Origin of the sequence: Flavobacterium sp. WC2409 (assembly GCF_041200085.1) — a bacterium.
Classification (GTDB): Bacteria; Bacteroidota; Bacteroidia; order Flavobacteriales; family Flavobacteriaceae; genus Flavobacterium.
The window spans coordinates 2,069,457-2,127,127 of record NZ_CP165625.1 but is presented as its reverse complement, the minus strand read 5'-3'; the positions used below and the strand labels follow the sequence as shown (position 1 = coordinate 2,127,127).

At 32.8% G+C, this 57,671-nt stretch carries 57 protein-coding genes (2 of these 57 cut by a window edge); 10 read left to right on the top strand and 47 right to left on the bottom strand.

The genetic code is table 11. The annotated features are described in order from the left end of the window. Nucleotides 1-1,169: the beginning of a phosphoenolpyruvate synthase gene (gene ppsA / locus AB3G34_RS09150; RefSeq protein ID WP_369752227.1), read on the bottom strand. The gene continues 1,246 nt to the left of window position 1, outside the view; only the first 1,169 of its 2,415 coding nucleotides appear in the window; it begins with the start codon at nt 1,167-1,169; its stop codon lies beyond the left edge, outside the window. 590 nt (nt 1,170-1,759) lie between these two features. Between ppsA and AB3G34_RS09145 the strand changes: the two genes are divergently transcribed. The 6 genes from AB3G34_RS09145 (at nt 1,760) to AB3G34_RS09120 (ending at nt 9,846) form a co-directional block, all read left to right on the top strand. Next, on the top strand, nt 1,760-4,507 hold the full coding sequence (locus tag AB3G34_RS09145; RefSeq protein ID WP_369752226.1) for a PAS domain S-box protein: 2,748 nt from the start codon (nt 1,760-1,762) through the stop codon (nt 4,505-4,507). Nucleotides 4,508-4,513: 6 nt separating this feature from the next. Then, nucleotides 4,514-5,224: an ATP-binding protein gene (locus AB3G34_RS09140; protein ID WP_367771034.1), complete on the top strand. Its 711-nt coding sequence runs from the start codon at nt 4,514-4,516 to the stop codon at nt 5,222-5,224. A gap of 31 nt (nt 5,225-5,255) precedes the next feature. Then, complete coding sequence (locus AB3G34_RS09135; RefSeq protein ID WP_367771031.1) at nt 5,256-5,666, top strand: response regulator; 411 nt, start codon at nt 5,256-5,258, stop codon at nt 5,664-5,666. 18 nt (nt 5,667-5,684) lie between these two features. Continuing rightward, the gene (locus AB3G34_RS09130) at nt 5,685-6,107 is read left to right on the top strand and encodes a response regulator (RefSeq protein WP_369752225.1); all 423 of its coding nucleotides are present in this window, start codon (nt 5,685-5,687) and stop codon (nt 6,105-6,107) included. Beyond that, nucleotides 6,104-8,068, top strand: a complete 1,965-nt coding sequence (locus tag AB3G34_RS09125; RefSeq protein WP_367771025.1) for a response regulator — start codon at nt 6,104-6,106, stop codon at nt 8,066-8,068. The genes AB3G34_RS09130 and AB3G34_RS09125 overlap by 4 nt, the downstream gene beginning before the upstream one ends. A 245-nt stretch (nt 8,069-8,313) precedes the next feature. Further along, on the top strand, nt 8,314-9,846 hold the full coding sequence (locus tag AB3G34_RS09120) for a SulP family inorganic anion transporter (protein WP_369752224.1): 1,533 nt from the start codon (nt 8,314-8,316) through the stop codon (nt 9,844-9,846). A gap of 49 nt (nt 9,847-9,895) precedes the next feature. Here AB3G34_RS09120 and AB3G34_RS09115 read toward each other — a convergent pair whose 3' ends face one another. The 25 genes from AB3G34_RS09115 to AB3G34_RS08995 all read right to left on the bottom strand — a co-directional run bounded on the left by AB3G34_RS09115 (nt 9,896) and on the right by AB3G34_RS08995 (nt 33,865). Next, nucleotides 9,896-10,369 carry a hypothetical protein gene (locus AB3G34_RS09115; RefSeq protein WP_369752223.1) on the bottom strand — a complete coding sequence of 158 codons (474 nt, stop codon included), beginning with the start codon at nt 10,367-10,369 and terminating at the stop codon, nt 9,896-9,898. A gap of 20 nt (nt 10,370-10,389) precedes the next feature. Beyond that, the gene (locus AB3G34_RS09110) at nt 10,390-11,523 is read right to left on the bottom strand and encodes an alpha-amylase family glycosyl hydrolase (RefSeq protein ID WP_369752222.1); all 1,134 of its coding nucleotides are present in this window, start codon (nt 11,521-11,523) and stop codon (nt 10,390-10,392) included. Between the two features lie 22 nt (nt 11,524-11,545). Continuing rightward, nucleotides 11,546-13,276, bottom strand: a complete 1,731-nt coding sequence (locus AB3G34_RS09105; protein WP_369752221.1) for a hypothetical protein — start codon at nt 13,274-13,276, stop codon at nt 11,546-11,548. Continuing rightward, nucleotides 13,269-14,510, bottom strand: coding sequence for an MFS transporter (locus tag AB3G34_RS09100; protein ID WP_367754171.1), 1,242 nt, complete (start codon nt 14,508-14,510; stop codon nt 13,269-13,271). Before AB3G34_RS09100 ends, AB3G34_RS09105 begins: the two co-directional genes overlap by 8 nt. Continuing rightward, nucleotides 14,510-15,559, bottom strand: a complete 1,050-nt coding sequence (locus tag AB3G34_RS09095) for a glycoside hydrolase family 130 protein (protein WP_367771011.1) — start codon at nt 15,557-15,559, stop codon at nt 14,510-14,512. Before AB3G34_RS09095 ends, AB3G34_RS09100 begins: the two co-directional genes overlap by 1 nt. 193 nt (nt 15,560-15,752) lie before the next feature. Beyond that, nucleotides 15,753-16,199, bottom strand: coding sequence for an endo-arabinase (locus AB3G34_RS09090; protein ID WP_367754162.1), 447 nt, complete (start codon nt 16,197-16,199; stop codon nt 15,753-15,755). Nucleotides 16,200-16,404: 205 nt separating this feature from the next. Further along, nucleotides 16,405-17,787, bottom strand: a complete 1,383-nt coding sequence (locus AB3G34_RS09085; RefSeq protein WP_369752220.1) for a M16 family metallopeptidase — start codon at nt 17,785-17,787, stop codon at nt 16,405-16,407. Between the two features lie 4 nt (nt 17,788-17,791). Then, nucleotides 17,792-19,105 (bottom strand): M16 family metallopeptidase, encoded by a 1,314-nt coding sequence (locus tag AB3G34_RS09080; RefSeq protein ID WP_369752218.1) that lies wholly within the window; start codon nt 19,103-19,105, stop codon nt 17,792-17,794. A gap of 138 nt (nt 19,106-19,243) precedes the next feature. After that, the gene (locus AB3G34_RS09075; protein ID WP_369752216.1) at nt 19,244-19,720 is read right to left on the bottom strand and encodes a DinB family protein; all 477 of its coding nucleotides are present in this window, start codon (nt 19,718-19,720) and stop codon (nt 19,244-19,246) included. Between the two features lie 24 nt (nt 19,721-19,744). Further along, nucleotides 19,745-20,170, bottom strand: coding sequence for a GNAT family N-acetyltransferase (locus AB3G34_RS09070; RefSeq protein ID WP_369752214.1), 426 nt, complete (start codon nt 20,168-20,170; stop codon nt 19,745-19,747). A 308-nt stretch (nt 20,171-20,478) separates the two neighbouring features. After that, a complete protein-coding gene (locus AB3G34_RS09065; RefSeq protein ID WP_369752212.1) occupies nt 20,479-21,330 on the bottom strand; it encodes a tetratricopeptide repeat protein in 852 nt (283 codons plus the stop codon). Between the two features lie 165 nt (nt 21,331-21,495). Beyond that, nucleotides 21,496-22,590: a hypothetical protein gene (locus tag AB3G34_RS09060; protein ID WP_369752211.1), complete on the bottom strand. Its 1,095-nt coding sequence runs from the start codon at nt 22,588-22,590 to the stop codon at nt 21,496-21,498. A 176-nt stretch (nt 22,591-22,766) separates the two neighbouring features. Next, nucleotides 22,767-23,567, bottom strand: a complete 801-nt coding sequence (locus AB3G34_RS09055; protein WP_369752210.1) for a hypothetical protein — start codon at nt 23,565-23,567, stop codon at nt 22,767-22,769. A gap of 168 nt (nt 23,568-23,735) precedes the next feature. Next, nucleotides 23,736-25,250, bottom strand: a complete 1,515-nt coding sequence (locus AB3G34_RS09050; protein WP_369752209.1) for a fibronectin type III domain-containing protein — start codon at nt 25,248-25,250, stop codon at nt 23,736-23,738. Nucleotides 25,251-25,446: 196 nt separating this feature from the next. Then, a complete protein-coding gene (locus tag AB3G34_RS09045) occupies nt 25,447-25,668 on the bottom strand; it encodes a hypothetical protein (RefSeq protein ID WP_369752206.1) in 222 nt (73 codons plus the stop codon). Nucleotides 25,669-25,681: 13 nt separating this feature from the next. Then, entirely contained in the window at nt 25,682-25,876 is a 195-nt protein-coding gene (locus AB3G34_RS09040) for a hypothetical protein (protein WP_369752205.1), read from the bottom strand. 28 nt (nt 25,877-25,904) lie between these two features. Further along, nucleotides 25,905-26,315 (bottom strand): hypothetical protein, encoded by a 411-nt coding sequence (locus AB3G34_RS09035; protein WP_369752204.1) that lies wholly within the window; start codon nt 26,313-26,315, stop codon nt 25,905-25,907. Between the two features lie 183 nt (nt 26,316-26,498). Beyond that, nucleotides 26,499-27,113 carry an alpha-ketoglutarate-dependent dioxygenase AlkB gene (locus AB3G34_RS09030; RefSeq protein ID WP_369752202.1) on the bottom strand — a complete coding sequence of 205 codons (615 nt, stop codon included), beginning with the start codon at nt 27,111-27,113 and terminating at the stop codon, nt 26,499-26,501. Beyond that, complete coding sequence (locus AB3G34_RS09025) at nt 27,077-27,337, bottom strand: Ada metal-binding domain-containing protein (protein ID WP_369752201.1); 261 nt, start codon at nt 27,335-27,337, stop codon at nt 27,077-27,079. Before AB3G34_RS09025 ends, AB3G34_RS09030 begins: the two co-directional genes overlap by 37 nt. Nucleotides 27,338-27,476: 139 nt before the next feature. After that, complete coding sequence (locus tag AB3G34_RS09020; protein ID WP_369752200.1) at nt 27,477-28,310, bottom strand: bifunctional helix-turn-helix domain-containing protein/methylated-DNA--[protein]-cysteine S-methyltransferase; 834 nt, start codon at nt 28,308-28,310, stop codon at nt 27,477-27,479. Nucleotides 28,311-28,392: 82 nt separating this feature from the next. Then, nucleotides 28,393-29,241 (bottom strand): transglutaminase domain-containing protein, encoded by an 849-nt coding sequence (locus AB3G34_RS09015; RefSeq protein ID WP_367754132.1) that lies wholly within the window; start codon nt 29,239-29,241, stop codon nt 28,393-28,395. A gap of 236 nt (nt 29,242-29,477) precedes the next feature. Next, nucleotides 29,478-30,818: a TIGR00341 family protein gene (locus AB3G34_RS09010; RefSeq protein ID WP_369752198.1), complete on the bottom strand. Its 1,341-nt coding sequence runs from the start codon at nt 30,816-30,818 to the stop codon at nt 29,478-29,480. Continuing rightward, nucleotides 30,799-31,989 (bottom strand): Na+/H+ antiporter NhaA, encoded by a 1,191-nt coding sequence (gene nhaA / locus AB3G34_RS09005; RefSeq protein ID WP_367754128.1) that lies wholly within the window; start codon nt 31,987-31,989, stop codon nt 30,799-30,801. Before nhaA ends, AB3G34_RS09010 begins: the two co-directional genes overlap by 20 nt. Before the next feature lie 274 nt (nt 31,990-32,263). Then, nucleotides 32,264-33,271 (bottom strand): LLM class flavin-dependent oxidoreductase, encoded by a 1,008-nt coding sequence (locus tag AB3G34_RS09000; protein ID WP_369752197.1) that lies wholly within the window; start codon nt 33,269-33,271, stop codon nt 32,264-32,266. Nucleotides 33,272-33,343: 72 nt separating this feature from the next. Beyond that, nucleotides 33,344-33,865 carry a GNAT family N-acetyltransferase gene (locus AB3G34_RS08995; protein ID WP_369752195.1) on the bottom strand — a complete coding sequence of 174 codons (522 nt, stop codon included), beginning with the start codon at nt 33,863-33,865 and terminating at the stop codon, nt 33,344-33,346. Nucleotides 33,866-34,042: 177 nt separating this feature from the next. Here AB3G34_RS08995 and yaaA point away from each other — a divergent pair, with 177 nt between their 5' ends. Then, a complete protein-coding gene (gene yaaA, locus AB3G34_RS08990) occupies nt 34,043-34,801 on the top strand; it encodes a peroxide stress protein YaaA (protein WP_369752194.1) in 759 nt (252 codons plus the stop codon). Nucleotides 34,802-34,864: 63 nt separating this feature from the next. On the opposite strand, the gene AB3G34_RS08985 is transcribed toward yaaA, so the two are convergent. Genes AB3G34_RS08985 through AB3G34_RS08970 form a run of 4 tightly spaced genes read right to left on the bottom strand, consistent with a single transcriptional unit; the run spans nt 34,865 to nt 39,489 of the window. Continuing rightward, the gene (locus tag AB3G34_RS08985) at nt 34,865-36,445 is read right to left on the bottom strand and encodes an MDR family MFS transporter (protein WP_369752193.1); all 1,581 of its coding nucleotides are present in this window, start codon (nt 36,443-36,445) and stop codon (nt 34,865-34,867) included. A 1-nt stretch (nt 36,446) separates the two neighbouring features. After that, complete coding sequence (locus tag AB3G34_RS08980) at nt 36,447-37,526, bottom strand: HlyD family secretion protein (RefSeq protein ID WP_367754118.1); 1,080 nt, start codon at nt 37,524-37,526, stop codon at nt 36,447-36,449. A 12-nt stretch (nt 37,527-37,538) separates the two neighbouring features. After that, the gene (locus AB3G34_RS08975) at nt 37,539-38,867 is read right to left on the bottom strand and encodes a TolC family protein (RefSeq protein WP_367770967.1); all 1,329 of its coding nucleotides are present in this window, start codon (nt 38,865-38,867) and stop codon (nt 37,539-37,541) included. After that, nucleotides 38,857-39,489, bottom strand: coding sequence for a TetR/AcrR family transcriptional regulator (locus AB3G34_RS08970; protein WP_367754114.1), 633 nt, complete (start codon nt 39,487-39,489; stop codon nt 38,857-38,859). The genes AB3G34_RS08975 and AB3G34_RS08970 overlap by 11 nt, the downstream gene beginning before the upstream one ends. Before the next feature lie 331 nt (nt 39,490-39,820). On the opposite strand from AB3G34_RS08970, the gene AB3G34_RS08965 reads away from it, so the two are divergent. Next, complete coding sequence (locus AB3G34_RS08965; protein ID WP_369752192.1) at nt 39,821-40,384, top strand: DUF4494 domain-containing protein; 564 nt, start codon at nt 39,821-39,823, stop codon at nt 40,382-40,384. 117 nt (nt 40,385-40,501) lie between these two features. On the opposite strand, the gene AB3G34_RS08960 is transcribed toward AB3G34_RS08965, so the two are convergent. The 14 genes from AB3G34_RS08960 to AB3G34_RS08895 form a co-directional block, all read right to left on the bottom strand. Then, on the bottom strand, nt 40,502-41,017 hold the full coding sequence (locus tag AB3G34_RS08960; RefSeq protein ID WP_367770960.1) for an N-acetyltransferase family protein: 516 nt from the start codon (nt 41,015-41,017) through the stop codon (nt 40,502-40,504). Between the two features lie 135 nt (nt 41,018-41,152). After that, on the bottom strand, nt 41,153-41,914 hold the full coding sequence (gene trpA / locus AB3G34_RS08955; RefSeq protein WP_367770957.1) for a tryptophan synthase subunit alpha: 762 nt from the start codon (nt 41,912-41,914) through the stop codon (nt 41,153-41,155). A gap of 50 nt (nt 41,915-41,964) precedes the next feature. After that, on the bottom strand, nt 41,965-42,285 hold the full coding sequence (locus tag AB3G34_RS08950) for a gamma-glutamylcyclotransferase family protein (protein ID WP_367754100.1): 321 nt from the start codon (nt 42,283-42,285) through the stop codon (nt 41,965-41,967). Nucleotides 42,286-42,479: 194 nt separating this feature from the next. Next, on the bottom strand, nt 42,480-43,661 hold the full coding sequence (trpB, locus tag AB3G34_RS08945) for a tryptophan synthase subunit beta (protein ID WP_369752191.1): 1,182 nt from the start codon (nt 43,659-43,661) through the stop codon (nt 42,480-42,482). 13 nt (nt 43,662-43,674) lie between these two features. After that, a complete protein-coding gene (locus AB3G34_RS08940; RefSeq protein WP_369752190.1) occupies nt 43,675-44,313 on the bottom strand; it encodes a phosphoribosylanthranilate isomerase in 639 nt (212 codons plus the stop codon). Nucleotides 44,314-44,423: 110 nt separating this feature from the next. Beyond that, on the bottom strand, nt 44,424-45,209 hold the full coding sequence (trpC, locus tag AB3G34_RS08935) for an indole-3-glycerol phosphate synthase TrpC (RefSeq protein ID WP_367770949.1): 786 nt from the start codon (nt 45,207-45,209) through the stop codon (nt 44,424-44,426). 84 nt (nt 45,210-45,293) lie between these two features. Next, nucleotides 45,294-46,286 (bottom strand): anthranilate phosphoribosyltransferase, encoded by a 993-nt coding sequence (gene trpD, locus AB3G34_RS08930; protein ID WP_369752189.1) that lies wholly within the window; start codon nt 46,284-46,286, stop codon nt 45,294-45,296. 46 nt (nt 46,287-46,332) lie between these two features. After that, entirely contained in the window at nt 46,333-46,896 is a 564-nt protein-coding gene (locus AB3G34_RS08925) for an aminodeoxychorismate/anthranilate synthase component II (RefSeq protein WP_367770943.1), read from the bottom strand. 94 nt (nt 46,897-46,990) lie between these two features. After that, a complete protein-coding gene (locus AB3G34_RS08920; RefSeq protein ID WP_367754089.1) occupies nt 46,991-48,391 on the bottom strand; it encodes an anthranilate synthase component I family protein in 1,401 nt (466 codons plus the stop codon). 334 nt (nt 48,392-48,725) lie between these two features. Next, nucleotides 48,726-49,292: a YceI family protein gene (locus AB3G34_RS08915; RefSeq protein WP_369752188.1), complete on the bottom strand. Its 567-nt coding sequence runs from the start codon at nt 49,290-49,292 to the stop codon at nt 48,726-48,728. A gap of 40 nt (nt 49,293-49,332) precedes the next feature. After that, entirely contained in the window at nt 49,333-49,965 is a 633-nt protein-coding gene (locus AB3G34_RS08910) for an NAD(P)H-dependent oxidoreductase (RefSeq protein ID WP_367770939.1), read from the bottom strand. Between the two features lie 11 nt (nt 49,966-49,976). After that, nucleotides 49,977-50,432 (bottom strand): MarR family winged helix-turn-helix transcriptional regulator, encoded by a 456-nt coding sequence (locus AB3G34_RS08905; protein WP_367770936.1) that lies wholly within the window; start codon nt 50,430-50,432, stop codon nt 49,977-49,979. Nucleotides 50,433-50,764: 332 nt separating this feature from the next. After that, nucleotides 50,765-51,295, bottom strand: a complete 531-nt coding sequence (locus AB3G34_RS08900; protein WP_367770933.1) for a GNAT family N-acetyltransferase — start codon at nt 51,293-51,295, stop codon at nt 50,765-50,767. 58 nt (nt 51,296-51,353) lie between these two features. Then, the gene (locus tag AB3G34_RS08895; protein ID WP_369752187.1) at nt 51,354-52,436 is read right to left on the bottom strand and encodes a DNA alkylation repair protein; all 1,083 of its coding nucleotides are present in this window, start codon (nt 52,434-52,436) and stop codon (nt 51,354-51,356) included. Nucleotides 52,437-52,923: 487 nt separating this feature from the next. Between AB3G34_RS08895 and AB3G34_RS08890 the strand changes: the two genes are divergently transcribed. Together AB3G34_RS08890 and AB3G34_RS08885 are read left to right on the top strand one after the other, a co-directional pair. Further along, nucleotides 52,924-53,274, top strand: a complete 351-nt coding sequence (locus AB3G34_RS08890; protein ID WP_369752186.1) for a hypothetical protein — start codon at nt 52,924-52,926, stop codon at nt 53,272-53,274. Between the two features lie 20 nt (nt 53,275-53,294). Further along, on the top strand, nt 53,295-54,302 hold the full coding sequence (locus AB3G34_RS08885; RefSeq protein ID WP_369752185.1) for a type II toxin-antitoxin system antitoxin SocA domain-containing protein: 1,008 nt from the start codon (nt 53,295-53,297) through the stop codon (nt 54,300-54,302). Nucleotides 54,303-54,443: 141 nt separating this feature from the next. Here AB3G34_RS08885 and AB3G34_RS08880 read toward each other — a convergent pair whose 3' ends face one another. The 3 genes from AB3G34_RS08880 to AB3G34_RS08870 form a co-directional block, all read right to left on the bottom strand. Next, nucleotides 54,444-54,629: a DUF2892 domain-containing protein gene (locus tag AB3G34_RS08880; protein WP_367770923.1), complete on the bottom strand. Its 186-nt coding sequence runs from the start codon at nt 54,627-54,629 to the stop codon at nt 54,444-54,446. Nucleotides 54,630-54,678: 49 nt separating this feature from the next. Continuing rightward, nucleotides 54,679-54,984, bottom strand: coding sequence for a hypothetical protein (locus AB3G34_RS08875; RefSeq protein WP_369752184.1), 306 nt, complete (start codon nt 54,982-54,984; stop codon nt 54,679-54,681). A 73-nt stretch (nt 54,985-55,057) separates the two neighbouring features. Beyond that, nucleotides 55,058-57,671: the 3' portion of an efflux RND transporter permease subunit gene (locus AB3G34_RS08870; protein ID WP_369752183.1), read on the bottom strand. 578 nt of this gene lie beyond the right edge of the window; the window shows 2,614 of its 3,192 coding nt (coding positions 579-3,192); its start codon lies off the right edge, out of view; its stop codon occupies nt 55,058-55,060.

Below are 57,671 nucleotides of genomic sequence, written 5' to 3'. Positions count from 1 at the left end.
AAATTACCTTCTTGAGGATTATTAAGAATTCGAGCTTTACCGCTAGCAATTTTGTCCCCAAGAGCTATTCCTTGCGTTATTAAAGTCCCTTTTTCCTTGAGTTTATAAATTTCTCTTATTTTCCTTTTAATTGTCCCATAAATGGTTTCTGGTCTTGCTTGCACTATGTATAACTGATTATTTATACCGTCTTTTGCCCATTCAATATCCATTGGTTTCTTGTAATGTAGTTCTATTGTTTTACACCATTGCGCTAGTTGTATTACTTCACTATCATTCAATGCATATTGGTTTTGTTTTTCTATTGGAGTAGAGATATTTACAATGGTATTTTCGGCAGAGCTTATTTTTGATTTTTCGGTATAAATCATGGTGAACTCTTTCCTTCCACAACGTTTTTTTAGTATAGGGTTGAAGTTTTTATTTTGTAAAGTGGGTTTAAAAACCATCCATTCATCTGGAGTAATTGTTCCCTTAACAATGTTTTCCCCTAATCCCCAACAACCATTAATGATAATTGTATTTTGAAAACCTGTATCCGGATCGATGGTAAAAGCCACACCGGATGATGCTTTATCACTTCGAACCATTTGTTGAACACCTACCGAAATAGCAATATCTATTTTAGTAAAATTCATGTCATGGCGGTATTTAATGGCGCGATCTGTAAAAAGGGAGGCATAGCAATGAAGTAAAGCGTCCCATAATTGTTCCTTTCCTGAAATATTTAAAAAAGACTCCATTTGACCTGCAAAACTAGCTGTAGGTAAATCCTCAGCAGTGGCACTACTTCGGACCGCTACACCTACATTGTCAATACCTGTTTGCTTACAAAGCAATTGGTATGCAGTATCAATTTCAGTTTTAATGGTATCTGGAATCTTAGCTGATAAAATAATTTGCCTTGCTTTTTTCCCAATTTCGGAAAGATTCGAATAATTTTTTGTATCAAGTGAAAATAGTAATTCGTTTAAGGTGTCTTCAAGATGGTTTTCTTTTCTAAAAAAACGATATGCATTGGCAGTAACAGCAAAACCATTAGGAATAGCTATTCCCAAAGGATTCAATTGATTATACATTTCACCTAAAGAGGCATTTTTACCTCCCACAATTTCAATATCCGTTATGCTAATTTGGTCGAAAAAAAGAATAAGTTTTGAATTTTCCATATCGTTTTAAATATTTAAAATGTAAGGTGGTTGGTATTCTAACTTAAAAAAACAAATGAATAACAGATTGACTAAGCCATATATAGAAAAATTCTAAAAGGGATTCAAAGCAAATTAGGGTTCATTAGAAACGGATAAATACAAGAGGATATTCCTGTTTCTTGTATAAAAGGGACATATCGTAAATTTAAGCAAATATTTTTTTTTCAATGTTAAATTATGATTTTTTTTGAATATAATTTAGTCATAATAGCTTGTTTTGTAAGTATTTATGTTGTTTTTGTAGTGAATTATAAACTTTGGGTGTTTTTTAAATATTATAAATAATAAATAGTAAAACTAGAATTTATTCATTTGATATCGAAACAGTTAAAATCCATTATCGAAATAATACATGCCTTAGAATGTGTAACTATGAATTTAAGAAGCTTTAAAAATTTAATTATTAGGATATTATAACTCTAAATACATGTATAATTGGAAATTAATTTTATTTTTGTAAAGACCAATGTATTTTAATACATACAAATATTAATTAGAATAAATACCCCATATTCTGATTTAATTTCAATTAATCTAATTCATTTTATATGAAAGAATTACCTACTCCATCTAATGAAAAAGATAGGTTACAGGCACTAGAAAGTTATTTAGTAATGGATTCTTTGACTGAAAAAGAGTTTGATTCTATTACAAAATTGGCTTCTTATATTTGTGATACACCAATCTCATTAGTTAGCCTCTTAGATAAAGACAGACAATGGTTTAAATCAAGTGTTGGATTGAAAGCAAAAGAAACTCCAAAAGCTATTTCTTTTTGTCAATACGCTATAATGGGAGATGAGGTTTATGAAGTTCAAAATGCATTAGAGGATACATTATTTTCAGATAATCCATTAGTCACTGGAAATCCTGATATTCGGTTTTATGCGGGAGCACCGCTTAAGGATCATGAAGGATTTAATCTAGGAACACTTTGTGTAATTGATACTATACCAAGGACGCTCACGGATATGCAGAAAAATGCACTTCAATTATTAGCAAATCAAGTTATAAATTTACTACAGCTTCGTAGAAAAAACATGCAACTTATTCTAGCCCAAAAAGAGTTTAAAAACTTTTTAGAGTTATCGAAGGATATGGTTGGTATCGCCAATAGTGATGGGCTGTTCGTTAGTGTAAATCCTGCTTTTACTACTGTTTTGGGATATTCAAAAGAAGAATTGGGGAAAACCCCCTTTATAAATTTTGTTCATCCAGAAGATTTAGATAAAACTTACAAAGAAGTTGAAAAGCTCGCTAGAGGAGAAAAAACAATTAGTTTTGAAAATCGATATCGCACCAAAAAAGGAGAATATGTAGGACTTAGTTGGAATGCTTCTCCTGATCCAGTTACTGGCAATTTATATTGTATTGCTAGGGACATGACTATAGAAAATAGGCACAAAGAGGAGCTGCTTTCTACTACAACTGATTTAAAAGCAATCCTAAATGCAACTGAATTTTCAATAATTTCTTCAGATCTCGATGGTGTTATTAAACAATTTAATAGAGGGGCCGAAAAACTCTTGGGTTATAAAGCGGAGGATGTCGAAGGTAAAATTACACCAGAAATCTTTCATATTAAGGAAGAAGTGGTAAAAAGAGCGGAAGAGTTATCTATTGAATTAGGAAGGGAAATCGAGCCTGGATATGACACATTTGTAGTGAAAGCTAGAGAATTTGGTATAGCTGATTCCCAAGAATGGTCGTATGTTAGAAAGGACGGCACCACTTTTCCTATGAGGTTATCAGTAACTGCCATTAAAAGTAATGAGGGTGAGGTAACTGGATATTTAGGAATAGCAAAAGATATTTCTAAAGAGAAAGAAGCTGAATTAAATCTATTAAATAGCAATATGTTATTAGATGAATCAGAAAACATCGCTAAAATTGGAAGTTGGAAATTTAATTTAGTAACAAAAGACCTGATGTTGTCTAAGGGACAATCTATAATATTTGAATTGGATAATGTACCTGATGGAAAACTTTATGAATCATATAGAGGTAGAATACATAAGGATGATTTAGTGTTATTAGATGAATTAGATAAAAAAATCATAAAAACGGGAGAAGATTACAATACAAATTATAGAATTTTATTACCAGAAAATAGAATAAAATATATATCAGAAATAGGAAGACCTTTTAAGAATAGAAAGGGTGAAATAGTGGGGCTTCAAGGTTCAGTTCAAGATGTTACTGAAAAAACGATAGCAGAACAAAAGATTCAAGAAAAATCTAAAGAAGTAAATGATATTAGAGCGGCTTTAGATGAGTCTGCAATTGTGTCAGTGACAGATCTTAATGGAGTATTTACGTATGTAAATGATAATTTTTGCGCTATTTCAAAATTCAATAAAGAAGAACTGATAGGTAAAAATCAACGGATGATATCAGATTATCTTTCCTTCGAATTTGCAAAAAGTATTTTAAGAGTTGTTGTAAATGGAGGAATTTGGAAAGGGGAAATAAGAAATAGGGCAAAAGATGGATCACTTTATTGGGAAAAAACTACAATTGTTCCCTTTTTAGACACTAAAGGAAAGATCTATCAATATATAGCAATAAGTACAGATATAACCGAACAAAAATTAGCTCAAGAAAATTTAAATCATGCTTTAAGTGATTTAGAAAAAAACAATAAAGAGTTAGATCAATTTGCTTATGTTGTTTCGCATGATTTGAAAGCTCCTTTAAGAGCAATCAATAACCTTGCTGAATGGATTGTTGAAGATATGCCAGAAATGCCAGAGGATGTAAAAAATAATTTAGGATTATTACGTGGTCGTATATTGCGTATGGAAAACTTAATTAATGGGGTTTTGGATTATTCTAGAATTGGTAGAACCCAGATCGAAATGGAAACAATTGATATTAAGTTAATGTTGGACCAAATTGTAGAAACGATAGTTCCAAACAAGGATTTTGAAGTTTCGATTGCAGATAAAATACCACAAATTTTTGATGCCAAAATTTTATTGTATCAAGTTTTTAGTAATATTATTGGTAATGCGGTAAAATATAATGATAAAGAAATTGGTAAAATAGAATGTGTTTATATTGAATTACCTGATTTTCATCAATTTAAAATTAGCGATAACGGACCTGGAATTCCTAAAGAATATCAGGAAAGAGTATTTGGAGTTTTCCAAACAATTGAAGCAAGAGATAAAAAGGAAAGTACAGGAATTGGTTTGTCAATTGTAAAAAAAATAATCGAAGAAAAAGGAGGCGATATATATATTGAATCATTAGAAAGTAACGGAACAAGTTTTATTTTTACAATCCCTAAATAAAATAAAATGAAGGAATTCGTAAACGAAGAAGAAGAGGAATTAATAGCTCTCAAAAAAGAACACGAAGAATTTGTTTATATCGTTTCCCACGATCTAAAAAGTCCCATGAGAGCTATCACTAATATTACTAATTGGATTGAAGAAGACCTAGAAGGAATTAGTAATAATGAGGTCTTGGCTAATTTTAGTTTGTTGAAAAATAGAGTTGGACGTCTAGAAATGATGATGAATGCTTTACTGGAACTTTCAAGAGTCAATAATTTTGATAATGAAATGTATGAGTTTAATATTCCTCGAATGATAGCGGATTGTGTCGAACTGACAAAAGAAAAAGATAAAGCTGAATTTCATTTTTTGTATACAATTGAAAATGAAAACAGCAATTCTTTAGGTAAGAAACTACAAAAAGTACTAACAAATCTTTTAGATAACGCAATCCGATTTCACGATAAAGAGAAAATGAATATCTTTATTGAAGTAAATGAATCAGCAACGAATTACGAGTTTACTATAAGAGACGATGGACCTGGAATTCCAGAAGAAGTTAAAGAAAAAATTTTCAATATGTTCTATACCGTTAATTCAAAGGACATTCTAGAAACTACAGGGGCAGGATTAACAATTTGCAATAAAATAATAAAAAGGGTAGGTGGTAAAATGGAGTATTCACCTAGTATTGATAGGGGATCCGTTTTTAAATTTAATTGGCCCAAATAAAAAAATATAAATTTATTTTAAAATAAAAAAAATGAGTGAAAAATTAGTAAACATTTTATTAGTTGAAGATGACGAAGTAGATGTAATGAATGTTAAAAGAGCATTTTTAAAAAATAATATTAAAAATCCTCTTTTTATAGCTGGAAATGGTGTTGAAGCACTTGAAATGCTTGAAAATACTATAGTTCCTTTACCAAGAATTATTATTTTGGATATAAATATGCCGAAAATGAATGGGATTGAATTTTTGAAAATTGTTAGAGAAACGGAGAAACTGAAAAATATTTCTGTTTTTGTCATGACGACTTCAAATGAAGACAGTGATAAAATTAAAGCCTATGATCTTAATGTCGCAGGTTACATTCTTAAACCATTATCATTTGAAAAATTTCTTATGTCTGTTTCAACATTAAAAAATTATTGGCAGTTATGTGAGATGTAAAATTTTAAAATAATATTTATGAAGAATTTGAATATTATTGTGGTAGATAATAAAATTGATGCTCAAAGCACAAAAGATATTTTTTTGGGCCTAAACTATCAGTCTATTATTTATTTAGCTGAAAATGAAATTGAGGCATGGTCATTGTTACAATGTAATACTAAATTAAGTCCAGTACCAAAAGTAATTTTTATAGATATAAATAGAGAAGGAGTAAACGGGATGGAATTATTGAAAAAAATAAGGAAACATCCAATATTAAAATCCCTCTTAGTTTTTGTATTAACCAATTCAGACAGTAACAAGAACGAAGCTTTAGACTTAAACATTGCTGGCTTTATTCATAAGCCTATGGATAAAGATAAAATAACTGAAGTTTACTCTATACTTAATGCATACTTAGACATTATTGAGTTTCCAAGAGATAATAATAAAATATGACAAAACCATTAAAAATATTAATAATTGATGATGATAAAGTTGATTCAATTACTATAATACGTTCTATTTCTCGTTCAGATATTAATGCTGAAATTGAAAGTGCTTATTCAGCAAAAGAAGGTTTTGAAAAATTGGAATCAGTTTGTTTTGATCTCATCTTTTTAGATTATATGATGCCAGATTCAGATGGAATAAGTATCCTTAAAAAAATAAGGAGCTTAGCCATAGAAACACCTGTGATTTTTATTACTTCTCAAGGAGATGAAAAAATTGCAAGTCAAGCGATTCTAGCTGGTGCTTCTGATTATATGCCTAAAACACTATTGACTTCTGATGGTATTTCCCATAGTGTGAGAAATGCTATGAAATTATTTGAAAGTCAGAATCTTCGTAAAAAAACTGAATTTGCTTTAAAAATAAATTCCAAAAGACTTTCTGAGGCTCAAAAGTTAGCCAAGATAGGGAGCTGGGAAATCAATTTGAATGATGGCGAGGTATTCTTTTCTGAAGAAATGTTTAAGATACTTGAATTAGATAATACAGTGATGCCATCAATGAGTACTTTTAAGTCTTGTATTACCTCTTCAAATGATATTTTATTATTTGAAAATAAACTAGAAGAAGTTAAGGCTAATAATGAAGAAGTTAGTTTTAGTCATCGCATTATGACTAAAAAAGGGACTATAAAACACATAAACGAATATATTATTTGTATTAATGATGAAAGTGATAAACCGTTCAAAGTTTTAGGAACCATTCAAGACATAACAGAACAGAAGAAAACAGAAAAAGAGTTAATTCATGCCAAAAATATAGCCGAAAACTCAGTACGAATTAAAGAGCGGTTCCTGACAAACATGAGTCATGAAATTCGTACTCCGATGAATGGAATTATTGGATTTGCTAGTATTCTTGAATTTACAGAATTGGATGGAAATCAAAAACAAAGTGTTGAAGCTATAAAAATAGCAGGAAAAAATTTAATGGTTATCATTAATGATATTTTAGATCTTTCTAAAATTGAAGCCGATAAAATGACATTTGAATCAATTGAATTTTCATTGTCAAAAACAGTGAATTCAGTTATTGAATTATTATCTCCTCTTTCAAATGAAAAAAAAGTTATTCTAAAAAGCACAATTGATCCTAAAATTAATGATGCATTAATTGGTGACCCAACACGATTATCTCAAATATTAATTAATCTTGTAGGGAATGCATTAAAATTTACGGAACAAGGACAAGTTGAATTAGTTGTAAATCAAGAGAAGAAGGCCGACAAGTCAACATTAGTTCTTTTTAATGTAATTGACACCGGAATAGGGATACCCGAAGATAAAATTGATGCTATATTTGAAAGTTTTAATCAAGCATCAAATGAAACTACTAGAAAATTTGGAGGAACGGGTTTAGGACTTACAATTACACGAAAATTAATAGAATTACAAGGTGGCTCTATTAAAGTAAAAAGTGAACTTTTAAAAGGGAGCGAGTTTTCATTTGGAATTCAATATAAAATAGCAGAATTAAATAGTATAGACTTGAATAGAGTATTAGCAAAACAATTGGATTTTAGTTTTTTAGAGAATAAAAATATTTTATTGGTTGAAGACAATAAGATTAATCAGCTTCTAACAAAAAAAGTTTTTGAGAAGTGGAATAAACAAATTGAAATTGCCGAAAATGGGTTAATTGCTCTTGAAAAAATAATAGAAAATCAATATGATATTATTTTGATGGATATTCAAATGCCAGAAATGGATGGTAATGAAGTGACTGAAAAGGTGAGAAATCTTCCTGGAATAAAATCAAAAGTACCCATTATTGCTTTAACTGCACACGCTACTGCTGATGAAGAGAGGAGATGTATTAACTCAGGAATGAATGATTATTTATCAAAACCATTTGATTTTAATGTGCTTCTTGAAAAATTATATAGAAACCTTAATTTAGATATATAGGAATAAATTACTAAGTATAGTTTTTCTAAATTCATCCTTTTTATAATTCTATTTGAACATCTGTTAAAAAGATTTACATTTGTAATTCTTGAGAATAGAGAAAACCCTCGTTTTCTTAAGTTACTACGCCTTGACATAGGCATTTTGGCATGTGTGTCATTCCCAATTTTTTATTGGTTTTTCATTTTTTTTGGAAATTTAAATTTTTCCACTGCCATTATTTTTACAAATTTTTAAACAAAAGAATGAAACAGTATTTCAATTTATTCGATTTTACTCAAAAAGTAAATTACAAAACGGAAGTTTTAGCAGGTTTAACAGTCGCCATGACGATGATTCCTGAATCACTTTCTTTTGCAATTTTAGCTGGTTTTCCTCCCTTGGTAGGTTTATATGCTGCTTTTATAATGGGCTTGGTTACCGCTATTTTTGGAGGAAGACCAGGTTTGGTTTCAGGTGGAGCAGGAGCAACAGTTATTGTTTTAATTGCTTTAATGAAGTCAAATGGATTAGAATATGTTTTTGCAGCAGTCGCTTTGGCTGGTATTTTGCAAATATTGGTAGGACTGTTTAAGTTGGGTAAATTTATCCAACTCGTTCCACAGCCCGTTATGTTTGGATTTGTTAACGGTTTAGCCATTATTATTTTCATGTCCCAACTGGAACAATTCAAAACCATTGTTAATGGTCAAAGTGTTTGGTTATCTGGAAATCCACTATATATTATGGCGGGATTAGTTCTCTTAACTATTGCAATAGTTTTGTTTTTCCCTAAAATAACAAAAGCCGTTCCTGCTTCATTAGTTGCTATTATTGTAGTTTTTGGACTCGTTTTGGGTCTAGGAATTCATACAAAAACGGTGGCCGATATTGCTTCTATCAGTGGTGGTTTTCCTCCTTTTCATGTTCCAAATATAGAATGGACTTTAGAAACCTTGCAATTGGTTTTTCCTTATGCTTTAATTATGGCTTCAGTTGGATTAACGGAGGGGTTATTGACTTTAAATCTAGTAGATGAAATAACAGGAACTAAAGGAAAAGGAAACCGAGAGTGTATTGCACAAGGCAGTGCTAATGTATTGAATGGATTTTTCTTTGGTATGGGTGGTTGTCCTATGATTGCACAAACCTTGGTTAATTTGTCCGCTGGTTCTAGAGCTCGTTTATCAGGAATAATTGCAGCCTTAACTATTCTTGTCATTATTTTATTTGGAGCTCCTATCATTGAACAATTGCCTATTGCCGCACTAGTTGGGGTAATGATTATGGTTGCCATTGGTACATTTGAATGGATTAGTTTTAGAATCATAAACAAAATGCCAAAACAAGATATATTTGTTGGTGTCCTTGTGGCGGTGATTACCATTTTATTACACAATTTAGCCTTGGCAGTTTTAATCGGAGTTATAATTTCAGCTTTAGTTTTTGCTTGGGAAAGTGCCAAACGCATTCGAGCTAAAAAATATGTAGATGAAAAAGGGGTAAAACATTATGAAATATTTGGACCCTTATTTTTTGGTTCAACCACTGCTTTTGCTGAAAAATTTGATATTTTAAATGATCCAAATGATGTAATTGTAGATTTTAAAGAAAGTAAGATTGCTGATATGAGTGCTATCGATGCTGTAAATAAATTAACGGAACGATATGCCAAAGTAGGGAAGAAGATCCATTTGCGCCATTTAAGTGCCGACTGTCGTCAGTTACTTCACAATGCCGATGATGTTATCGATATCAATATCATCGAAGATCCCACTTACAAAGTGGCAATTGATTAAAATAAGAAAAGGACTTGAAATTATTCAAGTCCTTTTTTTATAAAATTTATTATTGTTTTACAAGTAAATAACTATCGGGTTCCATTTTATTTTCACCCGCTAAGATGGTTTCTTTAGAGTTTAATTTAATTTCAAGGGGTTGTTTTCCAAAATTGAAATAACATTTAATATGCTCTCCTTTAAAAGTTCTTTCAAATCGAATACAATCATTCGAAAACGATAAGTTTGTATAACTTCCATATTGAAGTGCAAGCTGGGAATTACGTAAAGCAATAAGTTTTTTATATTTATTTAAAATGGAATTTTCATTTTTATCTAAATTAACTACATTCAAGTTGGTGTAGTTTGGATTTACTTTAATCCAAGAAGATTTATCCGAAAAACCCGCAAATGATTGATTATTCCATTGCATTGGACTTCTTGACTTGTCTCGGTTGTGTTCGTTTCCAATTTTTAGTGCTTCGACTTTTGATTTTCCTGCTTTCAACGCCAATTCATATTGGGTACGCCCTTGAATGTCCATTATTTCAGTAATCGAATTAGCTACAATATTTCCATTCCAATTTCTTCTCCATAATAAATAAAAGGCACTCCTTTGGCAGTTAACATCAAAGCGGCTAATGATTCGGCTCTTTTGGGATTGTTTTTTGCCAAACGATCAACCAAACGGGGCATATCATGACTTCCAAAAAAGAGTGTAGGGTAGTTTTGCATATTTTTCTCCATGCTTTGCAACTCATCATAGATTCTTTTGGCAGAGAATTCTTTGATGCTCCCAAAATTGAAATTAAAAACCACATCCAGTAAATCAGGAGATTGATACTGTTTAAGAACTTCTATTTTGTCGCTTCCTATTTCTCCTACGATAAACCGATTCTCATACTCATTTACCACCGATTTTATTGATTTCATGGCAGTTTTAACTCCTTTTTGATTGATGTCATTCAAATGTTCTTGAATACCATTTTTGAAAGGGTTGTCTTTTGTAATTCCATCTGTAGTAAGAAAGTTAATCACATCCATGCGAAAACCATCTACACCTAAATCCAACCAAAATCGTAACATTTTTTGAATCTCGGCAACTACTTTCGGGTTTCCCCAATTGAGATCAGCCATTCTGGTGTCAAATTGATGATAGTAGTATTGATTGGTATTCTTGTCGAACTCCCAAGCGGATCCTCCGAAAAAGGATTCCCAATTGTTGGGTTTGTCTTTCCAAATATAATAATCGCGATACGGATTGTCTTTTGACTTACGAGATTCTTGAAACCATTTAGAGTCGGTGGAAGTATGGTTGACAACCATATCCATAATAATTTTAATATCTTTTTTATGGGCTTCCGCCAAAAATAGTTTGAAGTCTTCGATAGTACCATACGTGGGATCCACTTTATAATAATTGGCAACATCATATCCATTATCCACTTTGGGAGATTCCAGAAACGGAGTCAACCAAATTCCTTTTACACCTAGACTTTTTATGTAATCTAGTTTAGATGTCAACCCCTTAAAATCACTAAATCCATCCCCGTTGGAGTCTTTATAACTAGGCATGTAGATTTCGTAAAAAACGGATTCTTTCCACCACACTTTATCTGAGGTTGATTTCTTTTGTTTACTACAAGAGAAAAAAAGCAAAAGCAATACAATTGATATACCTATTTTGGAGTAGTTCATTTGGATTAAAATTAATTACAATTTATAAATATGCAATCACTGTATTGTTTACATAATATTTTCCAGCTTTTAAGATGATTTTTGATCCAGCTGGAATTTCTACAATCAATCGGGACCCTTCCATAGGAATTGTTATTTTACCAGATTGGCTAACATTTTTCAAAATTACCTGATGTGTAATAGCATCGTATAAATCTACTTTTGCCTTATTTTTTGTTTGATAGATTACCGTTTTTTCTTCTCCAAAAGGATTGTACAATAGGGAAGTTGGGAAGGCCTCCCCACGATAAAAATCAGTCGCTAAACAATTCAATTTTAGAATTTCAGGAACATCAGTTTTTTCAATAATAGCTCCTGCAATTCCTACATGACCACTTCCATAAACACTAAACTGAGAAACATCTGGATTTCCTTCTATCCAGTTGGGACCATCACCAATAGCAACAGGCGCTTGAATATTTTCATATTTTTTAAGATGTGATTTTTTGATCAAACCTTCATAGGCAATTACACCTTTAGTATACTCTTTTTGTTCTGGTATCGTTTGATGGTCATCTGCAATTTCGTATGGATAAAAGAATTTAATAGCATTACTGGCATTCAGCATCCATTTTCCAACTACATTGGCATATCTAGGGTCGTAACGAACCATTGGCACTAATGGCCACATGGAGTCATAGGTATTCATCAAAAAGGCAAAACCGCCATGATCAACCGTACTTCCCATTAATCCTGAAACATCATAACCATTCCAATTATCCAATAACATGCCCCATCCTTCTCTACATTCAGGAGTGCCGTTAAAGGTCCAATCCATAATTTTAGAGTAATCATAGTTTTTACCTTCTTCTGCATTTAATCGGGCTGCAACATAAGCGCCAAAAGGCATTAGTATTTCATAGTACCGATTGTCTTTTTGATTTAAAAGTGCTTGCAATGATGATTCGGCGCCTTTTAAATATTTAGGGTCTTTAAATTTTTGATAAGCCGAATAAAGCACATAGGCATGACCTGCGGCGACATCTTCTTGTTTGCAAATCCAACTGTCTTTAGGTTCTAAAGTGGAATAATCAAAAAAAGAATGATGGTAATTGCCCGCCATTGTTGAATCGGCTTGATAAAATTTATCAGCAATTGAACGTTGTATTGTTGTATAATCTTTTTCATTTGGATAAAAATCAGCAACCGCATAAAACATTAAATTGGGATACACATCATACCACCAGTCTCTAGCATAACCACCTCCTAGAAGAGCAACCTCAGGAGAAGTATTGTTCATGATTATATTCCATTTGGTATCACTATTGTAATAATTTTTTAGCATTCCTACATAGTCTTTCCCTTTTTGGTTGGACTTGTCAATTCCTACTAAACTGGCTCCCATCACGGATCCAATACTCGCTAACGATTCATGAAAAATGCCTTTATAATGTTCTACACCCTGTCTTACATCGCCCATGGCAGTGTAAATCCCGAAGGTTTCTTGATCGAAATTTTTACGGGAATCATCTTTCCAAATTAATGGCCAGTATTTCCCTGTTTGATTTGCATCGTACACTTTGGCATCGTAGTCTTTAGCTAATTGATTAAAATCTAAAATTTTAAACGGTTTTGGAAGGTTAGGCATTGCAGTTATGCGGGCTAACGATTCTTGCTTTACAGCAGGAACCAATCCCATTTTAGATTGAGTTACACTGCAAGAATTAAATCCAATACAGAGTAATAATAACGGTATATATGATTTTTTAAGCATGTTTATTTTCTAATTTTGATTGTTGATCCAAAAGTTGTTTGGCAATTAGTATAGAGAGTAATTGGATAACGGCAATGATTAATAAAGCATAACGCAAGGCATCATCGGCATTTCCAAAATAGGCGATTCCTAAGAAAGTTCCTGCTCCTAAGAGGCGTCCTGCATACAAACCAAATTCATGATTTAAGATATATGAGAATTCATTTCGATTTTCTACTTCCGATAATAAATCGATAACTCTAAGTTGGATAGGGAAGTAGGCAATGTCAAGAATGGGCCTTGCTATCAATAATAGAAAGATAAAAATAATTACTCCTGTCGAATTAAACATTAGACTATTAAAAAAGGAAGCTAAAAAGAAAAAGATTAGTCCGATACTAAAAATGACCAACCGATGTTTAGGAGAGGAAAGTTTCCCTAAAATCAACATAATAACTGCCGCGATAATAGCGCCTACTGATTGTGCGGTTCCTAATGCGCCTTCAGAGGCAAAAAATTTCATCATAAGCATCGCCGGAGCTGTTACTATAAATCCTTGAGCTAAGCCTTTCAAAACCGCCATTTGCAGCATTTTTGTCCAAAGTTTGTGGAATTTAAAATATAGAAATTTTTCATTTTTAGGTTTTTCATAATCTCCAAAATGAAATACTATTGATGCTAAAATGGTGAAAATAAATACAATTCCAGTAACTACCTTATATCCAGAATTAACTCCTGCATTAGAAGTTCCATTTCCATTCATTAAATACCAACCAATAATTACTGGAACAATAACGGCTGTTAAAGTGTAGAAAAAAGTGTCTAACCCATAATAGAAATTTCGGGTTTTATCACTTGTGGTTGCTAGTACCAGATAATCTCTATTAGACCAATACAATCCAAAAGACATTCCCATGATTAAACCAGCCGGAATTATCCCGTAATAGGTTATTTCAGTCAAAGACATCATGAACACCATGGAAACGCCACTTAATAACATTCCAAGTGAAAACAATTTTTTAATATTTATTTTATTTAGCAAAAAACCATTAATGAAAAAAGTGATAGGAATACCAGTATATATGGCTAATTGATACAGCATCACTTTTGATGGATCATTTGAATTTCTCATTATATAAGAGGCTACAAAAATATCAATTACGGGCAATACAAATGAATATATTAAATTGGTAAGTATTAATATTTTGGTGCTTCTAGTGAAATCCTTCAAGCCTATTCTTGCTAATTTTTCCATTATACGTGTAGTGTTTTTAAGATTTCTGTAATAGAAAACGTGGCTAAACCAACAAATTCATCTGCAGCCCCATAATACATTTGAATTTCATCTCCCTTAACAATATGGCCATTGGTAAAAATTACTTCGCCAAAAAAGCCAGTACGTTCATACGTTTCCATTGGTTCCATAATAGGTTCTTCGGAGCGCGCCAAAACGATAGATGGGTCTTCTAAATCTAATAAAAGGGCCCCAAGACAATACCTGTTTTCTTTTGTAGCACCATGATATATCTCTAACCAGCCTTTATCTGTTTTTATGGGTGCCGCTCCTGCACCAAGGCGTTTGCTGTCAAATTTTCCTTCACGCGTTTTAGCGATGCATTTATGGTTCCCCCAATGTACGCCATCAGGTGATTCGGCTAGCCATATATAATTACCTCCCAATTCAGGACTGCTAGGTCTATGTAAAGCATAAAATTTATCGTTGAATTTTTCTTCAAAAATGGCACAATCTTTATTGTGTGGACTAAAAATCATCCCCTTTTTTTCAAAAGTTTTCCAATCCTTTGTTGTTCTAAGCCCAACACCAACACCATTTGCAGAAACCATCGTATAGGTAAGGTGATAGGTATCTTCAATTTTGGTAACACGACAATCTTCAATACCATAGGATTCATATTCTCCTTCTCCAAAAAGAGAAGAATACTCAGGGTCTTCTATGAAATTAACGCTGTCTGTGCTCCAAACTAATCGCAAATGAGAAATAGTGGTTAGGTAATCGGTCCCATCATATTTAATTACTCTTGAATCGGAAGCATTTAATTTAGGGTCATCTAATTTAAAATTTAAAATTTCAATTTTCCCCTCATTATTATAAATTGGAACTGATAAAAGGCCGTCCTTTTGAACTGTTCTTTCGGCAACTCTTAAAAGTAACCCTATTCTTCCATTGAATTCAAATGCTCCTGGGTTAAGCAAACATTCGATAATCATAGCATCATCACTAGCATTTAAGTCTTTTGGAGATAGTATGGGATTGTTTTTATAGCGATTGGCAATATCTGTCATTTGGGATTATTTTGTTTTTGATAAATTAGAAAAGTATTTTTTTTAATAAAAAAACAGAAGCGGAATAAGTTAATTATTTGCTAATCAAGGTTATAATAAATCTAAATAAAAGCCCCTTTTATGATAATATGATTGATTTTGAGAGTGTACGTTTTTGAATTTAACGTTCGTATAGCAACAACAGGATTGTTTTTTATTTCTTTTTATACATATGAATCGATTGTCCCACAAGTTTCCATTCCTTTTTTATTTTTTCTAATAATCGAATTTCATAAGAATAACTTATTGTTCCGTCTTTGGCAGTAGATTCTTCATTGTGACTTACCCACGCAGTATTGCCATTGATACTCATTTTATAATTGGTATTTTTAGAGCTTCCGCCTCTAGGAGTGGTGTCTTCCGTAACTTTCACCATTTCAGCTGGTGGTACGTCGTACGTATTTCCATCCGTTGTAGAAACTAATATTCGACTATAAGGCTGAATATGCCAGCAAGAAGCGTGTGCTTTACTATCTCCTGAACGATAGGTTGCTGATTCTTTTTCAAGTAGCTTTTTGATGTTTTCCTGTTCACTATTTTGTGCTTTACTTTCCATTGCAAATAAACTAATAAGAAGACAAATTGATATTTTCCAGTTCATAATGATACGATTTGATTGATTATAATTAGGGCTACTGATTGTTCTTTAAAAGCAAATTTTTTTAGAGGAAGCATATAGCATTAAATGTAAATATATATAAATTTAAAAAACAAAACTGAATTTTTACAAATGTTTGAAATTACAAACCCTTTTAACATAAAAAAGCAGGATACTAGTCCTGCTTTTAATTGAATAAATTTTTACATTATTCTGTTATCTCCACTTGGGTAACAGGTCCGTACTTTTCAGCTATTTTTTTTATCTCTGAGGCTTTACCAACGAGTACAAACTGTAATTTGTCTTTAGGATAGTATTTCTCAATAATTTGGTTTGCTTTGGCTAAATCTAGTCCGTCTACATTCTTCTCAAAATTATCAATGTAAGAACGATCAAGATCATACCAATGCATTTGCGAAAGCAAGCTCGCCAATTGTCCAGCTGTTTCATAACGTGGAGGAAATTGTCCTTTTACATAGTTTTTGGCTGAAGCCAATGATTGCTCATCAATTCCGTTTGTATGTAATTTCTTTAATACTTCTAGTAATTTATCTATTGTAGCTTCCGTAGTATTTACAGCTGTAAATGTACTCATAATGAATGAACCCCCATTTTTCAAGGCGCTAAAACGACTACTTGCTCCATAGGTAAGACCGGAGTTTACCCTTAATTCATCATTTAACATCGATGTAAATCGACCGCCAAATAAAGTGTTGACTACATCAATAGCTACATAATCAGGATTATTTCTATTTATTCCTGAAGCGCCAATATACATAGTTGTCTCTTTGGCATCGTCTTTATTTACTAATAACACTTTATTTTCAGTAGGAATGATAATTGGTTTTGAAGCCAAGTTTTCTTTCTCATGTGTACCGTTTTTCCAATTAGAAAATAATTTTGTTAGCGTTTTTTTCATCTCTACCGAATTAAAATCTCCCACAATACTGATAACAGATTCATCGGGTCTATAATTGGTTTTGTAAAAATCCTTTACATCATCTACAGATAGTTTACCTACAGTAGTTTTGGTACCATTGATATTATTACCATAGACATGATTGCCGTATAAAAGACCATCAAAGTAAAATCCTATTACAGATCGCGGACTTTCTTTTTGTTGCTCTAAACGAACTAGTAGCCTAGCTTTCTCCTTTTCAAATTCGGTACTATCAAAAACCGGATTCAGTACCACTTCTTTGATTAATAAAAGAACTTTTTCTTTGTCTTTAGCAGCAAAATTAGAGGATAGTCCAGCGTATTCTTTGTTGGCGTAGGTATCAATATTAGCACCTATAAAATCCAGTTCTTCTTCCAGTTTGGCTTTGGAAAAACTGATGGTTCCGTGTTTAAGAGCGGTTGCAGTCAATGAAGCAAGTCCTGCTTTTTCATGATCGTAAATAGCTCCTGCAGGGAATAAAATAGAAACATCAACAATAGGAACATCATGTTGTTCCATTAAGTTAAATGTAAGTCCGTTACTCAATTTGAAAGTGGTATAGTTAGGTAATTTATAACCTTGTGCCGTTAAGCTTATCGTTGAAAAAACCAATAGGCAAATGAGTATGTATTTTTTATTTATTGATTCCATAAAATTAGTTTTCTACATTAGTTTTTAATACACCTACAGTTCGATTGCTTTTTGTGAAGTATTTTTTGGCTACATGCTGTACATCAGCTACGGTAACTTTATTGTAGTTTTTTGGTGCGTCAAACATTTTTTTATAATCACCAAAAAAGACTTCATAGGTTCCAATATTGTTCGACTTCCCGTTGATGGTTTCTACCTGACCGTAAAATTCCATTAACTTTTGATTTTTTATTTTTTGAAGCTCTCTTTCACTGATTCCGTCTTTTTTTATTTTTTCAATTTCAGTATAGATCGCATTTTCTAAATCCACTTCGCTAACATTAGTATTAGCAACGGCATAAATATTAAAAAGTCCTGGGTCAAAACTATCCCCATAATCGGTAAAGATTTGATTGGCAATTTGCTGTTGGTCTACTAGTGAAGTATATAATCTTGAGGATTCTCCACTTGAAAGTATAGAACTCAATATGTTCAAGGCATAATAATCTTCGTTTTTTGATTCTGGCGTATGGTATCCAATCATGAGGTAGGGGTTAGCCACTTCTTTTTGAACCGTAATCCTGCGTTCTCCTTTTTGTGCTGGTTCCACGATATGTACCACTGGTGGAGCTGGTTGTGCGGGAATTGGCTCTAGGTATTTTTCGGCAAATTGTTTTACTTGGTCAAATTTGATTGCTCCTGAAACAACTACTACACAATTATTAGGGGCGTAATAGGTTTTAAAATAGTGTTCTAAATCTGCTTGTGTCCAGTTTTTCATATCATCCTCATAACCTATAACTGGCCAGTGGTACGGATGTTCTTGAAAAGCAGTGGCTTGCATCGATTGTGATAAAAGTCTCCAAGGGGAGTTTTCTAATCCTGTACTGCGCTCACTTAATACCACGCCTCTTTCGCTTTCCACCATTTTGGGATCAATACTCAAACTGGCAATACGATCGCCTTCTAAGTCAAAAATAGTCTCGGTGGCCGATGCTGGAAACCAATCTGTGTATACGGTTACATTTTCGGTGGTATAAGCATTATTCGCACCACCATTAAATTCCATGGTACGGTCAAATTGTTTTGGGCCATATTTTTTTGCTCCATTAAACATCATGTGTTCAAAAAAATGCGAAAGTCCCGTAATTCCTTGGTGTTCATTGCGACTTCCTACTTTGTAAAACAAATACATATTGGCATTGGGAATCGAAAAATCCTCCACAACCAGAAATTTCATTCCGTTTTTAAGAGTGAATGTTTTTACATCATCTGCTTTCATTTGTGCCCTAGAAATAAAAGACAGCAAAAGAAACAGCGGCAGTATTATTTTTTTCATAGTACAATTTTTATTAAATGGTTAAAGGGTGTAAGGAAAATATAAATAGCAATTATGCTACCTTTCAAAGCCTATATTTTTGTTAGACTGTTTTTATGCTAATTGTTACAGTTAAAAATGGGTTTTTGTATGTTTTTTCTAGTTGTTTTTTTTAAAACTTTCTATTTGTCTTCGGTGTCTCAAAATATGTACAATAGCGTGTTCCATCAATTGCTCGATGTCATACAATTGCCCCCAAGAAGCCATTATTTTTTTCGAATTGTCATATTCTTCGAGTTCCTCATCGTGAATGGATTCAAAGGTTTTTTGGGTAAAAGCAATTACAGCATCTAAGTCCTCTTTGTAATCAGAAATGCTGGAATGATACTTTTTATCGGGTCGTTTGGCATTTGGGTCTTTTAAATTTTGGATGTAAATACAATAGGAATATCCAGCACTGACAACATGTGTTAGCATCGCTTGTATGGATTTGCAGTCGGGGTTGGTAGTCGTTTCATCAAGAATTGCAACTAAAGTAGTGTGACTGATACCTTCAATCACTGCTTGTAATTCCCGAAGTACTTTTTCATATTCGGCTACTAAGGCAAGTACTGCATTTCTTCTTTTTAGCATCATACTGTTTATATAATTGTACCCAACTTATACAATGGGTTTGCTAAAATGAAACGCACTGATGGTAAAATCTTCTTTGAAGTATAGTTTGTGTGCTACCGTTCTTAGGTGTCCACTGTCTAGATGAACCGCTTTACAATTTTGATTAGCCGCAATTTCATAAAGATGTTTCAATAACATAGATGCGTGTCCTTTTCCTCTAGCTGATTCAAGGGTGGACAAATCATCGATATACAACATTTTACCACAATAGAGCATACTATAAATGCGATATCCAGCAATTGAAACTACTTTGTGATCTTCGATTATGTATAAAAGAACATATCCTTCCTTTTGCATTTCTTTTATTTGATTCACAAAAAGATGGGGTTGCAACATGGGTCTTAATGCATAAAGTGCTTCCCAGCACATCAAAATTTCTTGATCAGTGATTGCGATTGTAATTGCTGCCATTATATGTGGTTTTAGGAATGGATTTAAATTCAAATTAGAATACTAATTTACTATTTATTTTTCAAATGACTTTGTAAAATTATAATTCAAAATCAAACCTAAATATTTATTCGAATAATGAATGGATACGTACTTTGGAACTCAATTTAATGGATCTAAAATAGAATGATTAGTTTCTTAATTATCTACCACATCACAGGATTGATCCAGTAGGTTGCGCTTGAAATTGAATTGAAAACTAGTGCTTTACCAAACAAGTACCACACGAAAGGATTCGGTAGCGGAGGGGCTGTTGGCGGTTGTATTTTTTATTTATTTAATTCAGATTCCATTTTATTTAAGTTTTGTGTGTACTGATTTTCAGATTTAGACCATTTTTCAGCCTCACTTTTCCACTTATTAAACTTAATTACATCTTTTGTTTTAAAATATTCATATGCTAAATTATATGCAGTTTCTTGAATGAAATTTTGTTCCTTACAAATTTTAGACATTGTTAAATAAGTTTCTGCTACTTTTTCAAAATTCAAAAGTTTTGTATAAGTATAAGCCAATTCTTTATAAGTATAACAGTCTTCTGGATTTTCTATAATTGCTTTTTTTAATGATATTTCTGCCTTATCAAATTTCTGTAAAGCATTATAAGAAAATGCTAATTCAGTTTGTAATCCTTTAAATTTCGGATTAATTTTATCTGCTTTTTCTAAAAAAGTTAAAGCCTTCTCGCATTCGTTCCAGCCATTATACATATAACCCCAACGATATAATCTTTCAACAGAATTTTCATCAGTTTTATATGTTTTTAACCAATTAGGTGTTTTTTCAATATTTAGTTCTTTAAATTTTGCTTCAGGAATTTCAGCTATTGCAGTTCTGTTTGGTTGAAGCCTTGCTTTTATAAAACCTACTTCATTTTTAGTTTCATTATCTATTCTAATAAATTTACCATCTTTTTCAATTTTAAATTTTCCCTCATAGTTTAAGGTTAATCCTGCTTGTGAATCGATATAAATAAATCCTAATGTATAAGTACTATCTTTTTCCATTTGGTATGCAATCCACTTATCTTCACATTGAACGTTTGTTTTGTCAAACTTTAAAATATTTTGAGCATTTAAAGTAATTGAAAAAAATGTAAAAAGGATTAAAATATATTTCATAAAATGTTGTTTTTTAAAGTTCTGCTGTAATATAACCGCTAACGTTTTGCCTTTGAGATGGCTGGAAGTTCGTATCCGCTCCATTTTTGGCTTAACGAAAACTTGATGCGAAACGTTAATTCCACTAAAACCCCACTGGCTCAAAATAGCGTTTGGCAGTAGTATTTATTTCATACGATTTATTTCTGTTGCACCTTGAAGACCAGCGATTGCCTCAAAAACTTCATCTTGATTTTGTTTTTCAGTCCAACCTTTTTTCGATAATTCTTGACGAACTTCTTCTTCAGTTTTTCCTTTTACAAAATAATAGAAAGCAAAATCTACAACTTCCATTGGAACTCTTTCTAATTGAAAAGAAGTTATATTTGAAATAAGTCTTAATAATGCAACATAATAAGTAATAACAAATTGTAAACCCCAACTAATTAATAATCCTATCCAACCTGTATTTAATTTTTTAATTGTCAACCCAGTTTCTAATCTAAGTTTTATAAACTCAAAGAATCCAATTCTCTCATAGTTGTTTTCTCTTAAAATTATTTCGTATTGGAAATACTGATTTAAAACATAAGTCAGAATAATAATTCCAATTAGCAAGAATTGTAGTTTTTTGAATTCGGTAAAATTTGAGAATTTTATTAAATATTTCAACGAAAAAGCAATTGCCATAGCAACTATAAATTCAAATAATCCTATTATATAAAGGCCTTTAATAGAAACTTTTGCTAAAATAAAAGCTAAAACAACGGAAAGAATAATGCCACCAACTAATGGTATTACAAAATTAGATTTTTTCGGTTCGTTTGGTTTTGGAAGATTTTCGGGAATACCATAATCATCCCAATTATTTTTTTTATCAACTTCAATTTCTAATTTTTCTAGAGATTCTCTGTCAAAACTTTTTTCTGTTTCTTTAAAAGTGTGAATAAATAGATTTACTCTTTTTGAGTTTCTGCCATTATCCCACATCTCATTACCTAAAGATTCACTTCTAACAGAAATTTTTCCGTGATTGTAATTCACAGTAATAGCTTCTGTCCACTTTTCAATTCCGAAAGCACTTTCTTTTCTTTTCGCTTCAACATTTTTATCATCTTTAAAAACTAAATCCCAATTTAGTTTTTCAAATGTTTTTTCTGCAATTGGAATAAAAACTTTTTCATTTAAATTAGTTCTAAATTCATCTTCAAATTGTGGTGTCCAACCAAAGCTATGCTTTTTTTTAATAGTTTTTTCGTACGTCTTAAAGCTTTCTTCCATGTGTTACTTCTTTCTGTTTTTTTGGTTAATATTTCTGCCAACGTTATGCCTTTGGGATGGCTGGAAATTCGTAATCTTTCAATTTTCGGCTCTGCAGAAAATATGTTGCGAAACGATAATACCACTAAATTCCAGCTATATCAAAACCGCTGTTAGCCATAGTACTATCTCAATAATTAATTAACCAAAATATTTCCTTTTTCGTCATACAAATATTTCCAGTTACTTTCATATTTTGTAGTTTCCACATCATCATCGTAATGTATTTCAGTATATTTCGTGTAGTTGTTTTTTGAGATGGATCCGTAGAAATACTGATCTAATAAATAAAACCTTTTCAAAGGATTTATAGAATCATCATAATTTTCAAATATTCGAACAATTTTTTCACCTTTATTTACGCCATTACGTTGCTCAAAATATTCAGTTTTGCTTAAATTGCTATTAGAGTCATAGTAAAATTTTTCTGAATAAGTCAACAAATAATTATCCGGAAAAGTATAAGGTGTATTTGGAAAAGTTGTTTTTATTTCCACAAGTTTATTGTCTGAATAATAATAAACAAGTTTTCTATGCCAAGAGTTATTATAACCATTTGGAATTTCTTTTTTCTCAATTTGCATTGATTTATTTAAAGTAATGTAAATAGATTCCTTAGGAACTGACTTTCCCACTAATGTTGTGAAGTTTTCAACAGTAACTGTATTATTGTCATATTCTAAAGAAGTATATATTTCATTGATATAAAATGTTCTGGGATTTATTTCAATAAATTTTCCCGATTTTTTAGTTAATCGTTTGGCATTGTCATATTCAAAATAAGTGTACAATCCAGATTGATTTTCTGAAGTTAGACCGTAAGGACTCATTTTGGTTATCAAAGGGGCATTATTTTGATCGTTCTCAATTTCTTCTTCATTACTAGAACAAGAAAAAAGTAAGATTCCGATAGTTAAAAATATTAAAAGTTGTTTCATTTATTATTTGTTTGGTATTATGGCTAACGTTTGGCAGCTTGGCGATGTGGCGGATTAAGGAAGCCTAAACTTACGGTTAAACACTAATTTTGCAAGCATAAGACTAACTTTAAATTAAGCCTAAACCCGCCATATTGCTAAACTGCTGTTATAAGCCGTTTTTATTATTCATTCAGCAATATTACCTTCGGGATCTGTTTTATATACTAGCAATTTAGGTCTATCTCCATCGTCGTAATTATATTTAAATCTAGTTGCTGCAATTCTAAACCCTCTATCATCTTCAGCAACTACAGCATATCCCCGAAGATGAGTAAAATCTTCTCTATACGTTTTTTCCCATATAGGATTGCCATTACTATCATATTTGAATAGCCCAACGCCATCATAACTACCAGAATCTAAGGTGCCTGCTAAAATATATCCATTATCGGAAGTTTCCGCTACCGAGTAAATTGATGTAGATGACGTGTTGTAGGTATTACCCCATATTTCATTGCCTTCTTTATCAATTTTAAACAGTCTCCTATAACTTATATCATATGCACCCCAACTGTATCCTGTAAAGACATAATTGCCATCTCTGGTTGTTATAATTTGACTTGGAAAGTCATATTTACCGTCTCCATAAGTTTTTTGCCAAATTTTTTCACCATTGTTATTAATATTCAACACCCAAAAATCCATCTGTACAACTGACGATGGACCTTTAATGAACTGCTCTCGTGTTGTGCCTGAAGTTTCAGTTGAACCAAGTATTATTAAATTGTTTGATGAAGTAATGATTAAATCATTAAATTCACTAATCAATGATGGATTGAAAGCTTTTTCCCAAATGACATTTCCTGAATTATCTAGTTTTGTTAATACCCCTTCTACCATTATTTCAGGATTAACAGAAGTACCACTTGTTCCAACTAGAAAAATATTGCCAAAAGAATCTATTTTTACAGATTTTATTTCACCTGAGCTATCATAGCTTAATAATTCTTTATGCCATTTTATGTTGCCGTCATTGTCAATATTTAAAACGTGATGAGATCCAGCAAGAATAAACCCATTTGATGTCTGAGTTATTTTAAAATTCATTGAGCTGCCAATTTGATATCCATAAAACTTTTTCCATAATTCGTTGCCTTGATAATCGGTTTTTAAAACAAAGAACTGTGCACCACTATCATTAAAGTTAGAAGAGCCTGTAATTACATACTTCCCATCATTTGTTTTTATCATTGAATATGGTGAACCATGTTTTGAATATTGACCATCTGCATAGTCATATGCTTTAATAAACTTTAAAAAATATTTGTTTGTATTAAAAGAAAAGGTCTTTATGGTTTGATTATTTTTACTATCTTTTGCAATTATTTTACCTGTATAATTTGTAAGTTCATTAAGCCCCGTCAATTTACATTCAAGACTAGTTGCATTATCTAAAATAATAGTTTGACCAAGATAAATGGTATACGTTACTGAATCATTATCTGGATCTATCGCTTTCTGCCAATTTAAAGTTGCTGTATTATCTGTTACGCTTTTAATAGTGATTTCGAAATCATTTGGTGCTTTGTTTACTACTTCCTTAGGCTTTTCAACAATTGGTTCTTCTAAATTATCTTTTGAACAGCTTGTAGCAAAATTTAATAGAGTTAAAATAATTGGTAGGAAAAAAAGTTTTCTCATTTCTTGTTTGTTAATGTTTATGGTTTAACGTAGGGTCTTGGTTTAAAATTAAAATAGCATACAACGTGTCGCTGCTTTGAGATGGTGGGGAATTCGTAACCTTTCAACTTTCTGCTTTGCAGAATAGTTGAGGCGAAACGGTAATTCCACTAAAACCCCACTATATCAAAACAGCTGTTGTGAGCAGTTTTTAATCTTAATTCAGTTCCAATCCAGTTGATTCTTTGTAATGTTTCTTTAAATCTTTAACGGTTTCAATAACGTTCATTCCTGTTATATTTTCTCCTGAGTGCTTTCCTATAATAAGCCAATTATTGGATTCATATTTTAATCCATAAATACCTTTGTAATATATTATTTCATTTTCTTTTGTCTCTTTTACGAAACCGAATTCTTCTAATTTTCGGGCTGTTATCATTCAGTTTTTAATTTTAATATCCCATAGCGTAAAGCATTACTTTTGCAGTTTCTTTTGCTTCATCAATATTTCTAGCAGGAATAACTTGTCCAGAATTTGTTTTAGATTTTATTTCGTCATCTTGAATTAACCAAATCAATCCATCTTTTTTGTCTAATTCAAAATTGAAAATACGTCCTTTATATTCTACATCAAATGCTTCTCTCATAATTGTTTTTTTTATGACGATTAAATTACTAATCTCTTCTTCTTTTTCCTTTATTAGAAAAGATTGTACGTTCAAATATTTTGTAAATAATTTCAGTTGTTCCATATCCACTCCATTCATCAATTTCTATGTTTTCATTTTCGTGAAAATATTTTAAATACAATGTTGGCGAACCTTTGTAAAAATCTAAAAACAAATAAGATGTATAATCATAGATACCCAAGTCAGCGAATTCATTTAAAATCCCCATATTTAAAATGGTACACTCACCCGTTTTACTTTCGTAACCAGACATATCAAATCTACGATGTTCTTTTTTGAAATTCTCTTTATCTATTTGTCTCAAATGTGAACTTACTTCGTTACCAAATGAAAGTCTTTCTCTGATAAAGTCTAAAACTTCTTCTTTAGATTTAGTTTTTAAAATTTCTGCTGTCATATTTTTTTGTTTTATATATTGAATTCTCTCGGTTATTCGCAAAATTGCTCACAACTTGTATATAACATCAACTTCTATTGCCTTTTCAATACAATGGTATTGCTGTTAATTTACTTTGTAGTAAATAACTTAATTATAAATTAATAATCCTATACCCACATTTAGTGATATTTAGGAATTAATTTATTGCCCTACCACAATTGTTCTAAAAGTGAGATTTACTCTGGGTTTATTGATGAGTTTAGTAGGTGGCAGGCGGTGCAACCAGTGGGTTTGGGTTTGGTCTTTCATGACCAGCAGGCTGCCGTTTTGTAGTATTCTAGAAACGGTTTCTTTGGTTTCTTTGTGCTTGAAAGCAAACTTGCGTTCGGCACCAAAACTTAGGGAAGCGATGGCGCCATTTTTCTTGAGGTCTTTTTCTCCATCGCTATGCCACGCCATGCCTTCGTTGCCGTCATGGTATAAATTGAGTAAGCAGGAATTGTAGGTTTCGCCCGTGGTGGCTTCGGCCAGTGCTTTGAGTTCCAGTAAAGCGGCTGTCCAAGGCAAGGCTTGTTTGGTGGTGTTAGAGTAGGTGTAGTTGTAATTGGCATCGCCATACCAAGCGACTTTGCGTTTAGTAATAATGAGTTTGCCAAAAATGATGGCTTGGTCATTTTGCCAGGCGATGTTTTCGAGTAGTTCGGCCAAATATTCATTGGCTTTGGTTGGCGTCATCAACGTACCATAATAGTTTACGGTGCCATCTTTGGGCAATAGGTTTATGTTTTGGTCTGGTTCTGGGTTGAATAAATCCATTGCTTATATTGGGTTTTCATACAATGACCACAAGGTCGGAAATTGTTTTGGATTGCTTCATCTTCGGAGGAAAAAAATACGCGATTTTCTCTTTTTAATCGTTTACCAGATTTGCAATGTAGGGTTCCGTAAATGTGGAGTTTGAGGTTGCCGCCAAAGGCAATTTCTTGGTTCTTGATTTTGACTTTAAGCTCGGTATCGGTGATTTGAGTGTGTGTGATCATAGTTGGATTTGCGTGAGGGATTGCAGTGGAAATCCTCCCGTTTTTACGGGAGATTGTAACGTAAAGCCCGACCCGTAGGGGCACGCCCTAATTCTATTTGCAATTTAATTTTTACCAGATAGCGGCATAGATTTTACTACTATTTAGAGGCTTCCCAACCTATAATCGCTGTTTTTCGAGTGTTTCCCCACATATAACCGCCCAGTGTTCCTGTGGACTGAATCACGCGGTGACACGGAATCAAGAACGCTACGGGATTCTTGCCAATAGCTGTGCCCACCGCTCTGGAGGCATTTGGTTTATCTATTTGTTGGGCGATGCCACCGTAAGTGGTGAGTTGGCCTAAAGGGATTTTAAGCAACGTTTCCCATACTTTTAGTTGGAAATTAGTGCCTTTGAGATGCAGTTTTATTTCTTGTAGTTTATCCTTAGGATTCTTAAAAATATGTAAAGCATTTTGTTGCAATTGATCTTCTCTTTCCTGGAATTGGGCATTGGGATACTGACTTTGCAAAGTAGTAATTGCCGACAACTTCTCTTCGGAAAAAGCCATATAGCAAATTCCTTTTGTAGTCGAAGCCACAATAATGGTCCCAAAAGGAGTGAAAGCAAAACTATAATTGATGACTAGGTTTTTACCCCCATTTTTATATTCCGCGGGTGTCATACCTTCGATGTTGACAAACAAATCATGCAGGCGACTACTGCCCGAAAGTCCTGTTTCAAAGGCTGCTTCAAAAAGGGTGGTTTGGTTTTCTTTCAGTAATTTCTTAGCATGGGCTACGCTAATGTATTGTAGAAACTTCTTGGGACTTGTGCCTGCCCATTCCGTAAAAAGACGCTGAAAATGAAATGGGCTTAGGTTTACTTTGGCAGCCACTTCATCCAGATTGGGTTGGTCTTTAAAATGATTTTTAATGTATTCAATTGCGGTAGCTATGCGATGGTAATTAAGGGCTTCAGGAGTATCCATGGTTTGTTTTTAGAAGACAAATATCGGAAGTTAAATAGGAGTATAAAATCCGAAACTTGCTACTTTTAGTTTTACTTGACTTTTAAATGGAAAAATGGTGTTCTTGAACCACTATTTTATTGGCAGCTACTTGCTTTTTAGAGGTAATAATCGGAAACTCATATACATAACTGTTCCCCGTAAGATAAATTAATCCGTGAATAATGGATTCTGGAAGAAATCCTAAAGTATCCAGAAAAGTATCGTAGGTTTTATTGCTGTAATGGGTAATTAAAAAAGGGTTTGAATTAGGGGTGAAGTAAAGATCTCTAACGCGGTCTTCGTCAAGTTGCTTTTTTTTGTTGAAATTAGTAAAATAAATTTCTTGGTTTTCTGTTTTTAAATCAATCATTTCGATAACCGATAGGGGTTGTTTCGAATTCGTTTGATAAAATAAAATCGACTTTGAAACATCAATTGCAATCCATTTTTCTAATTCGCTAGAATACACTTCATTGAAGGAATGTCCCCCTCTAAGATTACTGTCTTTGGATTCAATTTTTAAGCCCCATTCCTTTACTTTTAGATCATTAATAACACAAAAATTATTAAATACCTGTGCTAAATCACTGCAAACGCCACCTTGTCCAGCAAGCATTTTAATCAATGCGTTTTGAGATGATTTCCCCAAGCCAGGCCCTCCTTTAATATTATTTTTAAGCCATTTCGCAATTTTTTTCGCCTTTTTTAGATCAGTTCGATTTTTATAGTTATCACCAAAAATGGATTGGTTCAACTCAAAATAAAGAGATGGGATATCTTTTTTCTTATTGATTGTATTGTAGCAAAATTTTTCAATAGTAGATACAGGCACTTTTTTAGAAACTAATCTATAGCGTATTTTGTATAATAAAGGATGTCTTCGTAAGTACCAGTGTAAAGATTTACCCATAATGTGTGAAATTTAGGTTCGTGTCTGTCAAACTAATTTAAAGCTAATAATTAAATGCAGTATTAACTAAATTAACCGATTATAATCAGATTATTTGGGTAAAATGCGTGTTTTGAAGAAAATCGAATTTATACTTTGCTAGGATGAACTAGAACAAAAAAAAATCACAATCGAGATAAGTCAAGATTGTGATTTAATCAGAAGGGGCTTCTTTATGAAACTAGTGTGTCAAAAGATTATTTTTTAGTTTTACCAGTGGTTTTTTCCTTAGTGGGATTATTATAAATTTCGATTTCTTTTTTTGTCAAGCGTTGTTCTAACCAAAGAGTTAATTTTGCTTTTGAGGAATCAGATATTTCTTTTTTACTATTATAAATGACAACAGGAACTATTTTTGTACTGTCGGTGTTTTCATTAAAAGTATGATTGGATATCGAAATGTTTTCAATCTCAGGAAATAGAATTTTTATCTCGGATAGAATGGCTTTGTTATCGTATCTATTATTTGTAATTTCTTTTTTTAGATTTAATATCGTCACATCTTTTTGACTTAATACAGATTTGTTGAAATTGATTTCGTTTAGAATATCACTTTTAAGATCTGTGGTGTCTTGTATCACAATCAATTTAGTGTTGTTGATATCATAAAGCTTTAATTTTTCATTAAGAGCTTTAATCTCTTTTTCACTATATCGTTTGGTTAGAAAACCAAGTTCGAGTTTTTTTGGACTGACATTGAATTTGGTTTTTTTGTATAAAATAGCAATCCCTTTATTTGTAAATTCCGTTTCCATAAAAACATCTATTTGATGTTGGTATTTTTTTTCCTGAAACAGTTGGTAGGCAAAATAAATACTAGGAAGTACTAAAAGTGTGATTAAGATGGTGATACTATTTTTAACTTGTTTTTGATGCTTTTCATCTAGCTGTTTTTTTACAGGGTACTTTAGAAACTTGACAATTAAAAAAGTGGAAATACAAATAAAAACACAATTTATGGAGTATAAATACATAGCTCCAAAAAAGAATTTTAGATTCCCTAATGCCAATCCATAACCAGCAGTACAAAGTGGAGGCATTAGGGCAGTTGCAATTGCTACTCCCGGAATTGGATTTCCTTTTTCAACTCGGGTTATTGCTACGGCACCCACAATTCCACCAAAAAAGGCGATCAAAATATCATAGATATTGGGTGCAGTTCTGGACAATAATTCCGGTTGAGCTTCTTTAAAAGGGCTAACATAGAAATAGATTGTCGATACAAATAAACCAACTAATGTGGCTACCAAAAGATTCTTGAGGGACTTATTAAGTAAATTAAAATCATAAATTCCTAGACTAAATCCAGCACCTACAATAGGTCCCATTAACGGAGATATAAGCATCGCTCCAATAATTACGGCAGTCGAATTTACATTTAACCCTATAGACGCCACTACAATAGCACATGCTAAAATCCATAGATTAGAGCCTCTAAATGAAATGTTGGACTTTACGTCGTCCAAGACTTTATTTTTATCTTCTTCCCCTTTATGGAGGTTGATATAAGCAATTAATTTAGTTAGAGTTGCTTGCATCTGCTTCCACTTTTAACGTTTTTTTCAAGAATAACAATCCAATTATACCTGCAATTAATGAAGAAAGTAGAATCGCAAATTTTGCATGGCTAATTATGGTTTGATCAGTAAAAGCAAGTAATGTAATGAATATTGACATGGTAAAGCCAATTCCTCCTAAAAAGCCTACTGCAAATATTGTTTTCCAATTTAAGTCGTCAGGTAATTTACATAACCCTACTGAAACCGCTAAAAAGCTAAATACAAATATACCTACAGGTTTTCCTATGACTAATCCTAAGGCGATTCCTAAACTATAGTGTTGTGTTACAATATCAACGATATCAGCCCCAATTACTATAGCGGTATTCGCTAATGCAAATAAAGGAAGAATAATGAATCCAACAGGTTTATGTAGAAAATGCTGTAATTTATAAGAAGTTGATTTTTTATCACCATTACCAAAAGGAATTACAAAAGCCAATAATACTCCCGTAACTGTAGCATGTATTCCTGAATGAAGCATGAACCACCACATAATTACACCACCAATAAGGTAAGGTATTAAATTACGGACTTTCATTCTATTTAATATGAAAAGAACTAATAATACTCCAAAAGCACTAAATAGATTGCCCCAAAAAATGGTTTTTGTATAGAAAATGGCGATTACTAATATAGCCCCTAAATCATCGATAACGGCTAAAGCTGTTAAAAAGATCTTTAATGACAGCGGAACTCGGCTTCCTAATAATGATAGGATACCCAAGGCAAAGGCGATATCAGTCGCCATAGGAATTCCTGCTCCTGAATGGGCAACAGTTCCATAATTTAGAAAAAGGTACAAGCCTGCGGGCACTATCATACCACCTAAGGCAGCAAAAATAGGTAACAAAGCATCTTTTATATTGGATAATTCTCCTTCATATATTTCGCGCTCTAATTCCAATCCAATCAATAAAAAGAAAATGGTCATTAAACCATCATTTATCCAATATTCTAAGCTTTCACCTGCAAATTGAGTATGCCAAGTATGTAAATATTGTGATCCGAAAATCGAATTGGCCATAAATAAGGAAAATAAAGTGCATCCTATTAAGATGATTCCGCTGGCTTTCTCATTTTCAAAAAACTCATTAAATAATTCACTATTATAAATCTTCTTTATTGTCTTCTTCATTTTTATTTTCATGTAGTCTTTATTTTTTTTTACCAAAACTCGGAAATGTGCCGATGGCGTATTTGATTTTTATTGGTTAGGGTAGGATTCACAAAAATAACCAATTCAAAGTAAATCCCATTGTAGAAAGGGATAATAATGTTTTAAAAATTAGCAATAGAAATTTTTAAAAATGTATTCTAACGGCCTATTTTTTACAATCTGCCTAAAATAACATCTCTTTTAAGGAGTAGGATTCCAATTCATTGAATCTAATTGTGGTATGGTTAGTTTAAATTAAATAGGATTAATCTTTTTTTGTAACATCTTGTGATTCTTTAATAATTTTATAAGAATTTAATCTTGCTTCATGATCATAGATATGCGAAACAACCATAAGTTCATCGATTTGAGTTTCTTCAACAAATTGCTCAAGTGCTGTTTTTATATCAGATGGGCTTCCTACAAATGAATAGGCTAAAAACTGTCTCAAAACACTTTTTGCTTCGTCATTGATTTTAAAATTCTCATCTGCAGGTTGTAGCGGTCTCCTATCATTAGTAAGTATTCCTAAAAATATTTTTTGCATCGAAGTGGCAAGTACTTGTGCTTCATGGGTAGTTTCGGCAGCGGTAACATTTACACAAGCCATTACGTACGGTTCTTTTAAATGTTCCGATGGTTTAAAATTGGTTCTATAAATGCGTAAAGCTTCTAGCAGTTGTTGTGGTGCGAAATGACTTGCAAAAGCATAAGGCAACCCAAACGAAGCCGCTAATCGAGCGCTATCCGTACTTGAACCCAATATCCAAATGGGGATGTTTAATCCTTCCCCAGGAATGGCTCTTACTGGTGAGTCCCTATTTTCAATCGATAAATACTCTTGTAATTCTCGTACCGTTTTTGGAAATTCAAATGCAGCCTGATCGTTTCTTTGTAACGCTCTTGCCGTCAATTGATCTGTTCCTGGAGCACGTCCTAGACCTAAATCAATGCGGTCAGGATATAGGGAAGCTAGAGTTCCAAATTGTTCTGCAACAATTAGAGGAGCATGATTGGGTAACATGATGCCTCCTGAGCCCACTCTAATTGTTGAAGTCCCATTGGCGATATGACCTATTAAAATTGAAGTTGCTGATGAAGCGATACTTGCCATATTATGATGTTCTGCTAACCAAAACCTATTGTAGCCAAGGTTTTCTGCTTTTTGGGCTAGACTCAAACTATTTTTAAAAGAATTAGCTGCTGTTTTTCCTTCTAAAATTACGGCTAAATCTAAAATGGATATGGGGATGTTATGGAATTTTTTTTTCATTGTTATTGATTTAATTTGGAGACGTTATATAAGTCCCCTTTGTATTCTAAATGTGGAGATGCAGTCTGTTCATTAATGGATTTGACGTTTCATTAATAGATCAGTTTGAACATCATTTCCTAGTGTAAAAATATGTTTGTCAAATGGAGTGAAGCCATTTTTAGTATAGAATGCTATTGCTCTATGATTTTCTTCCCAAACGCCTAACCAAATATATTCAACAGGTTTTTGTTGTACCACTTTCAATACTTCATCAATAAATAGTTGACCTACTTTTTTTCCGTGAAATTGTTGTAATACATAAATTCGGTGGATTTCTAAAGCGCGTTCATTGATTAATTCAGTTTGGGCTTTGCCAAAATTTATTTTAAGATACCCAATTACTTCTTGTTCTAAAACAGCTAGATAAAATTGAGAGTCAGGGTTGTTAAGTTCGGTTGTCAATTGAGTAGTATTGAAACTTTGTTCCAGGTAATTAGCAATGTTTTCGGGGGTATTTACCGGTTCAAATGTTTCCATGAAGGTTTGCTTACCTATTTTTTGCAGCGTATCTAAATCCGATAAAGAAGCTTTTTTTATGGAGATTAGTGTCATGATATTTTAAACTATATTTTTAATTTCTTATCAAACTCAAAAATAATGTAAATAAAACTTGAAACCATTTTTAATTTCTATTTCTCCATAGAACTATTCAATTTACAAATAGGGAATTCTTATTTGCAATTTGTACTTTTGGGACGTTAATAGCATCAACCTGAAAAAGGATTATTTATGAAAATTGTTATCTCGCCTGCCAAATCTTTGAATTTTGAAAAAGAATTGCCCACAACACAACATACGGAACCTTCATTTTTGAAAGAATCAAGACAGATTCATAAAGTATTGAAACAAGAATCTCCAAAAAAATTATCAGAATTGATGCATATTTCAGATAAATTGGCCGACGTAAATTGGAAGAGAAACCAAGATTGGAAAACGCCTTTTACGATAGAAAATGCACGTCCTGCTCTTTACACTTTTGATGGCGATGTGTACACGGGTTTGGATGGGTATTCTATTCCATTAGATAAATTAGCTACTTTACAAGATAGTTTGCGAATTTTATCTGGTTTGTACGGTTTGTTAAAACCATTGGATTTAATGCAAGCCTACCGACTGGAAATGGGAACCAAATTACCCATTGGCGAAAGCAAAAACTTATATGAATATTGGAAATCTACTATTACGAAAGCGTTGAATAAAGAACTTAAAAAAGGCGAGTTATTTATCAATTTAGCCAGTAATGAGTATTTTTCGGCAATTGATGTAAAAGCCTTGAAAGTTCCCGTAATTACGCCGGATTTTAAGGATTATAAAGATGGGAAACTGAAGATAATCAGTTTCTTTGCCAAGAAGGCGAGAGGAATGATGGTGCGTTATATTATTGATACCAATGCCAAAACGATTGATGATTTGAAAGGATTCAATTATGATGGCTACCAATTTGATGCTAATTTATCCAAAGGCAATCATTTGGTTTTTACCAGATAGTTAATTTTAAAACATAAAAAAACGCCGATTTCAATTGTGAAATTGGCGTTTTTTTGTTTAGTATTAATGCATGGCATCAGCAGGATTAATCTTGTTTTTTCCTTTTTTGATTAAAAAGATAATCGGGATACAACATAAAAACATAATTCCTAGATATAAGAAAATATCCATGTATGATAAAACGGTGCTTTGTTTCATAACTGAATAATCAATGGCTTGATACGCTTTTTTAAGTGCTTCATTGGATGTGAAACCTTTAGACATAAAACCATGTTGCAATTGTGAAATACGTTGTTGAACTTCAAATCTACTTCCATCTAAATGGGCTAATAAATTCACACGGTGTTCTTGACTAAATCGTGTAATGAACGTGGTGATGATAGCAATACCAAATGATCCTCCTAATTGTCTCATCATCCCTGTAAATGCGGCACCTTCACCAATATGTTTTCCTGATAAAGTAGAAAGAGATAAGGTTGTAATGGGCACAAATAGTAAGCCTAAACCAATTCCTCTTAAAATTAAAGGCCAATATAAATGTTCAGTTCCAGTGTCTGGAGTCATGTTGTTATGCATCATTAAAGTAAAGAAAAAGAAAATCAAAAATCCGATTCCTACCATATACCCTTGAGGAACTCCTCTTTGTATTAATTTCCCAATAATGGGCATCATGAAAGCAGTTGTTATCGATCCAGGAATCAATAATAAACCAGCATCTGTTGCGGTCCAACCCAAAATGGATTGTGTGTAAATAGGGATAATCAAGGTAGAACCATACAGTCCAAATCCTAGAATGAAACACATGACTGTACCAATTCTTAGATTTCCATCTTTTAAAACACTTAGGTTTACAATAGGGTATTTATAGGTTAACTCTCTCCAAATAAATAAGATCAAGCCAAATACGGTGATAACACTTAAACTTAGTATTAATCCGTCATTAAACCAATCGTCTTGCTGACCGTGTTCTAAAACAAATTGTAAAGAACCGATGAAAGAGGCCAAAAGTATAATTCCAATCCAATCGACTTGATTTGATTTTAATTTCTCACCATATTTTGGACTTCTAACAAAAGACAAAGTCAAAAGTGTAGCAATAATTCCCAAAGGAATATTGATATAAAAAATATAAGGCCAAGAGAAATGATCCACTAGATATCCTCCTAAGGGTGGTCCCAATGTAGGTCCCACAATAACTCCCATTCCATAAATAGCCTGTGCCATTCCTCGTTTAGCGATAGGATAACTCTCCGTAATAATCGTTTGTGCAGTCACCAATAGTGCGCCACCACCAAGCCCTTGAATAAATCGAAAGGCTACTAGTTCCCAAATATTGGTTGCATTACCACATAAAAAGGACGCTGTTGTGAAAATGATGATGGAAACGGCAAAATAATTACGTCTTCCAAATTGTTGTGAAAGCCAACTCGTCATTGGAATCACAATTACATTTGCAATAGCATAAGCAGTAATTACCCAAGCCACATCAGTTAACGTAGCTCCAAGGCTTCCTCGCATATTAGTTAGTGCAACATTGACAATAGTAGTATCTACAATTTCCAGTAAAGCACATAGTACTGCTGTTATTGTAATAATGATTCTTCTAAAGCCGTATTCTACTAAATCGTCTTCTGATTTTACCATTTTATTTTATATGTACGTCAACATCCACATTCATTCCCGGACGCAATAATTTTATTTTCTCAACATCGTTGTCTGTATCGATATTAATTTTTACAGGCAAACGTTGAATTGTTTTAACAAAATTTCCAGTTGCATTATCAGGAGGCAAGATAGAAAAACGTGCCCCTGTGGCTGGTGAAAATGAAGTGATAGTCCCTTTAAATTCGTAATCAGGATACGCATCTACTTTCAATGTTACTTTTTGTCCAGCTACCATTTTATTCAATTGCGTTTCTTTGAAATTAGCAATAACCCAAGCTTGATTGTTATTGATGATATAAAAAAGGGATTGTCCCGGTTGAACTAATTGTCCTGGTTGAATATCAATTTTAGAAACTTGACCATCAATTGCAGCTGTTACAATTGTGTAACTTAAATTTAAAATGGCCGTATCCAATAATGCTTTTGCTCTTTTAATGTTGGCTGCTGCTACATCCGTTTGTTTGTCGGATGATTTTGACTTAGCTACATTAACCGATTTTTGAAAAGCTGACGCTTTTTCTTGCTGTTGTAAAATGCGAACTTCATTTTCAGCTTCTTGTTTTGCTGCTAATGCTTGTTCGTATTGTTGTTTTGTAATCGTATGTGATTGATATAAATTATTATACCTGTTGTAATCGCTAGTCATACGTCCCAATTTAATTCTCGCAGATTCGATATTTCCACCTGCTGATCTTACGTTGGCATCTGATACTGAAATACTAGCTAAAATACTACCAATATCCGCTTTTGAAACTTCAAAATTTCCTTCGGCTGCAGCTAAATTTGCAGTTGCTTCATCAATTTTTAATTGATAATCTCTTTTGTCAATTGTAAAAAGAGTATCTCCTTTTTTTACAAAGTCATTGTCTTTAATGTAAACTTTACTCACATATCCTGATACTCTTGGTATAATAGGATTCATGTTTTTTTCAATCTGGGCATCATCAGTCCCTTCATGAGAAAGCGAGTGGATGTATTTATAAGTTCCATAAGCAAGACCTAATAGCACTAATGAAGCTATTATTATGATAAACTTTGGGTTTGATTTTTTCTTTTCCATTTTGGGTATTGATTATATTTTTGAAAGATTGAAGGTTTGGTTTAATTGTCCGCTTACGGAAAGCAGCTCATAATATTTTTGAATAACATTTGCTCTAGCCAATGTTTTATTAATATTAGAGCCTAGTTGTTCGACATCGGCTTCTAATAAATCATTGGTGTCCGAAAGTCCATTGTCATATTTATCTTTTATGATTCTATAATTTTCGGATGCTTGTTCCACTGCTTGGTTATAAACCACATTTTGTTTTAGAGCCAAATCATAATCTTCGATTGCTTTTTGAACTTGTATTTTGATGTAGTCAGTAAGCATAGCCTCTGAGTTTTGAATTTCAAGTGCTTTGCTTTCCGCAATTTTTACATTGGTTCCGTTTTTCAAAATCCCGCTGATATCGTAAGATACGCCAACACCAATATTCATTGCATTTTGCACCGTAATAACATTTTTTAAACTCAAGGCTGTATAACCTCCAATAAGCGAGATAGAAGGGTAGTAACCACTTTTCGCTACTTTTATATTAGCCAAACTTGCTTTTTCTTGTAATTGTACCGCTTCAAGATCTTTACGATTTTGTAATGCAAGTTGGTCATCGGTAGGAATATTATTCATTTGAAAGTCAGCAAAATCACTTTCTCTAACTTCTAGTTTTGTCTTAGGGTCCATTTTTAAAAGACTAATCAGCTCAAAGTTTACCACGTTTAAATCGCTAATGGCTCTGTCTAATGTCAATTGAATTTTTGAAACTTGAAGTTGTGATTTTAATAAATCATTTCTAGGAATGATTCCATTTTTTTCTAATTGAATAAAATCAACTACACGTTGTTTTGCACTTTTTTGATTTTCTTTTAGCAGTTCCACCGTTTTTTGTGCTTTATACAAACTAGCATAGAAATTAACCACTTTCATTGCTACTTCTTCTTTAGTTTGTAATGCATTTGCAGTCTCGGCCTGGTACATATTATCTGATACCTTGATTTTATTTACCGTTTTAAAACCAGCAAATAAAGGTAGAGTAGCATTGGCTTGCCCAAGTAATAATTGATCAACCACTGGCATAGGTTCTGAGCTACTACTATTGTTATTGATTTTTAAGTCAATAGTAGCTTTAGTTAACCTTTGGTACTGTCCAGAAACTTTAAAGTTAGGATACTTGTCATTTTTGGTTGATTGCAATTCAAGTCTTGAAGTTTCCACTTTTGTGTTTGCTAATGTGACTTCATTACTTTTGCTCCAAGCCATTTGAATAGCTTGATCGAGTGTTAAACTCGTTTTGTCTTGTGCTTCCACGGAGGAAATTCCAATAAAGAAAAATCCAAAAAGCATGAGTTGACTAACTTTCATATATTAATAGCGCTTTTATTGTTTGTTGAATGTGTTTTGTTAAATCAGTTTTTATATAATTGTTATACAATTCGTCGGTATGAAGGTTTAATAATGTTTCAAAGAAAGGTCTATTAGTTTGGAAATGAAAAAAGGTACCTAGTATTGTGGGTGTTATAAGTGGGATGATAATATCTTTTCTAAAAATACCTTTTGCTTGACCTTCAACAATAATTGTTTCTAGCGATTTTAAGTTTCCTTTTTTTAACTCAATAAAAGCCTCCAAGTTTACGTTTCTCTTTTTAGAAGAAAATTCAAAATGTAAAATTTTATAAATTCCTTTGTAGCAAAGAACACGATCTATGTATAATTCGATTAGTTTGTTAATCTTTTCCATTGGATCTAAATTCTCTAATATTAAATTGTCTAATTGTAATTTAATATCGGTAGCTCTATAGAGGATTAATGATTCTAACAAACGCTCTTTTGATCCAAAATAATAAGAAACCATTGCTATATTTATTTTGGCTTCTTTTGCAATATTTCTAATCGAAGTACCATCAAATCCTTTTTCGGCAAAAAGGGATTCAGCTACTTGTAGTATTTGAATTTGCTTATCGTTAAAATTGGTTTCTACTGACATACTTTTTAATTGGACACAAAATTAAACAACCGTTTAATTTAAACAATCGTTTAATTTAAATTTAACATAATATTAACATTGAAATCGTTGTGTTTTTTGGTGCTTGTATTTTTAGAACGCATTTTGGAATTTAAAAATTAAAAAAATCTATTTTAAAAGGCTCTAGGTTACTTCTTCGCAATTGGGTTTGTATTATTGTATCCTTTTTGTTAATTAAAAAGTTGGAAAGTCAGCAGTTTAAATATCATTTTGAAATTGTGAATATCTATTTCACGAATAGGGTTTATTTTTTGCTTTAAAATCTATCTTTGACATCCTTAAATAAAAAATTATGAGTTCAACTTGGTACGAATGCAAAGTAAAATATAGAAAAACTGATGAAACTGGATTACAAAAGGTTACAACGGAACCTTATTTAGTTGACGCTTTATCATATACAGAGGCGGAGAGCAGAATTAACGAAGAGATGTCGGCTTACATTAGTGAAGAGTTTAAAATCACGAATATCAAAGTGGCGAATTATGCGGAGATCCATCCCTTCGAAAATAGTGATCGGTGGTTTAAATCCAAAGTATCTTTATTGGCTTATGACGAAGAAAGCGGTAAAGAACGCAAGACCAATATGTATATCTTATTGCAAGCCAATGATGTAAAAGAAGCGTTTGATAATACAACAGCGGTGATGAAAGGAACTATGGGAGATTATAGTATTCCTGCTATTACTGAATCGCCTATAATGGATGTATTTCCTTATTTTAGTGGTGAAGAAGGAGAATTAGAACAATTAGAAAGATTCAATGCACTGAAAGCCTCTAAACCAGAAGTAGTTGCAGAAGTCGAAGATCATATGGAGTTTGCAACTGAAGAAGAGGTTGAAGAAGAGACTACTGTTTAATCCTATTTATAAAAAATAGAGACCGCAAATTTGCAAATTAAACCAATGAAGCGGTTTTAATAATTTGCTAATTTGCGGTCTTTTACTTTTTAGATTGAAGTTCGTACTGAATAGGAACTAGTTGCGTTTATTCAATACTTTTTCATATGCTTTTCTAGGAGCGCCTCTAAAAAAAACGTCGCCACATAAAACATAACCAAGGCTTTCAAATGTTTTCATCATCGGAAAATTATCAAAATTCGTGTCGGCTTTGATGCTGTAAATATTGTTTTGTAGTGCAAAATCTTCTACACAACCCATAATCAATTTAGCGAGTCCTTTGCCCAAATAGTTTTCAGAAAGCGCGACTCTATGAATTACTACAAAATCATCATTTGTCAACCATTTTCCTTCAATACCAGCATAAGCAGGTTCGTCATTTATGATTACTGCGCTGTACCCAATAATTGTTTCTCCATCAACCAGAACAAAACCTTCTCCTTTTTCAATGTCATTTTGTACCACATCCGGGTTAGGGTAACCATCTTGCCATTGCGCACTACCTTCTACTTTTCTTCGAATGATTGCTTGTTGTAATATTTCCCAAATAGGAGTTATTTCGGATAGATTGGCTTTTCTAAATTGGTAGTTCATGAGGAGGAATGATTTTTATTTGTAGTTGATTGATTCTTTTCTAATCATTATGATGAAAAAGGAAACCGCAAAATCGAAAATTAAATAAATAGCTATTATAATTTGCGAATTTGCGGTATATAAATACATTTTTATTTATCGAATTGCTTTTACAAATTCGGCAATTTTTCCTGTTCCATTTTCCGTTAAATGCGTAATAAAAGCACTACCAATAATGGCTCCTTTGGCAAATTGAGTGGCTTGATTAAAGGTTTCGGCATTGTTGATTCCGAAGCCTATCACTTGTGGATTTTTTAAATTCATTCCCGCAATGCGCTTGAAGTAATCTTCTTGCGTGCTTCCAAAACCTGCCGAAGATCCTGTTACACTTGCTGAACTTACCATGTAGATAAATCCATTAGAAACGCTATCAATAAAATGAATGCGGGCATCAGATGTTTGTGGAGTTATTAAGAATACGTTGATTAAGCCATATTTTTCAAAAGTGACTTTGTATTGTTCTGCATACACATCAACTGGAAGATCTGGGATGATTAAGCCATCGATGCCTATTTCTTGGCATTTCTTGCAAAAATTATCTACTCCGTATTGCAACATGGGGTTGAAATAACCCATAATCACTAACGGAATTGAAACCGTTTTACGAATGTCTTTTAGTTGGTCAAACAACAGTTGCGTTGTCATCCCGTTATGCAAGGCTTGAGTCGAACTGGCTTGAATAGTAGGCCCATCGGCCAATGGATCGCTAAATGGCAAACCAATCTCAATCATGTCGATACCGTTTTTTTCTAAATCTTCAATGATTTGTACCGTATCGTTTAAGTTAGGATATCCAGCAGAAAAATAAATAGAGAGTATTTTTTTGCCTTCTTGTAGTTTTTGATTTATTCTGTTCATTTTTGTATTTTTTCAGATGTAAAATCTGTTTTTAGCTTATTTATAGGTGTTTAAATTTTTGCACTGTAGGCCCAAGCGATTTCTTTGGACTGCAACTGTACTTCAACACGTTTGTAATGGCTCCCTTCATAGGTGTCAGCAAGCTGCAATTCCTTTTCGGTTAAATCATAAACCATCCCTTCAATGGTGTCTTCATTGTTTTGAGTAGGAGCAATAATAGGATAAGGCTCCATTCCAAATTCTTCTTCAATTAGGATTTCTTTTACTACGTATCCCATCAATGTTTCAGGAACTCCACGAAGTGTTCGTCCAAAAACATCTTCTTGAATGTCTTTGTCTTTTAGGGTTCCGTAAGCGAATAATTTTTCCATTTTTTCTGTTTTGAAAATTTATTTAAAAATTTAATCTTCTCGTTTTTGTTTGCGTTAGGGATAGCAGCGGTATCTTTTTGTTTTGTCCCGTCTCTAGGAACGAAACAAAAAATTTAGCGAATAGCCCGACCGCTTGCCCTGAACTTTTTCAGGGTAAACGGTAACGCCCTGAAATAAATTCAGGGTATACCCAACTATAATTTGAAATAATCGATATAGGTATTTAAATCTTTATCGCCACGTCCCGAAAGATTGATGACCACAATATCTTCTTTTTTGAACTTCATTTCGTCTAGTACAGCAAAGGCATGAGCACTCTCGATGGCAGGGATAATTCCTTCCATTTTGGACAATTGCAATCCCCAATTCATGGCTTGATCATCGGTAATTGAAATGAATTGTGCTCTACCCGAAGCAAATAGATGGGCGTGCATAGGTCCAACACCAGGATAATCTAACCCTGCCGAAATAGAATACGGCTCGGTAATTTGTCCATCAGGCGTTTGCATCAACAAAGTTTTACTTCCGTGAATAACCCCCACTTTTCCCAAAGCAGAAGTTGCAGCACTTTCACCAGAATGCACACCTAAACCAGCAGCTTCAACAGCTATAATATTTACATCAGGATTGTCTAGAAAATGGTAATAAGCACCAGCGGCATTGCTACCACCACCTACACAAGCGATTACATAATCTGGGTTTTCACGACCTTCTTTTTCTAGTAGTTGTTCTTTAATTTCCTTAGAAATCACCGACTGGAAACGCGCTACCATATCTGGATACGGATGAGGTCCAACCACTGATCCAATGATATAATACGTATCTACAGGGTTGTTAATCCAGTCGCGAATCGCTTCGTTTGTAGCATCTTTTAGGGTTTTTGAACCTGAAAGTGCTGGACGAACTTCGGCACCTAACATTTTCATACGTGCTACGTTTGGCGCCTGACGTTTGATGTCAATTTCTCCCATGTATACAATACATTCCAGTCCCATCAAGGCACATACGGTGGCAGTTGCCACACCGTGTTGACCAGCACCAGTCTCGGCAATGATGCGTTTTTTACCTAAACGCTTGGCTAAAAGGATTTGTCCAATTGTATTGTTGACTTTGTGTGCACCAGTGTGGCATAAATCTTCTCTTTTTAGGTAGATTTTAGTTCCGTATTTTTCAGATAAACGTTCTGCAAAATATAATGGTGTAGGGCGACCTACGTAATCTTTAAGTAGCGCGTCAAACTCGGCTTGAAATTCAGGTTCAGCCGTGATTTTTAGATAATTTTGACGCAACTCTTCTACATTTGGATATAACATTTCAGGAATGTAGGCTCCTCCAAATTCACCATAATAGCCTTTTTCGTTTACGTTGTATGACATCTTTTTATTTTTTTTATTGTGGATCATTCAACGTGGAGACGCACTGCAGGGCTTCTCTACAGAATGATATATTTTTTAATCCTGGTTCTATTTCAAATTTACTGTTTAGATCAATTGCATGAACAGGTAAATTGGTTTTTAAAATTTCATTAACCGCTTCCATTTCGTCGAGTCCTATTCCGCCACTTAGGAAAAAGGGTTTTGACGAAGGGTAGTTCTCTAATACTTTCCAATCAAATGTGGTTCCGTTTCCGCCAGGTAATTTTCCCTTGGTATCAAAAAGGAAATAATCACAAACCGATTCAAATGGTTTAAGCTGTTCAAAGTCAAAGGTATCCAAAATTGAAAATACTTTTATGATTTCGATATCCTTTAACAATGTTTTTTTTAATTCGGCACAAAAAACCACTGATTCTTTGCCATGCAATTGTACGGCTTGTAAATCGTGTTGCTTTACTTTTTCAACAATATTTGCTATCGATTCATTGACAAATACGCCCGTTTTTTTTATTGATTTTGGCAATTCAGGAATAATTCCATCAAAATAGCGCGCTGACTTTTCCCAAAATATAAATCCCATATAATCGGGTAGGAGCGGTCCTAGTTCGAGAATATTGTCGGGATATTTCATACCGCAGATTTTGATTTTCATAATCTTTTATTTAAACGTATTTAACCGCAAAGTGCGCAAGGGTTTCGCGAAGTTCGCTAAGCTTTGCTTTAATTTTATTCTATATTATTCTTTGCTCTTTTTTCTTTTCTCTAACGAGTTAATTGCTTTATAAATTCTGCTGCAGCTTGACCAGCATTATCTGTTTTCATGAAGTTTTCACCAATTAAAAAACCTTTGTATCCATACGGCTTTAATTCGGTTATGGCTTCGATTGACGATATTCCACTTTCGGAAACTTTGACGAACTCATTCGGGATTTTATCAGCCAATTGCTTACTGAAATCCAAACTTACCTCGAAGGTTTTTAGGTTTCTATTGTTCACACCTATCATATCTAAGGTAGGCATGATTGATTTTTCTAATTCTTCTTGGTTATGCACTTCAAGTAAAACCTCGAGACCTAAACTTTTGGCAAACTCAGATAATAATTTGATTTCGTCACGCGTTAAAACCGCTGCGATTAGTAGAATCAAATCGGCTCCATGTGCTTTGGCTTCTAGGATTTGGTATTCATCGACAATAAATTCTTTTCGCAATAGCGGAATATTCACTGAAGCTCTTGCCAAAAGCAAATCATCCAAAGAACCTCCAAAATATTTCCCATCAGTCAATACTGAAATACCACAAGCACCGGCAGTTTCATATCCTTTTACCACTTCTTCTACGGTAAAACTATGATTGATAACTGATTTTGAAGGAGAACGACGTTTGTGCTCCGCAATGATTCCAGTAGTACTGTTTCTTAAGTTTTCACTTAATGAAATAGTCTTTTTATCAAAGAAAATCGAAGCTTCCAATTGCGAAACGGGAATGATGGATTTCTTGAGAATGACTTCTCGTTTTTTATCAACTATTATTTTATCGAGTATGTTCATTGTTATTTGTTTAAAGTTTTCTTTGTTTAAAGTTTAAAGTCCCCGTTTTGAGCAACTTTAAACCTTAAACCTTAAACTATTTTTTTATTTACTTAACTCCTGCAACGTTTTCAACGCTTTTAATCCTTTTCCTGAAAGTAAACTTTCTTTGGCCTGAGCGAAACCTTCCAAAGGCGTACATTTTGTAACTGTTGCAATTGCCATAGCTGCATTGGCACATACTACATTATTCTGTGCTTCATTGCCTATACCTGATAGGATATCAATAAACATTTGTGCCGACTCATCGATTGTTTTTCCTCCCTCGATTTCACTTTGTGATAAATGGGGAACACCAAAACTTTCATGGGATAACATTCCTTCCATACTGCTAGTGATAATCTTTGTTGGGCTAGTCAATGAAACTTCATCATAGCCATCTAATGAATGTAAAATAGTGAAATTCACATCGGTATTTTGGTATAAATACGCATACATTCTAGCTAGTTCTAAGTTGAAAACACCCACCAACTGATTTTTTGGAAAGGAAGGATTTACCATTGGTCCTAACATATTGAAAAAGGTTTTTACGGCCAATTCTTTTCGGATTGGACCTACATTTTTCATAGCGGGATGAAAAAGGGGAGCATGTAAAATACAAATTCCAGCTTTATTAATACTTCTTTCCAAGAAGTCATTTTCATTACTGAATTTGATTCCTAGTTTTTCCATGACATTACTAGATCCAGAGATGGAAGAAACACCGTAATTACCATGTTTGGCGACTTTAATCCCCGCACCAGCCGCTATAAATGAAGCCAATGTAGAGATATTGAAAGTGTCTTTTCCGTCACCACCAGTTCCACATAAATCAATAGCATTATAGGATGCTAAATCAACACGAATGCACAATTCCAATAGTGCTTCTCTAAATCCTGCAAGTTCCTGAATACTAATGCTACGCATCATATACACGGTTAAAAAAGCGGAAATCTGACTTGGATTATAACTTCCGTTTGAGATATTAATCAATACATTTTTTGCCTCTTCTTTGGATAGCATTTCGTGGTTGATTAATCTATTTAGTATGTTTTTCATTTTTTTTTGTTTAAAGTTTTAGGTTTCAAGTTCTAAAAATTGAACATTATGCTTTAACCCAATTCTCTAGCATTTTTTTCCCGTTTGGTGTCAGAACACTTTCGGGATGAAATTGTACACCGCGTACATCATAGGTTCTGTGACGCAACGACATTACTTGTCCATTTTCGTCGAATGAAGTAGCTTCAAGTACATCGGGTAAACTGGCATCAACCACCCAAGAATGGTAGCGTCCTACTTCAAATTCGTTACCTAATCCTTCAAATAAAAGTTCATCGTCGACAACGGTTTTTACATTGGTAGCTATACCATGATACACTTTGTCTAGATTAGAAAGCGTTCCTCCATATACTTCACCAATGGCTTGTTGACCAAGACATACTCCAAAGATACTTTTGGTAGGACCGTATTTTTGAATTACAGCTTTCAATAATCCTGCTTCATCTGGAATTCCAGGACCTGGAGAAAGTAGTATTTTATCAAAACGCGCTATTTCATCTATATCAAATTCATCGTTTCTATATACTGTCACTTCACAGTTTAAATCCTCTAGGTAATGTACCAGATTGTATGTGAAACTATCGTAATTATCTATAACTAGTATTTTCATTTTTTTTATTGAAAATTGAAAGATTTAAAGATTGAAAAAAGCTCATTTCGAGTAATCTTTAAATACTTAAATTATTAAATCTTTTAATTATTTTTTAAATTGTTTCTGCCAAATCAAGTGCGGTATTCAATGCTCTTAATTTGTTATATACTTCTTGCATTTCGCTTTCTTCATCAGAGCTGGCTACAATTCCGGCGCCGGCTTGCGAATGCAATTGGTGATTTTTACTTAAGAATGTTCGTATCATTATCGCGTGATTAAAGTTGCCTTCAAAATCCATAAAACCGATGGCGCCACCGTAGAAATTACGATTTGTTTTTTCGTAATCTTCAATCAATTGCATCGCTCTGTGTTTAGGTGCTCCACTCAATGTTCCAGCTGGGAAAGTATCCGCTACCACTTGCATTGTAGTGGCTTTTTCATGTAAATGCCCCGTTACTTTTGAAACTAAATGAATTACATGAGAGAAAAACTGCACTTCTCTATAGCGTTCTACGTTTACGTTATGGCCGTTGCGACTTAAATCATTACGAGCTAAGTCGACTAGCATCACATGTTCGCTATTTTCTTTTTTGTCTTCAGATAATTGTTTGGCAAGAACCGCATCTTTTTCATCATCACCGGTACGTTTGAACGTTCCTGCTATAGGATGAATTTCTGCCTTACGGTCTTTAACTATAATTTGAGCTTCGGGCGAAGAGCCAAATATTTTGAAATCACCATAATCAAAAAAGAAGAGGTAAGGGGATGGGTTGATGCTTCTTAATGCTCTATAGACATTGAATTCATCTCCTTTGAAACCTTGAGTAAAACGGCGTGATAATACTAATTGAAATACATCTCCACGGAAACAATGCTTTTTGGCCAGAGCCACATTGTGTTTAAACTCTTCATCAGTTAAGTTAGAGAAACCTTCTCCTTCTTTGGTAAATTTATAAGAGGCAATATTTCTTGATTGTAACAGTTGCTCCATCTCTGAAATATTATTTCTTCCGTCTAAACTATGACAGAAAATATAAGCTTGATTTTTGAAATGGTTAATCGCAATTATATTTTGGTATACGGCATAATACACATCAGGAATGGTATTGCTATTTTCTTTTTTGGCAATTTTTACTTTTTCAAAATAACGAACTGCATCATAAGAGATATATCCAAACAACCCATTGTTTATGAATTTAAAATCATTTTTTTCTGATTTGAATTGGTGTGAAAATTCTTGAATAACTTCTGGAATTGAAGTATTTTCATCAATCGCTATTTTTTCAGAAGTCCCATCAGGATAGGTTTTGAAAATAGTTTCGTTTTCGATTTTTATCGAAGCGATAGGATTGCAACAGATGTAAGAAAAACTGTTGTCACTTCCATGATAATCACTACTTTCAAGCAATAAACTATTAGGGAATTTATCACGTATTTTTAAATAAACACTCACAGGAGTTATCGTATCTGCAAGTATTTGTTTGTATTTAGTATTTAAAGTAAATAGTTTCAATTGAAATAATTTTTATGATTTATAATTTGATGAAAGGCAACTTTTTAGCACAAAAAAAAGGCCTGTCGTCATGACAAGCCTTTTATATTTATATTTGATAATACTATAGGAGCTTAGTTCACGACTATTGACGTAAATTGTTCCACCACCAAGTATTGTTTATTGTTGTTTTCATGTTACAAATATATAAATGTAAATTGGTTATTCAAATACAATAAACTAAAAAAAATCTAATTTTTTAATCTTTTTTGTTAGATTATTAGATAGATTGAAATAAAAAACCCAACAATTACTTGTTGGGTGAATTAGTAAACGTGGTATTATTATATAATATTTAGAATTTTAAAGCTACTGCTAATTCAAATTCATCAGAGATTGCTTTGTCTCCAAGGTTATCAAAAATACTTCCTGAACCGTATTTAATGTCATATTTAGTTCTATCTACGTTGAATGCTGTTGTTGCTGTATTTCCGTTCACAGCGATATCAAAAGTTACTGGTTTAGTGATTCCTTTAATTGTTAAATCAGCAGTAACCGTGTAAACATTTTTAGCTTTTGCTCCAATTTTTTTGAAAACTAATGTAGAAGTTGGGAATTTTTCAGTTCCGAAGAAATCTTCTGATTTCAAGTGACCGTTTAATTTTCCTTGGTATTCACCTGAAAGATCAGTAGAAGTCAATGAAGTCATGTCAACTGTGAAAGTTCCACCTACTAATTTTGCTCCTTTAAAAACAAGTGCACCGTCTTTAAGATTTACTGTTCCATTGTGTTGTCCAGTTACTTTTTTTCCAACCCAGCTGATTGTACTTGCTGATGCATCTACTTTTTTTGTTTGTGCAGATACTGATACTGTAGATAAAACTACTACTAATGCTAATGCAATTGATTTTAATTTTTTCATTTGTTTAATTTTTTTGTTTGAATTGAATTTTGATTACTAATTATAATGTGATAAATAAATCTTCGTTTGATTTTCTAACTTTTTTGTAATGTTGGGTATCGTCTTCTGTATGACGGTATCCAACTGGTGCTATTACAGCTGCGTTTAGGTTTAGTTTGTCTAATCCTAATATTTCATTAAACTGTGCTGCATTAAAACCTTCCATTGGAGTTGCATCTATGTTTAATTCAGCAGCGGCATTCAATAAATTTCCTAAAGCCAAATATGTTTGTTTTGCTGTCCAAACATTTTTAGCATCTTCAGGAATTGGATTCACAAACCCTTTAATATAATCACCATATCCTGCTAATGCTTCCAATGGCAATTCTCTAATTTCACTTGTGTTTTTTAAGTAAGCATCAATTTCTGTATTTCCTACGTTTGTTTGATTGGCAAAAACAAATAAATGCGAAGCATCAGTAATTTGAGATTGACCATAAGCAACGGGCAATAATTGTGCCTTAATTTCTGGATTTTCAATAATTATCACTTTGTACAGTTGAAGTCCAAATGAAGAAGCGCTTAAACGAACTGCTTCTTTAAGAAAATCTAAATCAGATTCAGTAATTTTTTTTGAGCTATCGAACTTTTTTGTAGCATAACGCCAGTTTTGTTTATCTAAAAAGGTATTCATAATTTTTATATTTATTGATTTCTGTATTTTTCTAATAATTCATTTAATAATTCTAACTCTTCGGTATTTAAATTCTTCGAGAAGTGTTTTTCATGTTCTATTACTTTAGGATCTAATTCAGTTAAAACATCTAATCCTTTTTGAGTAATCATCACTTCAATTTTTCTTCTGTTTTCAGGACAAACATTTCTAGTCACGAAATTCTTTAATAACAATTTATCAACTAAGCGAGTGGTGTTACTGGTTTTTGCTATCATGCGTTCTTGTATCACACACATGTTAGCTGGATTTCCTTTTTGACCTCTTAAAATTCGTAAAACATTATATTGTTCTCCAGAGATGTCATAAGGTTTCATCACCTCATTAAATTTTTCATTTGTGATATTTTGAGTATATAAAATATTCAAAATAATTTTTTTTGAAATATCTAATGGTATGGTGCTTTTTATTTCATCTTCAATTTTCATAATACCTTATCTTATTTGTTGGTACAAATGTAACACTTTTTTTATTTGTATATACAAGTGTTAAGTTAATTATTTGTTATTATTTTATTTAGACGGAATCGATTAGCTTATAAGTATTTGTTTTTTAGTGTATTATGTGTTTTTTTTTGAAGTAGTTATATGTTCAATCTAAAAGCCGTATTTTTTAATTAGTATGAAATTGTGGTTTTTAGATTAGTTTTAAAAGGAGACAGAAGTAGGGTGTAGCTCTTTTTGAATCCCTTTTTTAGATTTGCTTTGAGTTCCCATTGTAAGATAATTTACTTACTATTAAGATAAAAAAGCTAACTCTTCTAATTTAGGATCTCGTAAATAACATTGGAATCATTATCATCATCTTTTCGATCTTGTATGAATTGCAAACCACATTTTTCTAGTAGTTTTCTAGAATTTTCGTTTTTAGTATGTGTGAATGCCTCTATTTTGGCGAGTTTTAGTTCGTTAAAACCAAAATCGATAATACGCTGTAGCACTTCTGTCATGATTCCTTTATTTTGAAATTCAGGACTTAAACCATAACCCACTTCAGCAATGGTATGGTTGTCCGAAAAATTCCAAAAACAAATGGTACCAATAAGTTCAGGTTGGTTATTATAAACGATTCCCCAAGTCACCGATTTATTGTTTTCGAAGTCTTGATTGATATCGGTAATAAATTGTAAGGCTTGTTCGAGTGTTTTTGTTTTTCGGTTCTCAGGTCTTTCGATGAACTGATTAATGGTTTCATCCGAGCGTAAGTATAAGATCACTGGAGCATCTGATTCTTCTATTTTTCGTAATAATAGACGCTCTGTTTTTATTTTTGGAAAAGATGAAAAGTTCATTTGGCTTTGTTTTGTTGGTACCGAATATACGCACTATTTGGGTATTGGGAGATGATTTCTAATCAATCAGTTCAAATGCAGCACTATCTTTTTCTTCTCCGTTTATGATAATCGAAAGTTTTTGCTGTCCGGTATAAAATTTTCGAGTCGTAATGAGTTTAAAACTTTGCCTTCTTATAATATCAGAAGATTGTTTGGGCTCAAAAAGACGTTCACTTATTTTAAATACTTTCTTTGAAAGTTGGCCGTTTTGTCGAAGATAATAAACCGCATATTCAAGTCGCACCGTTTGTTGTTTTTCATTATTATTTTGAACAGAAAACGAAAACTCCAAATGGTTTCCAATAGCTACTTTTGGAGTACTTATTTCAAAATTGGCGATGGCTACATTTGAGCTATCAAGTCCAAAGTGTTTTAAAATTTCAGTGTTTCCTTGCTTTAACAAGGTTCTACAACCGTGTTTTATAATGGCATCGGTCTCCTTGCTGTGTCCTTTCCATTTGGTGGCAATTTCAATAACGATTTTTGGATTGTCTTTCGCAATGTCGTTAAGATTGTTTGCTACGCTTCTTCTAACATATTCTGAGCTATCTGCTTTTAGATTGGTCAATAAGGGCAGAATAGGAGAAGGATTTTTTTTAAGTTCAGGGATAGCCATAGCCCAAGGTAGGCGAGGTCTGCAACCTTCGGAAGCCAGTCTTCGTATGTGATGATTGGGAGAATTTGCCCATACTTTCATTACTTCAATGGTTTTATCAAAATCGTGTTTTAAAAATTCCCGAATGGCAAATTCAGAGGAGCCAAACTGGGTGTAATAAGCCAGTGCTTCCATGGAAGTTTCAAAATCATGAATACCAAATTGCCCCACATAATCAGGAAAAATAAGTGCCGTATAACCTGTTGGACTGTTTGGAATTACCTTGTTTAATAGTTGTATCGCTTCTTTAAAATCTAAAGAAAGGTGATTTTTAAGTGTAATGGATGTAAAACGCAATCGTTCATTTAACGACCTGTTTTCTAATCCAATAGTTACTTCATCAATGAATTTTGTAGTATTAAAATTTTCATCTGCATTATTAAATGCTGTTGCTAAACGCTCATAGAATTTTTTATTGAACATCTCCTTCAATTCTGCTGCCATATTTTATTTTTACTAATTAGAAAATGCCACCAACAAAGGTAGCATTTTCTTTATTTTAAGGTCTATCTCGTTTTGTTAAGAAAATAATTAAACCGTTATTTTCAATGATGAAATACGTTTTTCATTGATTTTGGAAAAACACTGATTCCGGTGATTCCAGTTTTAGGTCATTGGGGTGATGATAATGAGGAGCGTTTGCGTTCTGTAATTTTGAAAAAAGAATAAATTGTATTGGAAGATAGGGCGAGTTGTTTATTGGTTATTTTTTGTATTTTTTAATTGTTATAACATTCTCGAGGCTTGCTTTCGGTGTTAATGAGCCAATACCAAGCCTTTAAAAATATAGACAAATCATTAAATTAAACTAATGTTTGTTTTTTTTATAAACTTTAAAGTTGTTTAATTGTTTATATTTTGTTAATAGTTCAACTTTATAGTGTTTTTTATTTTAATGTTTATATATTTGCATATAATTTAACACGTTAAGATGGCGGATAAAGCAATTGCAAAATCTTTTTTGCAAAAACTGAAGCAGATTATTAAAGTATGGGGCATTATCTTCTCCAATCGCCCCAAAAATAGTATTCAAAATCTTGCGGATTTAAGTATTACTGCCAAAATGCGTGAAGAAATAATTTTCAATCTAGAAATTGATGATTATAGTGAAGGTCCTTTAGAGGAAACTCAACAAGGGGGAGCTGAAATGTGGGTTTTCGGTAAAACAATTAAAGGTCAGCAAATTTATATTAAGTTGACTATTTCAAAAATCACAGACCAAGCAATTTGTATTTCTTTTCATAAGGCTGAATTCCCAATGGAATTCCCTCTTAAGGATTAAACTAAAAAAACAAATTAATTATGAAAAGTCCAATCACAGGTAAGGAAATGACCTTACAAATTGAAAAAAGTATTTTGGAATTTAGAAAAGAAAAATTCGAATATAATCACAAAAGTTATTATTGTGCAGATAGCGGAGAATCATTTACAACCACAGAGATGGATGAATTTAATTTAAATCAAGTGTATAATCAATATAGGGATAAGCATAATATCCCATTTCCGGACCAAATTATTAAATTGAGGAATACTTATGGTTTATCTGCAAGTATGATGTCCAAAATATTGGGTTTTGGGACGAATAGCTATAGGAATTATGAAAAGGGGGAAGTTCCAAGTTTAGCAAATGCTAATTTAATTAATACGGTTTCAAATAGTATTTTGAACTTTAAGTTATTAGTTGATTTAAACAATGATTTGAATGATGAAGAAAAAATAAAAATCCTTAAAAGGATTGAAGTTGTCATTGAAAATTATCGAGAAAGCAAAGATGATAAAAATTATGTAGGCATTTTATTTGAAAATAGGTTACCTGATAATTATACAGGTTATAGAAAACCTGATATGGAAAAGATGTCAAATATGATTTTGTTTTTTGCTGAAAAGCTGAATCCTACGGAAACAATGATGAATAAATTATTATTTTATTCTGATTTTTATAATTATAAGAATACAGCATATTCAATAAGTGGCGCAAATTATATGGCGCATAATTATGGTCCAGTTCCAGTAAGATTTGGAGGTATATTTGATTACGCTGTAAATAAGGACTATATTTTCATGAAAGTGGAAGATTATGGAAATGGATATTGGGGTAAATGCTTTTATAAATCCAGTCAAAAAGATTTTAATTCAGAATTATTCAATTCCGAAGAAATAGAGTCTTTAAACGTTATTGTAAATACATTCAGAGGTTGCAATGCTACTCAAATAATGGGGAAAAGCCATGAGGAAAAAGCTTGGTTAGAGAATGAAAAAAGCAAAAGTTTAATAGATTATAATTATGCATTTGAATTAATTCACGTCTGATTTTTTCAAATGTTTGCCAAGTAACTTATACCATCAAATATATACAACTTTTTACGTTTTATCGATTACTTCTCTCCAATCCATAAAAAAACTCGAGCTGCTTTAACAACTCGGGTTTTGAATTTTATATAAAAACTAGAATTAGTCTTTCAAACCAATTTTAGTTAAAATAGTCTCTAGTAAACACCATTTGGTAAAACCAGATTGAATTAAATTAACGCCTATAAAAACGGTAAACCACATCCAGTTTTGATTTACATAGATTGTCAATAACAAACTGATTAAGATAAAAGATCCCACGATAATTCTAAATACTTTATTTTTCATAATTTCATTGCGAGGAATGAAGCAATCTTCTCCTCTAATTTAAGAGTTGTTAATTTGATTTTTCGATGTTTAATACGGCAATATGAATATTGGACAAAGTCTTTTGTTCCAAATTAAATTCATTTACCAGTTCAAAAAACAGATCTACATTTTCTTTCTTTACAAAAGCATAATACAAAATAGATTCGTTTTCATTCATTTCGCTTCCAAACCAATTACTTTCAATTGGTTCTTCAGAAATATCTTTAAATCCTGTCACCTCCTTATAGGTAAATGTTTTTACATCTGCTTTTTTAAGCATTTTTTTGATGGCTGCGTCAAATGCCGCGATGGCTGTTATGATAAGTAGTTTCATTTGTTTTTTTGTTTAAGGTTTGAAGTGTAAGGTTTTAGTGCTGTAACTTTAAACCTTAAACTTTGAACAATTTTTATTTTTCCCATTTCTTTCTCTCCGTCACATAATAAATCAACGGCACTACAATCAATGTTAAAATAGTAGAAACAATAGCTCCAAATACTAATGAAATAGCCAATCCTTGAAACAATGGATCAAATAAGATGATAGATGCTCCTATAACTACAGCTCCAGTTGTCAATAGAATAGGGGAGGTTCTTACTGCTCCAGCCTCTATAATCGCTTGTTTTAATTCGATACCATCATTCAGTCGGATTTCGATAAAGTCAATCAGTAAAACCGAGTTTCTCACCATAACTCCTGCCAAGGCAATCATACCAATGAAAGAAGTAGCAGTAAAATAAGCGCCCAATAACCAGTGACCAAATACAATCCCTATTAACGATAACGGAATAGCAAGCATCATCACGATGGGTGTTTTAAAGTTCTGGAACCAGCCTACAATTAACATATAGATGATTACGATGGCTACCATAAAGGCAACACCTAAATCACGGAATACTTCTAAAGTAATCTGCCATTCTCCATCCCATTTTACAGTGAAATCACTTTCATCCGTAGGTTGTTCCATGTACAATTCATTGACCTTATAACCTTTTGGAATATTCATTTTGTCCAATTTCTCGGTCATTCCCAGAATGGCATACACAGGACTTTCTAACGCTCCAGCCATATCAGCGGTTACATAAACTACCCGTTTTTGATCTTTTCTATAAATGGTTTTTTGTAGCGTATCTGTTTTTACTTTTACCAAATCACTTACAGGAATCATATTCCCTTGAGTTCCTTTTATTTTTAAGTTCTGAATGTCTTGCAAGCTTGTTTTGTCTTTATCGTCTAGCGAAAGCACAATACCTACATTGTCATTAGAATTTTCAGCATACAAATTAGAAACAGGATATTCCTTCAATAAATAAGTTAAGTTCCCCACGATTTGTTGTGGTGCAATCCCGTTCAGCATTGCTTTTTCTTTGTCCACTTCCAGTTTGTATTCAACTTGATTGTCTTCTACAGTCCAATCGATATCTACAATTCCATCTGTTTTATGTAAAATGTCTTTTACTTGTTGCGCTACTTTAATTTGGTCTTTGTAATTTGGTCCGTAAACCTCAGCAACCAATGTTGATAATACAGGAGGTCCTGGTGGAACTTCGATAATTTTTACATTTGCACCATATTTTTTAGCTATCTTCTGAATTTCAGGACGTACCGTTTTTGCAATGTCGTGACTTTGTAATTTTCGATCTTCTTTGTGTAATAAATTTACTTGAATATCAGCCATATTACTTCCACCACGCAAATCATAATGACGAACTAATCCGTTAAAAGTGATTGGAGCCGATGTTCCAATGTAGTTTTGATAATTGACAACCTCAGGAATGGTCGTTAAATATTGCGCAATTTCTTTAGTAACCGCTGATGTTCTTTCCAGAGTTGCTCCTTCAGGCATATCAATTACCACTTGAAATTCATTTTTATTGTCAAATGGCAACATTTTTACTAAAACTGATTTGGTAAAAAACATAGCAACAGAACCAAACAGTAATAAAACAGTTACTCCTACAAGCACTCTACGTTTCATGCTACTTTCCAATAAAGGACGCTCTAGCTTGTTGTATATTTTATAAATAAAATTAGTTTCTAAACCTTCGGCTTCTTTATGACCTTGCTCGTCTTTTTCTTGCAATAAATGATATCCTAAATAAGGCGTAACAGTTAAGGCAACAAACAGTGATAAAATCATGGCAATCGAAGCTCCTATAGGCATCGGACTCATATAAGGCCCCATCATTCCTGATACAAATGCCATTGGTAAGATAGCAGCAATAACCGTAAATGTTGCTAAAATCGTTGGATTTCCTACTTCATTTATCGCGTAAATAGCGGCTTGTTTAAAGGGTAATCGCTTCATCTTGAAATGCCTGTGCATATTCTCTGCGATAATAATACTGTCATCGACGACAATTCCCACCACGAATACCAAGGCGAAAAGTGTAATACGGTTCAACGTATAATCCAGCATATAATAACTGAACAATGTCAATGCAAAAGTCAATGGTACCGAGAAGAATACTACTAATCCACCTCTCCAGCCCATAGCAAACATCACTAAGATCGTAACCGCCAAAATTGCAATTCCTAAGTGCATTAACAATTCACCCACTTTGTCTGATGCTGTTTCTCCATAATTACGAGTTACCTCAACATGAACATCGTTCGGAATCAAGTTCGATTTTAAATGGTTTACTTTTTCAATGATTTTCTCCGAAATTTTCATGGCATCAGCCCCTTTTACTTTACCTACAGATATCGTAACCGCTGGATATTCAGATTGGGCGCTTTTATAGTTTTCGTTTGTTTTACCATAACCAAAAGACACATAATTTCTAGCAGTCGATGGTCCGTCTTGAATCGTAGCCACTTGTTTTAAGTAAACCGGCATATTTTTATTGACACCTACAACAAGATTTTCTACATCATCGGCTGAGGTTAAGAATTTACCTGTAGTAATCAAATATTCTTGATCTTGATTTACAAAACTTCCCGATTGAGAACTACTGTTATTGGCTTGAATCATTTGCATGATACCCAAAGCATCAATGCCATTCTCGGCCATTTTATCTTTG

Bases quoted from the DNA above. Each gene is read 5' to 3' on its own strand.
- AB3G34_RS09145 (WP_369752226.1), top strand. From the start codon at position 1,760: ATGAAAGAATTACCTACTCCATCTAATGAAAAAGATAGGTTACAGGCA.
- AB3G34_RS09140 (WP_367771034.1), top strand. From the start codon at position 4,514: ATGAAGGAATTCGTAAACGAAGAAGAAGAGGAATTAATAGCTCTCAAA.
- AB3G34_RS09135 (WP_367771031.1), top strand. From the start codon at position 5,256: ATGAGTGAAAAATTAGTAAACATTTTATTAGTTGAAGATGACGAAGTA.
- AB3G34_RS09130 (WP_369752225.1), top strand. From the start codon at position 5,685: ATGAAGAATTTGAATATTATTGTGGTAGATAATAAAATTGATGCTCAA.
- AB3G34_RS09125 (WP_367771025.1), top strand. From the start codon at position 6,104: ATGACAAAACCATTAAAAATATTAATAATTGATGATGATAAAGTTGAT.
- AB3G34_RS09120 (WP_369752224.1), top strand. From the start codon at position 8,314: ATGAAACAGTATTTCAATTTATTCGATTTTACTCAAAAAGTAAATTAC.
- AB3G34_RS09115 (WP_369752223.1), bottom strand. From the start codon at position 10,369: ATGGACATTCAAGGGCGTACCCAATATGAATTGGCGTTGAAAGCAGGA.
- AB3G34_RS09110 (WP_369752222.1), bottom strand. From the start codon at position 11,523: ATGAACTACTCCAAAATAGGTATATCAATTGTATTGCTTTTGCTTTTT.
- AB3G34_RS09105 (WP_369752221.1), bottom strand. From the start codon at position 13,276: ATGCTTAAAAAATCATATATACCGTTATTATTACTCTGTATTGGATTT.
- AB3G34_RS09100 (WP_367754171.1), bottom strand. From the start codon at position 14,510: ATGGAAAAATTAGCAAGAATAGGCTTGAAGGATTTCACTAGAAGCACC.
- AB3G34_RS09095 (WP_367771011.1), bottom strand. From the start codon at position 15,559: ATGACAGATATTGCCAATCGCTATAAAAACAATCCCATACTATCTCCA.
- AB3G34_RS09090 (WP_367754162.1), bottom strand. From the start codon at position 16,199: ATGAACTGGAAAATATCAATTTGTCTTCTTATTAGTTTATTTGCAATG.
- AB3G34_RS09085 (WP_369752220.1), bottom strand. From the start codon at position 17,787: ATGGAATCAATAAATAAAAAATACATACTCATTTGCCTATTGGTTTTT.
- AB3G34_RS09080 (WP_369752218.1), bottom strand. From the start codon at position 19,105: ATGAAAAAAATAATACTGCCGCTGTTTCTTTTGCTGTCTTTTATTTCT.
- AB3G34_RS09075 (WP_369752216.1), bottom strand. From the start codon at position 19,720: ATGATGCTAAAAAGAAGAAATGCAGTACTTGCCTTAGTAGCCGAATAT.
- AB3G34_RS09070 (WP_369752214.1), bottom strand. From the start codon at position 20,170: ATGGCAGCAATTACAATCGCAATCACTGATCAAGAAATTTTGATGTGC.
- AB3G34_RS09065 (WP_369752212.1), bottom strand. From the start codon at position 21,330: ATGAAATATATTTTAATCCTTTTTACATTTTTTTCAATTACTTTAAAT.
- AB3G34_RS09060 (WP_369752211.1), bottom strand. From the start codon at position 22,590: ATGGAAGAAAGCTTTAAGACGTACGAAAAAACTATTAAAAAAAAGCAT.
- AB3G34_RS09055 (WP_369752210.1), bottom strand. From the start codon at position 23,567: ATGAAACAACTTTTAATATTTTTAACTATCGGAATCTTACTTTTTTCT.
- AB3G34_RS09050 (WP_369752209.1), bottom strand. From the start codon at position 25,250: ATGAGAAAACTTTTTTTCCTACCAATTATTTTAACTCTATTAAATTTT.
- AB3G34_RS09045 (WP_369752206.1), bottom strand. From the start codon at position 25,668: ATGATAACAGCCCGAAAATTAGAAGAATTCGGTTTCGTAAAAGAGACA.
- AB3G34_RS09040 (WP_369752205.1), bottom strand. From the start codon at position 25,876: ATGAGAGAAGCATTTGATGTAGAATATAAAGGACGTATTTTCAATTTT.
- AB3G34_RS09035 (WP_369752204.1), bottom strand. From the start codon at position 26,315: ATGACAGCAGAAATTTTAAAAACTAAATCTAAAGAAGAAGTTTTAGAC.
- AB3G34_RS09030 (WP_369752202.1), bottom strand. From the start codon at position 27,113: ATGGATTTATTCAACCCAGAACCAGACCAAAACATAAACCTATTGCCC.
- AB3G34_RS09025 (WP_369752201.1), bottom strand. From the start codon at position 27,337: ATGATCACACACACTCAAATCACCGATACCGAGCTTAAAGTCAAAATC.
- AB3G34_RS09020 (WP_369752200.1), bottom strand. From the start codon at position 28,310: ATGGATACTCCTGAAGCCCTTAATTACCATCGCATAGCTACCGCAATT.
- AB3G34_RS09015 (WP_367754132.1), bottom strand. From the start codon at position 29,241: ATGGGTAAATCTTTACACTGGTACTTACGAAGACATCCTTTATTATAC.
- AB3G34_RS09010 (WP_369752198.1), bottom strand. From the start codon at position 30,818: ATGCAAGCAACTCTAACTAAATTAATTGCTTATATCAACCTCCATAAA.
- nhaA (WP_367754128.1), bottom strand. From the start codon at position 31,989: ATGAAAATAAAAATGAAGAAGACAATAAAGAAGATTTATAATAGTGAA.
- AB3G34_RS09000 (WP_369752197.1), bottom strand. From the start codon at position 33,271: ATGAAAAAAAAATTCCATAACATCCCCATATCCATTTTAGATTTAGCC.
- AB3G34_RS08995 (WP_369752195.1), bottom strand. From the start codon at position 33,865: ATGACACTAATCTCCATAAAAAAAGCTTCTTTATCGGATTTAGATACG.
- yaaA (WP_369752194.1), top strand. From the start codon at position 34,043: ATGAAAATTGTTATCTCGCCTGCCAAATCTTTGAATTTTGAAAAAGAA.
- AB3G34_RS08985 (WP_369752193.1), bottom strand. From the start codon at position 36,445: ATGGTAAAATCAGAAGACGATTTAGTAGAATACGGCTTTAGAAGAATC.
- AB3G34_RS08980 (WP_367754118.1), bottom strand. From the start codon at position 37,526: ATGGAAAAGAAAAAATCAAACCCAAAGTTTATCATAATAATAGCTTCA.
- AB3G34_RS08975 (WP_367770967.1), bottom strand. From the start codon at position 38,867: ATGAAAGTTAGTCAACTCATGCTTTTTGGATTTTTCTTTATTGGAATT.
- AB3G34_RS08970 (WP_367754114.1), bottom strand. From the start codon at position 39,489: ATGTCAGTAGAAACCAATTTTAACGATAAGCAAATTCAAATACTACAA.
- AB3G34_RS08965 (WP_369752192.1), top strand. From the start codon at position 39,821: ATGAGTTCAACTTGGTACGAATGCAAAGTAAAATATAGAAAAACTGAT.
- AB3G34_RS08960 (WP_367770960.1), bottom strand. From the start codon at position 41,017: ATGAACTACCAATTTAGAAAAGCCAATCTATCCGAAATAACTCCTATT.
- trpA (WP_367770957.1), bottom strand. From the start codon at position 41,914: ATGAACAGAATAAATCAAAAACTACAAGAAGGCAAAAAAATACTCTCT.
- AB3G34_RS08950 (WP_367754100.1), bottom strand. From the start codon at position 42,285: ATGGAAAAATTATTCGCTTACGGAACCCTAAAAGACAAAGACATTCAA.
- trpB (WP_369752191.1), bottom strand. From the start codon at position 43,661: ATGTCATACAACGTAAACGAAAAAGGCTATTATGGTGAATTTGGAGGA.
- AB3G34_RS08940 (WP_369752190.1), bottom strand. From the start codon at position 44,313: ATGAAAATCAAAATCTGCGGTATGAAATATCCCGACAATATTCTCGAA.
- trpC (WP_367770949.1), bottom strand. From the start codon at position 45,209: ATGAACATACTCGATAAAATAATAGTTGATAAAAAACGAGAAGTCATT.
- trpD (WP_369752189.1), bottom strand. From the start codon at position 46,286: ATGAAAAACATACTAAATAGATTAATCAACCACGAAATGCTATCCAAA.
- AB3G34_RS08925 (WP_367770943.1), bottom strand. From the start codon at position 46,896: ATGAAAATACTAGTTATAGATAATTACGATAGTTTCACATACAATCTG.
- AB3G34_RS08915 (WP_369752188.1), bottom strand. From the start codon at position 49,292: ATGAAAAAATTAAAATCAATTGCATTAGCATTAGTAGTAGTTTTATCT.
- AB3G34_RS08910 (WP_367770939.1), bottom strand. From the start codon at position 49,965: ATGAATACCTTTTTAGATAAACAAAACTGGCGTTATGCTACAAAAAAG.
- AB3G34_RS08905 (WP_367770936.1), bottom strand. From the start codon at position 50,432: ATGAAAATTGAAGATGAAATAAAAAGCACCATACCATTAGATATTTCA.
- AB3G34_RS08900 (WP_367770933.1), bottom strand. From the start codon at position 51,295: ATGAACTTTTCATCTTTTCCAAAAATAAAAACAGAGCGTCTATTATTA.
- AB3G34_RS08895 (WP_369752187.1), bottom strand. From the start codon at position 52,436: ATGGCAGCAGAATTGAAGGAGATGTTCAATAAAAAATTCTATGAGCGT.
- AB3G34_RS08890 (WP_369752186.1), top strand. From the start codon at position 52,924: ATGGCGGATAAAGCAATTGCAAAATCTTTTTTGCAAAAACTGAAGCAG.
- AB3G34_RS08885 (WP_369752185.1), top strand. From the start codon at position 53,295: ATGAAAAGTCCAATCACAGGTAAGGAAATGACCTTACAAATTGAAAAA.
- AB3G34_RS08880 (WP_367770923.1), bottom strand. From the start codon at position 54,629: ATGAAAAATAAAGTATTTAGAATTATCGTGGGATCTTTTATCTTAATC.
- AB3G34_RS08875 (WP_369752184.1), bottom strand. From the start codon at position 54,984: ATGAAACTACTTATCATAACAGCCATCGCGGCATTTGACGCAGCCATC.